A 57,671-nucleotide genomic window follows, 5' to 3' on the forward strand; every position below is an offset into this window, starting at 1 on the left:
TAATTGTTTTCTCAGCAAATAATTTATTTAATCGCGTTAGTGCTTTTGATGTTTTTGCAAACACAACAATACCTGTGGTTGGTCGATCTAAGCGATGTACAACACCTAAGTAAGCATTCCCTGATTTGTTATATTTGTTTTTGATGTAAGCTTTAACAACATCGCTTAAAGGAGTGTCTCCAGTTTTATCGCCTTGTACAATATCTCCAGCACGTTTATTAATTATGATAATATGATTATCCTCGAAAAGAATTTGAAGATTAGATGCATTAGAGAGTGTTTTACTCAAAACTGAAGGAGTTAGATAGCTTAATACTGTTCATCGTCACTAGGAAAACTACCATTTTTTACATCACTACCATATTGTGTAAATGCATTAGTCATTTCTTCATAAAGATTCATATAACGACGTAAAAATCGTGGATTAAATTCGTGAGTCATTCCTATCATATCATGAGTTACAAGTACTTGACCATCAACACCATTTCCTGCTCCAATTCCTATAATTGGAATACTTACACTTTTAGCTACTTGTTTAGCAAGTTTTGCAGGTATTTTTTCTAATACAATAGCAAAACAACCTGCTTTTTCAAGCATTTTAGCATCTTCTAATAAACGTTTAGCTTCCTCTTCTTCTTTAGCCCTAACAGTATAGGTTCCAAATTTATATATAGATTGTGGCGTTAAACCTAAATGCCCCATAACTGGAACACCAGCATTTAAAATACGCTTTATAGATTCTTTTACTTCTTTACCACCTTCTACTTTTACGGCATGTCCACCACTTTCTTTCATAATACGAATTGCAGAACGTAATGCTTCTTTAGGATCACTTTGGTAAGTACCAAATGGAAGATCTACAACAACCAATGCACGATCTATTGCACGGATTACAGAAGAGGCATGGTATATCATTTGATCTAAAGTAATTGGTAAGGTAGTTTCATGGCCAGCCATAACATTACTTGCAGAATCTCCAACTAAAATCACGTCAATACCAGCTCCGTCAACAATTTTTGCCATTGTATAATCATAAGCTGTAAGCATGGAAATTTTTTCGCCATTAGCTTTCATCTGCGTTAAAGAATTTGTAGTAACTCTTTTATATTCTTTTTTTGCTGTAGACATAATGTGTTTTAATTACGAAACAAAAGTAGTAAATAAACAGAGATAAAAATAGTGTTAAACTTTTCTATAAGATTTTAATTGAAATTGAATAATAACCTATATTTAATGAAAAATAACTGACGATGACACGATTATTATTAATTGTAACGTTTTGTTTTGTTACAACGCTCCAAGCACAAAATACAAAGGAAGAAAAAGAAGTTAAAGCTGCTATCGATACCTTTTTTGAGGGTTTTCATAAAGGAGACACACTTTTAATGAAATCTGTAATGAAAGGGGATTTTACTACACAAACGGCATTTAAAAACCAAAAAGGGGAGAATATATTACAAACAGGAGATTCTTCTCAGTTAGTAAATGCAATTGCAAACAGACCAGCAGATCAAAAATGGGACGAACGTTTGTTAAGTTACAGTATTCAAGTAGATGGGAATATGGCTAATGCATGGACACCCTATGAATTTTGGTTTAATGGAGAGTTTAGACATTGTGGCGTAAATTCGTTTCAGTTATTTAATGACAATGGACAGTGGAAAATTATTTACTTAATTGATACACGCCGAAGAGAAGGATGTAAATAATAGAAACTTTAACAATCCACCATATTTACTCGTACTGCAAGACCACCTTCTGAAGTTTCTTTGTATTTTAGATTCATATCTTTAGCGGTTTCCCACATGGTATCTACTACTTTATCTAATGGAACTTTTACATTTTCTGGATCAGTTTCTAAAGCGAGTTCTGCAGCATTAATTGCTTTTATAGCACCCATAGAATTACGCTCTATACATGGTATTTGAACCAAACCACCAATAGGATCACAAGTGAGCCCTAAATGATGTTCCATTGCTATTTCTGCAGCAATCATTACTTGTTCAGAAGTACCTCCTAATAACTCACATAATGCTCCAGCTGCCATTGCAGCAGAAACTCCTATTTCTGCCTGACATCCACCCATAGCAGCAGATATAGTTGCTCCTTTTTTAAATATACTTCCAATCTCTCCAGCTACTAATAAAAATTGTTTGATGTGTTTAAAATCTGCTTCGTGATTTTCGATCACCATATAATACATCAATACAGACGGGATTACTCCAGCACTCCCATTAGTAGGGGCAGTTACTACACGCCCTAGAGAAGCATTAACTTCGTTAACGCTTAATGCAAAACAGCTTACCCATTTTAATATTTGCCTGAATTTTACAGTTGTTTTCCTTATGGATTGTAACCACTCTTCAGGAGTTTCATAAGGGATTTCTCCAATTAAATTTTGATGCATATCGTAAGCACGCCTACGAACATTTAATCCTCCAGGGAGTTTACCTTCTGTATGGCATCCAATATACATACATTCAAGCATTGTTTTCCAAATACGATTAAGCTCAAAATCAATAGTTTCTGAAGACCTCAGTGATTTTTCATTTTCTAAAACAATTTCTGAAATCGATTTTTTTTCAACTTTACAATATTCTGATAGATCTGTAGCTTTTTCAATTGGAAATGGAAATTTATGAAGAAGCTCTTTGTTCTTCTTAGCGTTTTTACGCTCTTCTTTTACTACAAAACCTCCTCCAATAGAATAGAATGTAGATTCGTGTGTTTCATTTTTTGTATATGCAGTGAAAGTTATTCCATTAGAGTGAAACGGAAGAAAAGTTTTATTAAAAATAATATGTTCTGTTTTAATAAAAGGAACATTTATTTCACTGTTTAATTTTAAGATTTTAGTAGAATTTATTAAACTAATGATCTCATCTATAGTATTTACAGGGATAGTTTCAGGATCTGCACCTGTTAATCCCAGCATAACAGCCAAATCAGTTGCATGACCTTTTCCTGTTAATGACAGAGATCCATAAAGATCTACTTTAATAGAAGATATCGTATCAAATAGATTTTGTGTCTTTAACTCTGTAATCCATTGCTCTGCAGCACGCCAAGGTCCTAGTGTATGCGAGCTAGATGGCCCGATACCAATCTTTAACATATCAAAAACAGAAATACATTCCATAAAAAAACAATTCAATTTAATCGAGACAAATATATAAGTTTAGAGTATAACTTCAGACGCAATTAAAATTATCTATATATAAAATAATTTTCTGACATCCTGTCATAATTAAAACTAGATGACACCCTTATTTATGTCAAATATGATAATTTATATGCATGGCACAAAGATTGACTATATGTCTTTGTAAAAAATAAAATTCAATACAATAAACGTATAAATAAAAGTTATGAGTAAAATTATTGGAATCGATTTAGGAACAACAAACTCTTGCGTATCTGTAATGGAAGGTAATGAGCCAGTTGTAATCCCAAATGCAGAAGGTAAACGTACAACGCCATCTGTAATTGCTTTTGTAGAAGGAGGAGAGATTAAAGTAGGAGATCCTGCAAAACGTCAAGCAGTAACTAACCCTACAAAAACAGTTTATTCTATTAAACGTTTTATGGGGAATAAATATTCTGAATCTAAAAATGAAGCAGAACGAGTACCATATAAAGTAGTAAAAGGTGATAATGACACGCCTAGAGTAGATATTGATGGTCGTTTATATACACCTCAAGAATTATCAGCGATGATACTTCAAAAAATGAAAAAAACTGCTGAAGATTATTTAGGTCAAGATGTATCAGAAGCTGTAATTACAGTACCAGCATACTTTAATGATGCACAACGCCAAGCTACAAAAGAAGCAGGTGAGATTGCAGGTTTAAAAGTACGCCGTATTATTAATGAGCCTACAGCCGCAGCTTTAGCTTATGGAATGGACAAAAAAGGAACAGATCAAAAAATAGTAGTTTTTGACTTTGGTGGAGGAACACATGACGTATCTATTCTTGAATTAGGAGATGGTGTATTTGAAGTATTATCTACTGATGGAGATACACACTTAGGTGGAGATGATGTAGATGAAAAAATTATTAATTGGTTAGCAGACGAATTTAAAGCAGAAGAGTCAATGGATTTACGTGAAGATCCAATGTCTTTACAACGTTTAAAAGAAGCTGCAGAAAAAGCAAAAATAGAATTGTCATCATCTGCGCAAACAGAAATTAATTTACCATATATTACGGCAACAGCTAGTGGACCAAAACACTTAGTACGTACATTAACTAAAGCTAAATTTGAACAATTAATTGATGATTTAGTAAAACGCACAATAGAACCTTGTCAATCTGCTTTAAAAGCAGCTGGATTATCAAAAAGTGATATTGATGAAGTAATCTTAGTTGGTGGTTCAACACGTATACCTGCTGTACAAGAAGCAGTAGAGAAATTCTTTGGAAAAGCACCAAGTAAAGGTGTGAACCCTGATGAGGTGGTGTCTTTAGGAGCAGGTATTCAAGGTGGTGTTTTAACAGGTGATGTTAAAGATGTATTATTATTAGATGTTACACCATTATCTCTTGGTATTGAAACTATGGGTAATGTAATGACAAAATTAATTGAAGCTAATACTACGATTCCTACTAAAAAATCTCAAGTGTTTTCAACAGCAGCAGATAATCAACCATCTGTAGAGATTCACGTATTACAAGGTGAACGTCCAATGGCACCAGATAATAAAACGATTGGTCGCTTCCATTTAGATGGTATTCCACCAGCACAAAGAGGAACACCACAAATTGAAGTAACATTTGATATTGATGCTAACGGAATTATTAAAGTATCTGCTACAGATAAAGCAACAAATAAAACACAAGATATTCGTATTGAAGCATCTTCAGGATTAACCGATGAGGAAATTCAAAAAATGAAACAAGAAGCTGAAGCTAATGCTGAAGCTGATGCTAAAGCAAAAGAAGTTGCTGAAAAATTAAACGCAGCTGATGCAATGATTTTTCAAACAGAAAGTCAACTTAAAGAATTTGGTGATAAATTATCTGATGATAAGAAACAACCAATTGAAGCTGCTTTAGAAGAATTGAAAAAAGCATACGAAACGAAAGATGTTGCAATTATAGATCCAGCTTTAGAAAAGATTAATGAAGCTTGGAAAGTGGCTAGTGAAGAAATGTATAAAGCACAAGCTGAAGCGCAACAAGGTGGAGCAGCTGGGCCTGATGCAAGTCAAGGACAGCAATCTGCTGATGAGAGTAGTGATGTAGAAGATGTTGATTTTGAAGAAGTAAAATAATTATTATTCTGAATTTTTTCAGAACCTTAATAAATTTAAAAACGCAATCATTAATTTGGTTGCGTTTTTTTATTGTCATTACGAGCGTAGTGAGGCAATATAAAACAAGCAACATTGTAAATCTTCTATTGATTAAAACTAATCTAATATATAAATAGTATTGTAACCTTTTTTGTAATTCATGTATCTTACTAGAAACAAATTATAAAATATGGAATCATTTATCGGTTTTGGGGAGATATTAGCCCTTTTGATTATTGCCTCAGCATTTACAGTTTACTTTTTCCACAGAGCCAATCATTTAGAACGCATGGCTCAAATTGAACGAAATCAACTGAGTGAGAATCAGAATAAAAATAAAAAGAGTTCTTATTTAGAAATAAAGTTCGGAATGCTTATGATAGGTTTAGGATTGGGTATGTTTGCGGCTTGGATTTGGGAACGAGGAAATCAAGATATAAATACTGAATATGCTACGTACCCAGCATTTATGTTATTCTTTGGAGGCATTAGTTTATTACTATCCTATTTAGTTACAAAAAGATTAGATAGACGCTCTAAAAATTAAACAATAGTTTAATGGATAATAAATACTTACAAAAAGTATTAAGTGGAGATGTGCAATCTTTTTCCTATTTCATTAAAGCATATCAGAATGGAGCTTATGCAGTAGCAATATCTATTGTGAAATCTGAAGATAAGGCTAAAGATGTAACTCAAGAAAGTTTTATCCAAGCCTATAATTCATTATCATCGTTTAAGAAGGAATCTAAATTTTCAACTTGGTTGTATCGTATTGTAGTAAATAAGAGTTTGAGGCATTTAGAAAGAGAAAAAAGATATATTAAAGAAAACAGCCAATCAACTATAACGATTGATGACAATTCAAATTACAATGATGCTTTAATGCGTTTACATCATGATGAATTAAAACAATTAATAAAACGTGTTTTAAACAAAATGAAGCCTAAAGAAGCATTAATGTTACAATTGTTTTATTTAGATGAATTAAAAATGGATGAGATTGTAAATATTACAGAATTTTCTAAAGCAAATGTAAAAGTCTTATTATACAGAGCTAGAACACATTTTTATGATGTCATAAAGAACGAACATCATATCGCAAATTTAAACGAACTATTATAAGAACCCTATGGAAGAAGACAATATAAAAACTATTTTTAAAAGTATAGATTCAATTCATAATGAGGTAGACTTTGAAGATGTTATTTTACATAAAATAGAGTCACAGATACAAGTAAAAAAACAAATAGTCAGAAATAGAAAATATGGTCTACTGGGAATTTTAATTACTCTAATATTGGTAATTCTATTTGTTTGGTTTTACTACAAAGACCTTACTCTTAGTATCGACTTTAGAAACCCTTTAATGCAAGTTGGATTGTGTGCTTTTGTACTCATACTTTTATTCCTGCAACTAGAAACTGCTTCAAGTTACTCGAGATCACTTAAAATGGACGATTCTTAAATCTATCTTGATATATAAACCCTAACATTAAATAACAAATTTTAATTGTAACCACCAGTTACTTAACTCTGATTTGCAAGTATAAAATCTTCGCGAACAGATAATATATTCTCTAAAAACAAAAACAATGAAAACAATTATTATTATTATAAAATATTTATTATTTATCATATTATTTCTACTTTTTAACGCCTGTATGAATGGTCAAAACACTATAGATCATATTATGGAAGATTATGCAGAAAATGGGAGGAAAGAACTTGGAAGCCCGTTTACAGGAACCGTATTAGTAGCCAAAAATGGCGAAATTCTATTTACAGGAGCATATGGATTAAGAGATAGAGCTAAAAATATTCCTAATAAAATAGATACTAAATTTTCGATAGGGTCTTTAACAAAACAATTCACAGCAATGTTAGTAATGCAAATGGTTGAAGAGGGGATTTTAAAATTAGATGATTCTGTGTCTACACACCTAGATTATCTACCTAAAACATTTGCTGAGAACATAACAATTCATCAATTGTTATCACATACGTCAGGATTACCGCATTATGGAGGTTTAGCTGCTATTGGTGTAAACTCAAGAACGTTTACCTCTACATTTTATACTCCAAAGGAGTTAGCGATATTTATTAGTAAGATAAAATTAATTGATGCACCAGGAAAATCAGCACATTACAGTAGTTTCGGTTATATGTTATTAGGTACTATTTTAGAAGAAGTATCTGGAAAATCTTTTTCAGAATTATTAGAAGAAAAAATAACAAAACCACTTGGGCTTATAAATACAGGGTTTGCATCTAATGAATTTATAAAAAACGAAACAGCAAAAGGTTATATTTTTAATGAAGATAAAACCTATAAGATGCCATTCATTAAATATGGAGGTCATTTTGAAGAAGCACCAGATAGAGATCAATCCAATATTTATGCAGCAGGAGGAATGCATTCAACCGTAAATGATTTATTTATTTGGAGTAAAGCCATTAAAAACAATACATTACTATCAGAGAATGCTACGAAAATAATGTTGCACCCAATTCAACAAGGCTTTGCTTATGGTTGGGTTAGGAATTGGGAAGATATTATTGAAAGAAATACACGTGCGAGGTTATATTCACATACAGGATCAACTTTTGGGCATGCTTCTGTGGTTAGCTTGTTTGATGATGGTACAACTATAATATTTACAAGTAATGTGAATAGAATAAAAGCTCAAAAAATAATCCATAAATTATACCTAACAGCAAATCAACTTGAGGATAAATACCGCCTAGAGGGGTATCCTGATAGAGGGTCTTTATTAGAATTCGAAAGAGAAGGAGGTATTAAAGCCTTAAATGCATATTTTAATAAATTATCTGATTTATGTGGTTATGAGATTAAACCTTCAGATGGATCATTACAGCAAATTATGACGTTGTATTATAAAAATGGAAATAATATAAAAGGTGATAGCATCCGAAAAATTTATATGGAATCATATAACCCATCAAGAAACGATATGAATCAATTAGGATATAGAGTATTAAAATTTAATTGTCAAAAAGCCGCAGAAATTTTTAAAGAAGCAACAGGGAAGTTTCCTAATTCACCGAATTTATGGGATAGCTTAGGAGAAAGTTATTTAGAATGCAAAGCATATAAAAAAGCTATAGAAAGTTTTATTAAGGCTGTTAAATTGGCGAAAAGTACTAAAAACTCTAGGTTAAAATCTTTTGAAGAACACCTTGAAAAGGCACAACTTTTAACAAATTAAATTCTAATTAGAAATCATCTCAATATTTAAAATATAACTATCATCGTTTTAAAGATTAATCTTTTGCTATGCATGCATAATAGTTTTTCTGTTATATTTGTATCAGATTTCATTCTATGCAAACACAACTCACAAAACTCCTTAAGGTTAAACACCCTATTATTCAAGCACCAATGTTTTTAGTATCTAATACTATAATGGTTATTGAAGCTATGAAATGTGGTATTGCTGGATGCATCCCAGCTTTAAATTATAGAACTTTAGATGAATTACGAGAAGCCATTCGAGAATTAAAAAATGCAAAAATAGAAGAAGGAGCATTTGGGTTTAACTTAATAGTGAACAAATCAAACTTAAAGTATAAAGGGCAATTAAAAGTTCTTTGTGATGAAGGAGTGGATTTTATCATCACCTCTTTAGGGAGTCCTGAAGAAACTATTAATCAAGCGCATAAAACAGGTATAAAAGTATTTTGTGACGTTGTAGATTTACGATTTGCTAAAAAGGTAGAAGAGTTAGGAGCTGATGCTGTTATTGCTGTGAATAACGAAGCAGGAGGGCATCGAGGCGATTTAACTCCAGAGGTGTTAATAAAAGAACTTGTTGCTAATTGTAATATTCCTGTAATTTCTGCTGGCGGTGTAGGTTGTAAAACAGATATTGATAATATGCTTAGTTATGGGGCAGCAGGAGTATCTGTAGGAAGTCCGTTTATTGCTTCGATTGAGGCAACTGTAACACAAGAATATAAGCAAGCTTGTGTAGATTATGGCGCTAAAGATATTGTAATGACAGAACGTATCTCAGGAACCCCTTGCACTGTGATTAATACGCCTTATGTACAGAAAATTGGCACTAAACAAACATGGCTCGAATCTATTTTAAATAAAAATAGGAAACTCAAAAAATGGGTGAAAATGATTCGATTCTCTATAGGAATGAAGGCTACAGAAAAAGCTGCAAAAAAAGCAACTTATAAAACAGTATGGGTAGCTGGGCCAAGTATAGAACATACCAAAGCCATTTTACCTGTAAAGCATATAATTGCTAAATTAATATCTTAAAATTATAAAATAGTAAATTAAATAATTGGTATATAAATTTCAGTTTTTAGTTTGCTTTCTTCAGTTTTGTTTGGGTTGTTCAAGTATTTCTCTCTTACAGGTTCATCTCTAAGTTGATAATTATTTTCCATTAACCAGGTATTAAAAATAAAATTATAGACCTGAGGAAAATTAGCATATGATCCCTGATAGTGAAACACAGCGAAAGCTCCTCCTGTAAGTGTTTTTACTCCAGTTTCTCCAGATGGTTTTGCAGTTTTATGTATAATTAAACAAGCTTCGTAGCGTATTTTTTCATCATCTGTAACATTTGGGTCGTCAAAAGGTAATCCGATATGCTCTATTCCAGCAGTAAATAATTTTTGTGTTTTAACTTCATTCCAAAGTTTAGCCCATGCATTTGCATAATCTAAAGTTTGATATGCTCCTTGCATACTATAAAATAAACAATACTTATTATCTATAGTTAAGATTTTTGGTTTTTTGATATTTAATGAAACTTCCATAATGTTTGTTGTTTTGATTGTATGATGTCTATGTTTTCTATAATATATTGGTGGTATATTAAAATGATTTTTAAATGCTTTAGATAAAGAAGAAGGAGCATCATAACCTACACTATATGCAATATCCTCAATAGGTAATTTTGAATACCTAATCATTTTGGCAGCTGTTTCTATTCGTATTCTTGAAATATATACTCCAATTGGTTCTCCTAGAAGGGCTCTGCTAATTCTATGAAAATGATAAGGCGAAAAATGAGAGATCTCGGCTAAAGTTGAAATACTAATTTTTTTATCCAGATTATTGTGAATATATTCTGTAATGCGATTTAATTTTTGCTTATAAAATACTTTATTATTTTCTCTTTGTAACATGCTTTTAGCTTGATAAATACAAATATAAAATGAAATAAAAAGATTAACTTTTCCAATCTTGCGAAATGAAATGATATTATTTTATAATTAATAAGCAATTTCTAAAAATTAAAATCTAATTTCGTAAATCAATGCTAGTATTTATATAAAACTCCTTAGTTCTTATTAAAATGATAATAAAGCATATTTCACAATTAGACTCTTTATACGATTCTCCTAGTTTTAGAGCAAAAAACAAGCTTCAATCTAAATTAGATAAACATAGTATTCATTTTATAAAATCATCTCCTTTTATAATAATATCTACTGCAAGTAAAGATTATAAAATGGATGCATCTCCAAGAGGAGGAAAATCTGGTTTTGTAAAAATCATCGATTCTGAAACACTTGTTATTCCTGATGCAAAAGGAAATAACAGAATAGATAGTTTAAAGAACATTCTTGAAACAAATGTCATTGGAACTATATTTTTGATTCCAGGAGTTGATGAAACTTTAAGAATTAACGGAGAAGCACAAATTACTACAAATTCAGAATATCTGAACTTATTTAAAGAAGAACAGCATATTCCTAAAATATGTATCGTAATAAAAGTTAAAGAAGTGTTTTTACATTGTGCAAAAGCATTGATGCGATCGAAGTTATGGGATGAAGACTCTAAAATTGAAAGGACAAAGTTTCCAACAATGGGAGAAATGTTAAAAGATCAATTAGGGATTTCTGAACCAGCAGAAACTCATGATGCTATGGTAAAGCGATACGAGAAAGATTTATAGTTTTTTAAGATAATGAAATATATTAAAAGTTACTTTTTGCTTTTTTTGCTTGTATTATTTTCTGTTGCGTGTAATGATCAAAATAATCAGAAAATTACAATTGCTACATCTGCAAATATGCAGTTTGCAATGAAAGCATTAACAACTGATTTTACTACTAAAAGCGGAATAGAATGCGAATTAGTAATTAGCTCTTCGGGAAAGTTGACAGCTCAAATAAAAGAAGGAGCTCCTTATGATATTTTTGTAGCAGCAGATATGAAATATCCTAATGAAATTTTTAATAGCGGATTATCAACATTTCCACCAAAAATATACGCTCACGGAAAGTTAGTGTTATGGTCTGTAGTTGAAAACATAACTCCATCATTAAAAGCATTACAAGAAACATCTATTAAGCATATTGCTTTAGCAAACCCTAAAACTGCACCTTACGGAATAGCTGCAGTTGAGGTTCTGGAAAAATATCACCTGTTAGATTCTTTAAAAGAGAAATTAGTTTATGGAGAAAGTATTTCACAAACTAATCAATTTATTATTTCTAAATCAGCTGAAGCTGGTTTTACCGCTATGTCGGTAGTATTATCAGATGGATTAAAAAATAAAGGAAATTGGGTAGCTTTAGATGGAGATTTATATACGCCATTATCCCAAGGTGTTGTATTAATTAAGAATAAGATTGAGAATAATGTATATGCACAGCAGTTTTATGATTTTTTATTTTCTGATGAAGCAAAAGAAATCCTAAAAAAATTCGGATATTCGGTAGATAAATAATTTAGTTAATATAATGGATTGGGGGCCACTCATACTTACTTTTAAATTGGCAGCAGTTACAACAGTAATTTTACTGTTAATATCTATTCCGTTAGCGTATTGGCTGTCTAATTCAAAATCAAAGTTTAAACCTGTTATTGAAACTTTGGTAAGTATGCCTTTGGTACTACCACCAACAGTATTAGGCTTTTATTTTTTAATTGCATTTAGCCCTAGAAATGCTTTTGGTAGCTGGTTAAACGATTGGTTAGGAATTAAATTAGTCTTCTCATTTGGAGGGCTAGTTATTGCATCAATACTTTATAGTTTACCTTTTATGGTTCATCCTATACAATCTGGGTTTTCCAGCTTACCAAAATCTTTAAAAGAGGCAGCTTATGTATTAGGGAAATCAAAGTTAGCAACTTTAAAAAAAATACTGTTACCAAATATAAAACCATCAATTCTCACAGGGATTGTATTAGCATTTGCACATACGGTTGGAGAGTTTGGTGTGGTATTAATGATTGGAGGAAACATTCCGGGGAAAACAAAAGTAGCTTCTATAGCAATTTATGACGAGGTTGAAGCTCTAAATTATACAGCAGCTAATAATTACTCATTAATATTATTTAGTATTACGTTTATAATTTTATTACTCGTGTATTTAATAAACGGAGGATATTTAAAACGTTTTTGGAAATGATTTGCTTTAATCTACACAAAACACTTAAAGGAATTTCTGGAGATATGAATCTTGAGTTAGAACTGGACATTCCTAAAGGTGATTTAGTTACTCTATACGGAGACTCTGGAGCAGGAAAGACATCAACATTGCGAATGCTTTCAGGACTATTAAGGCCAGATTTTGGAAAGATATCTGTGAATGATGATGTATGGTTTGATATTAATCAGAACATTAATTTGAGTCCTCAACAACGAAATATAGGATATGTATTTCAAGATTATGCATTATTCCCTAATATGACCATCCGTGAAAACTTAGAATTTGCTCTAACAAAAAATCAAAATAATGGTATCGTTTCAGGCTTAATAGATATTGTAGAGCTTGGAGAGTTACAACATCGAAAACCAAATACGTTGTCAGGAGGTCAACAACAACGTGTTGCATTAGCAAGAGCTTTAGTGCAACAACCTCAATTATTATTACTGGACGAACCGTTGGCAGCTCTAGATAATACGATTCGATTAAAACTTCAAGATTATATTTTAAAGGTACATCGAGAATATAAATTAACTACAATCTTAATTAGCCATGATATAGGGGAGATTATAAAACTATCTGATAAAGTATATGTTTTAAAAGAAGGGCAGATTATTAAGCAAGGTACACCTACTGAGGTTTTTATTAATAAAAAAATCAATGATGATTTAAAAGTTACAGGAATTGTACTTGCAATAGAGAAGCAAAATGAGAATTACGAAATTACCCTATCTGTACATTCGCAAATAATAAAAATAAAAACTACGACTTCAGAAATAAAAGATATTAAAATAGGTGATTTTATGGTTATGACTTCTGAAATATTAAACCCTAAATTGTATAAAATAAATTCATGAAAAAAACAATTTTATTATTTTTAATGAATAGCTGTTTTTTGTTTTTGACAAGTCAAAATAGGAATGAATCAAGGTTAGAAAACCCACCAGGAACAATATATTTGAATGATAGTTTATATATTGATAATACTCCTGTTACTAACTTAATGTATTTAGAATTTTTAAATAATATAAAATCATTTTGGTTACCTGAAAAAAGTGACTCAATAAGAAGATCTAAACATAGAGATATAGATAAGAAACCAATATTGAGATTGACCAATTCTATAGGTTCTTCACGAAGAGAAAACTTAACTGATATGAATTTTAATGAACTATTTTTAGGAGTAAGAAATAGTCATGTAGATTTTTTCTTGAAAATGCTTATTAACTCTAACTCTATTATAGAAAAAAATGTTACTAGTAAAGATTATTTAGTACACCCTAAGTATCGTAAATTTCCAGTTTTAAGATTAAATAAACTTCAAGCTGAAATGTATTGTAAATGGCGAACAGATTTAGTTATGCTGCTTTACTCAACTAAACATAAAACAAAAGAGGAAAGAAATAAGTATTATAGTAAAGTAAACTATAGATTAGCAAGTTATGCTGAGTTTAAATATGCTGAGTCTATTTTTAACGGCAAAAAAGCATCAATAAAAACAAAAGAAAAATCACCTTTAAAATTAACTCCTAGAAACAGTTCTAAAAAACTCATTTTTAATCACATATCAGAAATGACATTAGATGATCAGTTATATGGCAATAATTGGAGTGGAATTTATGATCATACGCCCCCAAATAATTATACTGGTTTTAGATGTATATGTGAAGTTGAAAAATAAATGATGAATCCTCAAAAGAAGTCACACTCAAAAGAAAAAACAGAATTACATCAGCGTAATAAACATCGTAAACGCTATAATTTTAAAAAATTAATTGAGAGTTGCTCAGAACTAAAATCGTTTGTGAAGATTAATAATTATGGAGATGAATCAATAGATTTTTTCAATCCTGAAGCTGTAAAAATGTTAAATGAAGCTTTATTAAAACATTATTACAATATTCGCTATTGGGATATCCCTAAAAACTACTTATGCCCACCGATTCCTAGTAGAGCAGATTATATACATTATATAGCAGACGTATTTCAGCAAAAAAATAATGTAAGAGTTTTAGATATAGGAGTTGGGGCAAATTGTATTTACCCAATTATTGGAGTAAATGAATACGGATGGAGTTTTATAGGTTCAGATATAGATGTAATGGCTATTTCATCTGCACAAGATATTATTGATAAAAACGAATCTTTAAAGCATAAAGTTGAATTACGAGTGCAGAAAAACCCACAAGATATTTTTAAAGGGATTATAAAAGAGAATGAAATATTTGATATAACAATTTGCAACCCTCCCTTTCATTCGTCTTTACAAGAAGCACAATCAGGTACACTACGAAAACTTAAGAATCTTAAAAATAAAAGTAAAGTAAAACCTATTTTAAATTTTGGAGGACAAAGTAATGAGCTTTGGTGTGATGGAGGGGAAGCAAAGTTTGTGAAAAATATGATATATGATAGTCGACGTTTTTCTAGATCGAGTAAATGGTTTTCGACTTTAATATCTAAAGAATCAAATTTAAAACTCATACATAAGCTATTAAAAAAAGTTGAGGTTAAAGAGATGAAAACTATCCCAATGTGTCAAGGAAATAAAACAAGCCGTATTGTTATTTGGACATTTATGAGTTTATAACCAAGCTATAATCTATATAAAATCATATATTAGCAAGGCTAGCTTTAATAGTTGCAATAACCAGCAAAATCATTATAAGATGAAAAAAACACTATTAAGCCCCTTAACATTAAAATCCGGATTAACCTTATTAGTATTAGCATTTATTTTCATGTTTTCATTAACCTATATTATTGAAGATTTACGATTTTATACTTTAAAGGAAAATGTTTTAGGACGTTTTTTTGCCATTAAATGGTGGCTTATAGGCCATCTTTCAGGAGGAATACTAGCTTTACTTATTGGTCCATTTCAATTCTGGGCGAACTTTAGAAATAAATATTTAAAACTCCATCGAAACCTAGGTAAAGTATATTTAATTTCAATTTTAATTGCTTCATTATGCTCTACCTATATGGCTTGGAATACAGCTATAATGGTACATTGGACATGGGCATTTAGCTTACAAGGCTTAGCTTTTGTTTGGTTAATAAGCTCATTTATGGCATATAGGTCTATACGCCGTAAACAAATTGAAAACCATAAAGAATGGATGATTAGAAGCTATGTTGTTACTACAGGATTTGTATCTTTTAGATGGATTATGGCACTTCCGTTTATACAAAATTTAGGAAGTTTTCCTGAAGTAGCACCAACAGTTGTTTGGTCAATTTTAGCATTATCATTATTCATTACTGAGGTTATTTTAAGATGGAATAAATAATAATCTTATGTTATTCTTTTAAAAGTTTAAATATTAACGATAAACTTTAAGGAGATTACTTCCATTTAATCCCGCAACCCATACTAGGTTTTTGAACTGATAAAGGAAGCTCATTGTTAAGTAAATTATTTAATGCTTGACGAATATCTGTTCCTGTAACTGGAACTCCATTATTTGGCCGAGAATCATCTAATTGCCCATGATAAACTGTTTTTAGGTTATTGTCAAAAACATAAAAATCTGGAGTGCATGCAGCATCATATGCTTTAGCAATAGTTTGATCTTTATCATACAAATACGGAAAAGGGTATTGTAGTTTTATAGCCATTTCTTTCATTAGCTTAGGTCTATCTTGTGGGTAATTTTCAATATCATTACTACTAATAGCGATAAAAGCAATACCTTTATTAATATAATCGTTTGCAAGTTTTACTAACTCGTCATTAACATGTAAGACAAAAGGGCAATGATTGCATATAAACATTACTACAGTACCATTTTTCCCTTTAATAGTATTTAATTCTACTTGTTTATCATTTACAGTGTTGGTTAAACTAAAATTTGGAGCTTTAGTCCCAATTTCAAACGGATTTGATGCTGTTAATGCCATGATTTGATTTTATATAATTATAAAAACAAATATAGTTGATAGATAATATTTTTAATCTAATGATCTTCAATTTTTTTGAGAAGCATATTTTTAATCTCTGCCCACTCTTCTTTTAAAATACCATAACAACAAGTGCTACGTTTAAACCCGTCTGGCATTAATGTATCTTTTCGTAAAATACCTTCAAGTGTAGCTCCAATTTTCTCAGCTGCTTTACGTGACTTCATATTACGTTCATCTATCCTAAATTCTACTTTATCAAATTCTAAACCCTCGAAAGCATATTGTAACATTAAAAATTTCATATTGATATTTAAACCAGAGCCTTGAAAATTATGTCCAATCCAAGTCCAGCCAATATGTAAAACTTTATTTTTCCAGTTTATGAGCCCAAATCGTGTTGAGCCTGCATAAGCTTTCTGTTGTTTATCATAAATAATAAAGGGTAATGTAGTTTTATGATAATAACCATCTACAGCAACTCTTACATAATCCTTTAAATCTTCTGGAGTTGTTATTGTAGAAGGAGAATAATAAATAAGGTTCTTTTCTTGAGAAACGCCTAATAAGTATTCATAATTACTTAAATCTAAAAGAGATAATTTAACACGGTTATTTTCTAAGATTGGAGCTTTCATAAATTTATACCAAACTGTTAATAATCTCTGTTTTTACTTCATGAACACCTTCAAAAGGTATAATATTTAGATTATCTCCAAATAATTCTTTTGCACGAGCAGTTTCATCGATAATACGATCTTTGGTTAAATACTCATCTTTATCGCCATATACTAAAGATATTTTGGTATTAGTGGTATTTAAAAATTTAAAATCTGAAGCATTTAATTCTTTAGGGATACCACCTGAGCACATTACTAATTGTGAGCATTGTAATTTTCGTTTTGCTACATAACGCATTGAAACCGAAACACCTTGAGAATATCCCAGAACAATAATATTTTTGGTGTCAGTATTTAATTCTTCAGATTCAAAAATTGCATCATAATATTGCATTATATTTTCAGTTTCAACAAGTGTATTTTCTTTAGTTAACCAGCTTGCTCCTATATGTTTAAATTTAGAAGTTATATAATATTTACTTGCAGCTTGCGGTGCTACGATATAGTTCTCTTCAGGATTTAATTCTTTAAAATACTTTAAAAAATAACGACTTAAATACCCCATTCCGTGGCAAACAAACCAAATATTTTTTGTCTCATTAGTAAGCGTATTTAATGTAGAATATGTATTTGTAGTTTGATATGAGATTTCTTTTTCTATAGAATTCATTTTAACTCTTGTTTTGTACTTTTACGGTTCTAAAAAACACAAAAATACGTATCGTAATTGGTAAGTATTAAATATAAAATAAGTTATTTTAATGAAATTATCTAAAGAGCAAACACTTATCCAAGCAAACGCAGTTTGTGAAAACACATTAATGGAAACTCTAAATATTGAATTTGTTGACTTTGGAGACGATTTTGTTGTAGCAAGAATGCCAGTAAATTCTAGAGTACATCAACCAGATGGTGTTTTACATGGCGGGGCTACTGTTGCATTGGCAGAAACTACAGGGAGTTTTGCAGCGCATATGTTTTTGAATCAAGAAAAAACATTTGTTCGAGGTATAGAAATTTCTGCAAACCATATTAAGAGCGTAAAAAGTGGTTTTGTATATGCTAAAGCTACCTTTATACATAAAGGACGAACTACACAATTGTTTGACATTAGAATTACGGATGATAACAATCGCTTAGTATCACTGTGCAAATTAACAACAGTCTCGCTTCCTAATAAAAAATAAATGCATTTGAGTAACTTTTTTGAGGAAATATCTAATCAGCTTAATACTGGATTACCTTTTGTTGCTTATAGAAAACCTAAAACGTTATCTATAAAGGCAGTTCTTCAAGAAAATGATAATATATTTTATGTAGAAGATTATACAGAAAAAGGTTTTGTATTTGCTCCTTTTGATAATAAAGAAGATTCGATTTTAATTCCATTAAATCATTCAAAAATTATAAAAACAGAGCATATTTTTTCAAACGCAATTGAGAAGGTTCAAGATGAATATTTGGATGATGAGTTAGCAAAAAAACAGCATATCAATATTATTAAAAAAGCAATGTGTGAGATTGAAACAAATTTGCTTTTAAAAGTTGTTATTTCTAGAAAAGAAAAAATTGCAATAAAGAACTCTAATCCTATTGAGATATTTAAACGATTGCTTAATAAATATAAAGATGCTCTTGTTTATTGTTGGTATCATCCTAAAGTTGGATTATGGTTAGGAGCTACCCCTGAGACATTATTAAAATTAGAAGGAAATCGTTTTTCTACAATGGCATTAGCAGGCACTCAAATTTTTAAAGATGATTCTGAGGTGAAATGGGGTGATAAAGAAATTGAAGAACAACAATTTGTAACTGATTTTATTACAAGAAGGTTAAACTCTTTAACGAATACATTAACGATGTCCAGAGTCAAAACTGTAAAAGCAGGTAGTTTATTACATTTAAGAACTGATATATCTGGATTGTTCAAAAAAGAATCAGGGTTAGAACATTTGATATCTGTATTACATCCAACTCCAGCGGTATGTGGATTGCCAATGAAAATAGCAAAAAGCTTTGTGCTTCAAAATGAAAACTATAAACGCGAATTTTATACAGGATTTTTAGGAGAACTTAATTTAGAAACTGAATTAACTTCACGCTCAAGTAAGCGTAATATCGAAAATCGTGCTTATACTATTAAAAAAAATCAAACAGAACTATTTGTGAATTTACGCTGTATGCAACTTCAAGATAAAAATGCAATTCTTTATATCGGCGGAGGGATTACAAAAGCTTCAATTCCAGAAAAAGAGTGGGAAGAAACTGTTTCAAAATCTTTAATAATGAAAACTGTTTTATAATTCTATATATTATAGCGATTCCTTACTTTTACGCTTAGATTACAAATTAATGAAACTACCAAAAATCCCGCTTGCGCAGATGGTGATTCAACTTTGCGAAAGTAAAGATGTTCAACATATTGTAATATCTCCAGGGAGTCGAAATGCTCCTTTAACTATTGGATTTACAAACCACCCTTATTTTAAGAGCTATAGTATAGTAGATGAGCGTTGTGCAGCATTTTTTGCTTTAGGAATTGCACAGCAAACAAAAAAACCAGTAGCATTAGTATGTACATCTGGTAGTGCATTACTTAATTATTACCCGGCAATAACAGAAGCGTATTATAGTGATATCCCTTTAGTAGTGATTTCTGCAGATCGCCCACAACATTTAATTGGAATTGGAGATGGACAAACTATAAATCAAGAAAATGTTTTTAAAAATCATATTTTATATATGGCGAATTTAAAATACAATGAAGATGATTTTTTAGTTAAAAACAATAATGAAATTGAAATTAATTCAGCTTTAAACTTTGCAATTATAAATAATGGTCCAGTACATATTAATGTACCCCTTAACGAGCCTTTATATGATATGATTAATGAGTTTTCAACAGAAACAAAATCAATTCCCATTCCTGAAAAAATAAATGAAAAAGAAGACTTGTCCGAGTATCGTAATATTTGGAATTCTTCAGATCGAAAATTGATTTTAGTAGGTGTTAATACTCCAAATATATTAGCTCAAGAATATATAGAAAAACTTGCAAACGATGATAGTATTTTAGTATTTACAGAAACAACATCTAATCTACATCACAATTCGTTTTTCTCAAGTATAGATAAAATAATTGCACCGTTATCAGAAGAAGAATTTTTGAAACTTCAGCCAGATATTCTTCTAACTTTTGGAGGGTTAATAGTTTCTAAAAAAATCAAGGCATTTTTAAGAACGTATCAACCTAAACACCATTGGCATATAGATGAAAAAAGAGCAAACAATACGTTTTTTTGTTTAGAGAAACATTTTAAAATGACTGTAAACACTTTTTTTAAAGAGTTACAGATTAAAAATGAAATGATAAGTGATTACAAACCTTTTTGGAATAAAATAAAAACAATTAGAAACGAAAAACATAAAACTTACTTAAATGAAATCCCATTTTGTGACCTTAAAGCCTTTGACTTACTTTTAGATAGCTTACCAAGTTATAGTAATTTACAATTAAGTAACAGTTCCACAATTAGGTATATGCAATTATTTGACGTAAATAAAACGTTAAGTGTATATTGTAATAGAGGAACAAGTGGTATAGATGGTAGTACATCGACTGCAATTGGAGCAGCTATAATGTCTAAAAATCAAACAATATTAATAACAGGAGATTTGAGTTTTTTTTATGATAGTAATGCACTTTGGAATAATCATATTCCAAAAAATTTCAGAATCATTTTAATGAATAATAGTGGAGGAGGTATTTTTAGAATTTTACCTGGACATAAAAACACAGAAAATTTTGACACCTATTTTGAAACAACACATAAATTAACTGCAAAGCAGCTATGTGAAATGTATAATTTTGGATATAAAACAGCATTTAATGAAAAAGATTTAAAAAATGTATTAGTTGACTTTTATTCTGAGAGCGATCAGCCCAAGTTATTAGAGGTTTTCACGCCAAGAACTATAAACGATGATATATTATTAAAATATTTCTCAATTTTAAAATGATTAAATTTTTTAAAAAAGACAGGTCAGAAAAATGACTCAAAAAAAACGTATATTTAAGCATTAGAAATTCTTTAAAACATTAGTATTATGAGTAAACGTGACGACCTTATTGTTAAATACGCGTCAGATTTAAAAGATAAATTTGGTATAGATCCAGATATGGACTTATTAACTAAAGTAACTATTGGTTGTGGTCCATCTATTTATAATAGAGATTCGGCTTCTGTTTCAAGTTCTGATGAGAAAGAACTTGCTACAGTAAAAAACAATTTCTTAATTAAAAAATTAGGTTTAGAAGATAGTGCTGATTTAGATAAAGGAATTGACTCTATAATGAATACTTATGGACGCTCTAATCGTAATAAATATAGAGTAGTAGTATATTATTTATTAACAAAGCATTTTAAAAAAGAATCTGTTTATAAGTAACAGTTTTACATTAACAATTATATTTTAAAGCGTTATACAAATTGTGTAATGCTTTTTTGCTTTTATACGCTAATAATATAATTACATTTGCAGAATGATATATATAGGTGAATATAATACTCTAGAAATCTTAAGAGATACAGAACCAGGTTTATTTCTTGGAGATAATGATAATAATGAAGTACTTTTACCAAATAGATACGTGCCAAAAGAATTTGAAATTGGTGACTCCATTGAAGTCTTTGTATATTTAGATAATGAGGAGCGACTAGTAGCAGTTACAGATAAACCTTATATTAAAAATGGAGATTTTGCATTATTGCGCTGCAATCAAGTATCCAGTATTGGCGCTTTTTTAGATTGGGGCTTAGTAAAAGAATTGTTTTGCCCATTTAAAGAACAAGCTTTTAAAATGAAAGCTGGAGGTTGGTATTTAGTACATTGTTATTTAGATGAAGAGAGTAATAGACTAGTAGCGTCAAGTAAAACCAATCATTTTTTAAGCAATAAAGAATTAACTGTAAACCAATTTGATGAAGTTGATTTAATCGTTTCTCATCCTTCAGATATTGGTATGAATGTGATTGTTAATAAACAGCATTTAGGTCTTATTTTTAATGAAGATATATTTAAAGATATTAGTGTTGGAGATAAATTAAAAGGGATTATAAAAAAAATTAGACCAGACAATAAATTAGATATCTCTTTAGGGCAAATTGGTTATAGAAATATAGAACCTAATGCAGGATTTATTATGAATGAATTAGAGGATAATAGTGGGTTTTTAAAATTAACAGATAAATCATCACCCGAAGAGATAAAAGAAGTATTACAAATGAGTAAAAAGAGTTTTAAAAAAGCTCTAGGATCACTCTATAAGCAGAGACTTGTTGTTATTAAAGAGGACGGTATTTATCTCTCAACTAAAATGTAATGATGGAGAAACCCAACGTATAGCTTCAGATAAATCAGTAAAACAACTACTGTTTTTAGATCCCCATAAATAAGTTTCTAGAGTAGCATTAATATATGATCTATTATTATAAGTTACTATAGCGTATGCGTTCATATTCAGGTTAGACTTAAAAAATTTCAGCCAATCGGCCGGCTTTACTGCATAAGAATTTATTCTATTTGAAATATAGCTTATTGAAGATAAACTATCCTTACCATAAAATTCAATAGCAGATTTAATCATATTTTGTGCTGTTTCCCAATTATAAATAATATCTTGATTAATTTCACTCACTATAAAAGTGTCAAAAAAATAGTAAGTGCCTTCATCAAATATATATACATCTTTTATTAAATGATGTATATCACTATCTTCAATACGCATATGAGTTTTGGTCTTTAAGCAAAACTAATTTTTTAAAGGAAAAATCTAAATAATTAAACCTAAAAGTGCGAGACTTTTCGATTAGTAGTGAACTTTTAACGCTAAATTGTATGTGTTATTCATCTTGCTATAGCAAGATAAAAAGAAATTTAGCGTTCCATGTTTTCATTTAAATACCTATTTTTACCGATGTAAACAATGAGTTAAATGGAGAAAATTGATTGGATTAAAACCAAAGAATACGAAGACATTACTTATAAAAAATATAATGGTGTTGCTAGGATAGCATTTAATAGACCTGATGTACGTAACGCATTTCGCCCAAAAACAACAAGCGAATTATACGACGCATTTTATGACGCTAATGAAGATGTAAACATTGGTGTTGTATTGTTAAGCGCAGAAGGGCCATCGACTAAAGATGGTGTATACTCATTTTGTAGTGGAGGTGACCAAAAAGCTCGAGGCCATCAAGGTTATGTAGGAGAGGATGGTTATCATCGTTTAAATATTTTGGAAGTACAACGATTAATTCGTTTTATGCCTAAAGCAGTAATTGCTGTTGTACCAGGTTGGGCAGTAGGAGGTGGACATAGCTTGCATGTGGTTTGTGATTTAACTTTAGCAAGTAAAGAGCATGCTATCTTTAAACAGACAGACGCAGATGTAACCAGCTTTGATGGAGGGTATGGATCTGCTTATCTTGCAAAAATGGTTGGTCAAAAAAAGGCACGTGAAATATTCTTTTTAGGGAGAAACTATAATGCTCAAGAAGCCTATGAAATGGGAATGGTAAATGCAGTAATCCCTCATGACGAATTAGAAACTACTGCTTACGAATGGGCTCAAGAAATTTTAGAGAAATCTCCAACTTCAATTAAAATGCTAAAATTTGCAATGAATTTAACGGATGATGGAATGGTAGGGCAACAAGTGTTTGCTGGAGAAGCAACGCGTTTAGCTTACATGACAGATGAAGCTATAGAAGGTAGAAATGCATTTTTAGAAAAACGTAAGCCTAATTTTGATAAAAAATGGATTCCTTGATTCATAATATCATTTTGTTTTTAAAAATTAATTTAACTAACAACTACTAAATTTTAATTGATGGATAAAATAAAGTTATGGATCTCGGCATTTCGTTTAAGAACATTGCCACTATCGATATCAGGAATTATCGTTGGTGCATCTATGGCATATTATAATGGTTATTTTAAAATTTCAATTTTTATCCTTGCAATTTTAGTAACCTTGAGCTTGCAAATCCTATCAAATTTAGCAAATGATTATGGTGACGGTGTAAAAGGAACAGATAATAACAACAGGATAGGCCCAGAGCGAGCAATACAAAGTGGTAAAATTACACCAGACGAAATGTTTTCTGCAATTAGAGCTAATATATTAATTGTAATAATGCTTATATTTTTATTAATACTAGCCTCTTTCGGAACAAAGCATTTTTTATATGCTATTACCTTTTTTATATTAGGGATACTTTGCGTTTATGCAGCCATTAAATATACAATAGGAGCTTCTGCTTATGGTTATCGATCATTAGGAGATATTATGGTTTTTATTTTCTTTGGATTACTAAGTGTTATGGGAAGTTATTTTTTATTTGCTAGGCAATTAGATCATATATTAATTTTACCGGCGTGTGCTATAGGGTTGTTAAGTGCAGGAGTACTTAATCTCAATAATATGAGAGATATTAAATCTGATTTATCTTCTAATAAAATTACTGTAGCTGTAAAATTAGGCCTGAAAAAAGCTAAGCGATATCATTATACACTCATAATAAGTGCAATGATTTTATCTGCTATTTTTGGGTTATTATATTATACTGCTCCTCTAAACCTTATTTTTGTTCTTGCTTATATTCCTTTAGTAAAACATTTGCGATTTGTTCAAAAAACAGAAAATCCCAAACTGCTAGATTCCCAACTAAAAACTTTGGCGTTAACTACATTTATATTTTCAATTTTGTTAGGAGTAGGGTATTTGCAAAATGCATTTTAAATACATATTCTATATATAACTTATACTCTAAACTTTTCAATGAAAGCTTCTTATTATAAATACATACTTGATTTTAAGCAGGCTAGTGGTACTTCTAGAGGAGTAATGACGCATAAAGAAACTTGGTTTATTATCTTAAAGACAGATACAAAACAAGGTGTTGGAGAATGTAGCATTTTAAGAGGATTGAGTATAGATGATTGCCCAAGTTTTGAAACTAAATTAAAATGGACTTGCGATAATATTCATTTAGGTTTAGAAACCTTGCTACAAGAGTTAATTGAATTCCCTGCGATACAATTTGGTTTAGAAATGGCATTTTTGTCGCTTCAAAGTATAAATAAATTTGAGTTATTTCCTTCAAAATTTACTAAAGAGAAGGCATCTATCCCTATTAATGGATTAATTTGGATGGGGGGCAAACACTTTATGAAGCAACAAATTAAAGATAAATTAAATCAAGGATTTAGTTGTATTAAAATGAAAATTGGAGCTATAGATTTTAAAACAGAATTAGAATTATTAAAATCAATTAGAGACGAATTCTCTGTTAGTGATATTGAATTAAGAGTTGATGCTAATGGTGCTTTTTCTGCTGAAAATGCTTTAGAAAAATTAAAAATACTGTCTCAATTTGATTTACACTCAATTGAACAACCTATAAAGCCGAAGCAGTATGAAAGCATGGCTCAACTGTGTGAACAATCTCCGCTACCTATTGCTTTAGATGAAGAATTGATTGGTGTACTCTCTTTAAAAAATAAAGAAGAGTTATTGAAAACTATTAATCCGCAATATATTATTTTAAAACCAAGTTTAGTAGGTGGTTATAAAGGTAGTAATGAATGGATTAAGCTTTCGGAAAATCAAAATATTGGTTGGTGGGTTACTAGTGCTTTAGAAAGCAATATAGGTCTTAATGCTATTGCACAATGGACGTATACTCTAAATAGTAATTTGCCGCAGGGGTTAGGAACTGGGAGTTTGTTTATTAATAATTTTGAATCTCCATTAGAAGTAAGGAGAGGAAAATTATATTATAATAATATTATAAATTGGAATTTTAAATTAAAAGAATGAGTTACATACAACAAGCTTATAAAGGATTATATGATTATTGGAGATATTTAATAGGAATAGCTATTATTGTAGCTGGAATTACAATATTTTCGATACCTCATGCTATTGCTATTGCATTTAAAACATTTGAAGGAGAAATAGATCAATCTAGAATAGATGATATAAGCTATTTAATGAGCTTATTTGACTCAAACCTGAATTTAATTTTTGTGCTACTACCCTTTGCAGGAGGTCTACTAACATTAATTTTAGTGACAAGATATCTTCATAAACAATCGTTTGTCAAACTCACTACAACTCGTAAAAAAATAGATTGGAAACGTATTTTATTTGCATTTTTCTTTTGGGGTATTATATCATCAACTTTTGTGTTAATTGATTATTATTCTAATCCAGAATCGTATCAATTCAACTTTAAACTAATGCCATTTGTCATATTAGCTCTTATTTCTATTGCTTTGGTCCCGTTACAAACGAGCTGTGAAGAATATTTGTTTAGAGGTTATTTAATGCAAGGAATAGGAGTGATAGTGAAAAACAAATGGATTCCTTTAATCATCACTTCAGCTATTTTTGGATTATTACACATTTCTAACCCAGAAATTGATCAGTTAGGTCATATCCTTTTAGTGTATTACATTGGTACTGGTTTATTTTTAGGAATTACTGTTTTAATGGATGAAGGACTAGAACTCGCGTTAGGGTTCCATGCTGCAAACAATTTGTTTACAGCATTATTAGTAACAGCAGATTGGACAGCGTTTCAAACGCATTCTATATTAAAAGATGTTTCAGAACCGGAAGCAGCTGGAATAATGGATACCTTTTTTCCTGTGTTTGTTATATTCCCTATAGTACTATTTATTTTTGCTAAAAAATATAAATGGAATAATTGGAAAGGAAAATTATTTGGTAAAGTAAAGCAACCTTTAAAAGAAAACTATAAGATTATAGGAGAATCTTAAAATGATAACAAACTTCACTAAAATACACAATGCGTTTAAGTTAAATGGTAAACATTATACGTTAACTGCATTAAAAGAAGTTGCATTAGATTTTGCTAAACAAGAAAGTTATAAAGTTCACATTGGTAATTTTTTATTAGATTGGTTAAATAATGAAGACTATGTTGTAGTAAATACTTCAGGTTCTACAGGAATACCCAAAGCTATTAAACTTCAAAAGCAAGCAATGATTTATTCTGCTAAGGCTACAGGAGATTTTTTTAAGTTAGAACCAAACCACAAAATATTACATTGTTTACCTAGTAATTTTATTGCAGGTAAAATGATGTTAGTTAGAGCATTAGTTTTAGGCTTGGATGTACATATCGTAACTCCAGCGTCAAACCCTTTAGAAGGAATAAATAAAGAGTATGAGTTTTGTGCTATGGTACCATTACAACTAGAAAACTCTCTAAAAAAATTATATAAAATTAAAACCCTCATTGTTGGAGGAGCAGCTGTATCAAATACCCTTAAAAATGAATTAGAAAACCTTTCAACTCGTATATATGCTACTTACGGGATGACAGAAACCATTACTCATATTGCAGTAAAGGCATTAAATTATTCTAATAATAGTCTCTACTATAGTGTTCTTCCAAATATTATAGTTAAAACAGATGAAAGAGGATGTTTAGTTATAAATGCCCCTCAATTAAACCCAAAAGCAATTGTTACTAATGATCTTGTGACACTGAAATCAGAAACATCTTTTAAACTCTTAGGGCGCTATGATAATATAATTAATTCTGGAGGGATTAAATTTATTCCAGAACAAATTGAACAAAAGCTCCAACACTTAATTAATTCGCGATTTTTTATTGCTTCAGAAAATGATAAACAGTTGGGAGAGCGTTTAATTATTATTATTGAAGCTGAAGAAAATAGTATTGACTCTTCAGTTTTTAGTGTTTTAGAGAAATATGAAACACCTAAAAAGATTTATTATTTAAATCGATTTATAGAAACTGCTACTTCTAAAATAAATCGTATTGAAACCCTTAAATTAATTTAAGAGTAGTTCACTCACCCAAAAGAAGACTTTACTCATTACTGGTTTTATAAATTATGGTTTATATATAGTTTTATATCAAACTTTAAAACAGATCATAATGAGAAAACTAATTTTAATCGTATGCGCATTAACGATATCTTTACAGATACAAGCGCAGGAAAAAGTAATTAGAGGAACAGTAACGTTTTCTGAAGATGGTTTACCATTGCCAGGAACTAGTGTTCTTGTTAAAAAAACAAAGAGAGGAGTTCAAACTGATTTTGATGGGAACTACGAACTTAAAGCTAGTATTGGGGAAATATTGGTGTTTTCATTAATAGGTTATAAAAATGAAGAAGTAGTTGTCGGAAGTTCAAACCGTATTGATGTTTCATTAGATTTAGATATTAAAGCATTGGAAGAAGTTGTTGTTACTGGATATGCTACAACAAGTAAAATACAGCTCACTGGTGCTGTATCATCAATGAGTGGTAAAAAAAAAGTAAAACCATCATTAGGTCAAGTGCTTCAGGGGCAAACATCAGGAATACAAGTTACTTCTGCAAATGGAACTGCAGGTGCTTTAACCTCAATAACTATTAGAGGTGTTAACTCTATAAATTCAAACAAACCTTTATATATTGTAGATGGTATACCAGTTAATGAAACGGATTTTAATTCTCTAACTCCAAAAAAAATCAAAGACATTAAAGTATTTAAAAATGATAAAGCATCTGCTTTATATGGAAGTAAAGGTGCAAATGGAGTTATTGTAATTAGTACAAAAGGAAAAAAACAGCAAACGGATTTATCAATTATTGAAGATTTCTATAATGAATCTTACGCTCAAATCAACGAAAACAGTTTTGAAAGAACCAATTTATCTCCATTATCAACGTTTTCTATAGATGTTGATAAAGCGTCATATAGTAATATTAGACGAATGATTAATAAAGGGCAAAAAATCCCTTATGATGCAGTGAAAATTGAAGAAATGATTAATTATTTTGATTATAATTATCCACAACCATCAGATAACCACCCATTTTCAATTAATACAGAAGTTGCTCAAACCCCTTGGAATATAGATACCAAAATTGTCAAAATTGGACTCCAAGGAAAAACTTATGAAAACGACGCATTACCAGCATCTAATCTTACATTCTTAATTGATGTGTCTGGGTCTATGGGAGCACATAATAAATTACAATTATTAAAACCAGCGTTCAAATTGTTAGTTAATCAGCTGAGAAAAAAAGATAAAGTATCTATCGTTGTATATGCTGGTGCTGCAGGTGTTGTTTTAGAACCAACATCGGGTGATAAAAAAGAAAAAATAATGGAAGCTTTAGACAATTTACAATCAGGAGGGTCTACAGCTGGGGGAGCTGGCATTAAACTGGCTTATAAGTTAGCTCAAGAACACTTTATAAAAAATGGAAATAATCGAGTTATTTTAGCAACAGACGGAGATTTTAATGTAGGAGCTTCTAGCGACAAAGCTATGGAGAAATTAATTGAAGAAAAACGCAAATCGGGAGTGTTCTTATCAGTATTAGGTTTTGGATACGGAAATTATAAGGATTCAAAATTAGAAACCTTAGCAGATAAAGGAAATGGCAATCACGCATACATCGATAATCTTCAAGAAGCTCAAAAAGTATTCGGTAAAGAGTTTGGAGGAACATTATACACTATTGCTAAAGATGTGAAAATTCAAGTAGAATTTAACCCTAAAAAAGTGCAAGCATATCGATTAATAGGCTATGAAAATAGATTGTTAGCTGATGAAGATTTTATTGACGATACTAAAGATGCAGGAGAACTAGGAAGTGGTCATACCGTAACAGCTCTTTATGAAATAATTCCAGTAGGTATAAAAAGTGATTATTTAAAGGAAGTGGATGATTTAAAATACACAGAAACAACTCCAACTAATAAATACTCTGATGAATTATTAACAGTAAAGTTTCGTTATAAAAAACCTTCTGAAGATGAAAGTATAGAAATGATTCACACACTTAAAGACGAGCTAAAAGAAGCTTCTAGCGATTTAAAATTTGCTTCAGCTGTTGCTTTATTCGGAATGCAACTAAGACATTCAAAATATTATAATAATTCCAAAATTGAAGACATAATTACTTTAGCTAATGCAGCAAGAGACAATGATAAAGAAGGTTATAAAGCTGAATTTATAAGATTAGTATCTTTATACGAAAATTTATAAAAAAACAAATAAGAAAGAGCAATTTCAGTATTGTTCTTTCTTATCTTATTGTTGCATTTTTAAATAATAATCAGCAGAACGCTTTCCAGAACCATAAAACATAAAAAATACTGAAACCAAAAATGTAATACTGGCAAGCAATAAATTTAAAGTGTTCATCTCTCCAACAAAATTTATAAGTATGGCACCAATTAAAATTGGTAATTGAGCAATTATTGCCCAACGTGTTAACAAACCACACATTATTAAAATACCTCCAATAAAATGAGCGGGAACTACATAATGAACAGTAATCATTCCTCCAGCAAGATTCTGGATAGGTTTAAACAAATCCATTAAAAGTTGAGTGTTACCCATAAAATTAATGCCTTTAATAAGTAAAAATACACCTAAAGTAATTCGTAGTATATCTAATGGTAAATAGGTATGCTTGTTTGCCCATTTATTAAGTGTTTTAATTCTTCCCATAACTATACAATTTAGATTTTCAATCATAAGATACGGAAATTATCAGATTAATTAAAATCTGATTTTAATTAATAACTTAAATAAATACTTAATAAATAGATGCTTAATCTTATTTAATTGATTATTTTTCGAGTAATAAATTGAAAAATATAGGGTATGAAAAAGATTATTCTTTTATTATTAATATGTGGATTCCAAGCAAACAGTCAACAAATATTATCTGAAAAAGACCAAGCTAAAATTGTAGATGAATTATTGGCAGAACGGTTTAATAATTTGCTTCCACAATTAATGGATCGTACAGGGATAGATATGTGGGTATTAATTTCTCGAGAATATAATGAAGACCCAGTTTTACGAACAATGCTACCAGCAACTTGGTTAAACGCAAGACGAAGAACAATTATTCTCTTCTATAGAAATAAGGAGAAAAATACACTAGATAAGCTAGCAGTCGCACGATATAATTTTGGAGATAATATTATTTCTGCATGGGATAAAGAAAAGGAACCTAATCAATGGAAACGCCTTGTAGAATTAATAGAAGAACGAAACCCTAAATCTATTGGATTAAACTTTTCTAAGTATTTTAATATTGCTGATGGTTTAGATAAAACAGATTATGATGAGTTTATGGAGTTTCTTCCTAAAAAAAATCAAAATAAAATTGTTTCAGCTCAAAAACTAGCTACAGCTTGGATAGAAACCAGAACTCCTCGAGAAATGGTGATTTATAATCAATTGGTTGATATTACTCATGATATTATTGCTGAGGCATTCTCAGAAAAAGTTATCACACCTGGAATTACAACTACCACGGATATAGAATGGTGGTTTAGACAAAAAGTAACAGAGTTAGGCTTAAAAACATGGTTTCACCCTAGTGTAGATGTGCAACGCAGCGATGATGGATTAGGTAATCATTTGCGTTCGTTCTCTAACCGTCCAGATGAAATGATTATTCTTCCTGGAGATCTATTACATTGTGATTTCGGGATTACGTATTTACGTTTAAATACAGATTGTCAGGAACACGCTTATGTATTAAAGCCTAATGAAAAAAAACCTCCGCAATTTTTAGTGAATGCTTTAAAAAATGGAAATAGAGTACAGGATATTTTTACTTCAAATTTTGAAACTGGAAAAACGGGAAATCAAGTACTACTAAAATCATTAAGTGAAGCTAAAGCAGAAGGATTAAGACCTGCAATTTATACACATCCATTAGGAAGTTATGGACATTCATCTGGAACCACTTTAGGAATGTGGGATTCACAAAATGGAGTAGTGGGTACAGGCGATTATCCATTATTCCCAAATACTGTTTATGCTATTGAGTTAAATACAACAGTAAAAATCCCAGAATGGAAACGTGATATTCGTATAATGCTTGAAGAAGCAGGTTTTTATGGAGAAAGAGGGTTTAGATATGTTAATGGACGACAAACTAAACTGTTTACAATCCCAAGAGTTAAAAAACACCAAGGGAATTGAAATTACTTTTTAGTAAGCCTATAAAACAATATTGAAGCAATTAATCCAAAAAAGGCAAAGCCAGTTAATCCACTAAAAACATATTGATGCCCTAATTTTCCTGGATTATTATCTAATAATACTCCAATTAAAGGTCCTGAAAAAATATCAGGTGTAAATCCTATTACCGAAATTAAGCCTACAACAGTTCCCGTAAGTACTAACGGAATCTTACCTTCTTCTAATACTGCAAAATAGAGTACTCTTACTGTATAAACGCCTATGGCAGTTAGTCCAATAGATAATATAAAAAGAAATGTACTTTGTATATCAATAATTCCCAAAGCAATTATTGTACTTGCGATTATTGTAAATAAAAAACCGATGCTCAACCATAAAGAAGCTCGTGTTCTATCGGCTAGAACTCCAATCAAAACTCCAACGATAGGCCTTATATATAATAATGAAGCACCTATTTTGGCTGAAGTTATAGCATCATAATGCATTACATCATTCGCATATAAAGGAAATATATCAGTAACCTTATAACCTAAGTATGCACAAAGAACAATGATCATAAGTAACCATACCGATGGAATTCTTAAAACTTGTTTAATACTTTTTAAATGTAGTTTCTGACTATTTTCGAAACCATCAACTGTTTTTAATGATCTGAATAAATAAAAAATTAATAACCCTATGAGAGCAATAATAGCAGAAGAAATTAAAATAACATTTCGAAATGCGTGTTGACGTTCTTCAAAAGAAGCATTAACAATATCTGCATCGATAAAAAAAGAAAAAATAAACACTCCTAAAGAGCCTACTCCAGCAGCTACTAAACCTCTACCGCCATCTAAAAAGCCAAAGGCACGACCTTGTTGTTTTGTTCCTCCCCAAATACGTGTTGCTTTTATTAGAGACGACCAGAATAAGAAAATAGTCGTAAATCCCCAATACCCAAACAATAATTTTAATTGAGTGTAATCAGGGAAAGTGGATAGATATATTCCTCCAAGTGCTGTTAGTATTAATGCTGTAGACATTAAATAACGTGGATGAAACTTATCTGCTAATGGACCACCAAATAAATAAGAAAATAAAGCAACAATACCATAAATAGAAAAGCAGTAACCAATTTCAGTATTATTAATATTAAAAACTTCCAGAAATGTAGGCCGAAAAACACGTTGCAATACAAAAGGTAAAATAAAAACAGCCTCTCCAGATAAAATTAAAAGAATAAGAATATAGAAAGGCTGTTTTGTTTTAATTACTCTCATTATTAATTATTGAGAATTATGATAATTGTCATCATATCTTTTTAATTCATTCCTAAATGCGTTTGAAGCTTTAACACTAAAATGACTAGCTTTAAAAATATAATTACCATAATTATTTATAGTTACTGTAAAATCACAAGCTTGAATACCCCTAGAGAATAGTTTATAAATTAGCCCTTTATGATCTATCATACTATTAGGCGAAGTGTATTTAGATTCATAATGAGCTATTAAAAGATCAGAATTTAATTTCTTTTTGAGATTATCTAATATAGATGAAGTTTTTTCTCTTTTGATCCAAGAATAAGAATCATACCAACAATCACTTATAGGTTTGTAATATGAAATTGTTAGATATTTTATAGAATCTAAATCTTTCTCAAAATTTGATTTAAGATAATTTTTAAACTGTATTAGATCACTTTCTTTTAGTTTACCATGATCAATGTTAGTTTTTTCAAAAGTAAGATCTTTTAAAAAGAAGTTCTTAGAATCTATTTCAACTTCTTTAGTTGATTTACAAGAATAATAAATAGAAAAAAGAATTATAATGGTAATAATATTTTTTTTCATAAAGAAATATAAATTTTGTTATGATAAATTATACCTGCAACACACCCAAATTAAAAGGTTTTTCAATAGGAGCATGGTTTGCGGCTTCAATACCCATACTCACCCAAGTACGAGTATCTAAAGGATCAATAACAGCATCTGTCCAAATACGTGAAGCTGCATAATATGGAGAAACTTGATTGTCATAACGTGATTTAATACGATTAAACAATTCTTCTTCTTTTTCTTTAGTAAAAACTTCTCCCTGTTTTTCAAGAGATACTTTCTCTATTTGCAATAGTACTTTAGCAGCGGAGTTTCCACTCATTACTGCTAATTCAGCGCTAGGCCAAGCAGCAATTAATCTTGGATCATAGGCTTTACCGCACATAGCATAATTCCCAGCCCCATAGCTATTTCCTATTACAATCGTAAACTTTGGCACCACAGAGTTACTTACAGCATTTACCATTTTAGCGCCATCTTTTATAATGCCACCATGTTCACTTTTACTACCTACCATAAACCCAGTGACATCTTGTAAAAAAACCAACGGAATTTTCTTTTGATTACAGTTGGCTATAAACCGTGTAGCTTTATCGGCAGAGTCGTTATAAATAACACCACCAAACTGCATTTCGCCTTTTTTTGTTTTTACTAGTTTTCGCTGATTAGCGACAATACCAACTGCCCAGCCATCTATACGAGCATAAGCTGTAATAATGGTTTGCCCGTAACCCTCTTTATACTCATCAAACTCAGAATTATCTACTAATCGTTTAATGATTTCTTTCATATCATATTGGTCTGCTCGCGATTTAGGTAAAAGACCATAAATATCTTGTGGATTTTCTTTTGGTTTTTCAGCTTTCACTTTATTAAAACCAGCTTTATCATAATCTCCAATTTTATCTATAAGTCGTTTTATAGTGTCTAATGCATCTTTATCATCTTTTGCTTTATAATCGGTAACACCACTAATTTCACAATGTGTCGTTGCTCCACCTAAAGTTTCGTTATCAATACTTTCGCCAATAGCAGCTTTTACTAAATAACTTCCCGCTAAAAAAATACTTCCTGTTTTATCAACAATTAAAGCTTCATCACTCATAATTGGTAAATAAGCACCACCAGCAACACAGCTACCCATAACGGCAGCAATTTGAGTAATTCCCACACTACTCATTACTGCATTATTTCTAAAAATTCGCCCAAAATGTTCTTTATCTGGAAATATTTCATCTTGCATAGGTAAATACACACCAGCACTATCTACCAAATATATAATAGGCAATTTATTTTCTATGGCTATTTCCTGAGCACGTAAATTCTTTTTTCCGGTAATAGGAAACCAAGCGCCAGCTTTTACAGTAGCATCATTGGCGACAACAATACACTGTTTGCCCTTTATATAACCAATTTTAATAACAACTCCACCTGAAGGACAACCTCCATGCTCTTCGTACATCCCTTCACCTGCAAAAGCGGCAATTTCAATAGATTTAGATTTAGGATCTAATAAATAATCTATACGCTCTCTAGCAGTTAGTTTTCCTTTAGCATGGTGTTTTTCTATACGTTTTTTTCCTCCACCCAGTTTAACTTGAGCAAAGCGTGATTTTAATTCTGAAAGTAAAAGTTTATTGTAATCTTCGTTTTTATTGAAGTCGATATCCATTAATAAAAAATTTTGAGGTAAAAATACAAAAGTTTTAGTCCCTTAAAAAAGTGCTTCCTTAATAAAATTAACATTCAATTCACAATCTAAAATATAACCTCCTAAGCAAATTGATTAATTTTACATCTCTAAAAAATTTCTCAAATAAAAAACGAATGAAACATATTATAGCTTTTGCTGGTAGCAATAGTAAAGCTTCAATAAATAGACAATTAGCACTTTATACTGCAAGTCAATTACATAATACAAATGTTATTGCTTTAGATCTTAATGATTTTGAATTACCAATGTATGGAATGGATTATGAATTAGCTCATGGTGTTCCTAAAAATGCACAAATTTTTTTAGACCATATTAAAGCATCTGATGGAATTGTATTATCACTTGCAGAACATAACGGATCGTATGCTACTGTTTTTAAAAATCTCTTTGATTGGATGTCTAGAATTGACAAAAAACTATGGAGTAATAAACCAATGTTACTGATGGCCACTTCTCCTGGCGGTAGAGGAGGCACTACAGTATTAGAAGTAGCTAAAAGTAGTTTCTCTCATATGGGTGGAAATATAGTTTCAGAGTTTTCACTACCATCATTTGGAGAAAATTTTTCTGAAGAAGGAATTGTAGATTCAGATTTAAATGCGACTTTTATACGTGCAGTTTCTAATTTTGAAAATGCCCTATAAACAAGAAAATTAAAATATATGAAATTAAGTAGTATAAAAACAATAGGTAGAAGTGATTTTGTAAATATGGGGCCTATCGAGTTACGTCAACCCATACCAACTCGAGAAATTCAAATGATTGATCCGTTTATACTACTACACCATTACGGACCTTATAAAATAGATTTTGAAAATAATCCTTTTGATTTAGGGCCACATCCTCATAGAGGTTTTGAACCTATTACGTTTTTAATTCAAGGGGAGCAATTGCATCGAGATTCTTTAGGAAATGAAAGCGTTGTAAAAGCTGGAGATGTACAATGGACTACGGCAGGTAGAGGAATCATTCATGCAGAAGGACCAACAAAAGAATTTGTTGAAAAAGGAGGCGTACTTGAAGGAATTCAATTATGGTTGAATTTACCTTCTGAAAAGAAAATGATGCAACCTAATTATCAGCATATCAAAGAAGAAGAGTTTCCTGTAATCACTTCTGAAGATGGGAAGATAAAGCTTCAAATTATAGCGGGTCAGTTTGAGGGTAAAAATGGTAAAATACTAACTCAAACACCCGTCAATGCATTTATGATAGATGTTGAAGAAGAAGGGAAACATTTTATAGAATTAAATAATACACATCATAATATGCTTTACCTTTTAAATGGTAGCGTAATAATAAATGACAGTGTGATTTTAGAAAAAGATTCAAAACAACTTATAGAGTTTAGTCAGGATGGTGAAGGATTTTCTATAAAAGGGAATTCAAAAAGTAAATTACTTTTTTTATCAGGAATACCTTTAAATGAGAAAGTTACTAGTTATGGTCCTTATGTTATGAATACACAAACAGAGATCATGGAGGCGCTGCGTGATTTTCAACAAGGTAAAATGGGTTTTCTTCCTAGATGATAATTAACGATTCAAAAAGATGATTATTTGCTTAAAAATACGATATTTGCTTTCTAACTTTTGTAATAGAGAATTATGGCGATGAATAAAAATACAGTATTAGCTTGGGCTACTACAATTATGATAATTGTAGGATTGAGTTTAATAGCGTTAGGAGCATTCAGATATGATGAAATTGCTGGATGGGGTTTTGCTGCTGTTGGATTTGGTTTTTTTGCTATAGCTTGGGTATTTAATGCTTTAAAAGGCCGTGTTTAATTAATATTGCCTTTTATTTTTCTTCAAAAATATAATCTCTTAAATGAGTTTAATTTTAATCTTTTCAATTTTTAATAATAAATTATGAGCGATGATAAGAAAGTAATCTTTTCAATGTCTGGACTTACAAAGACATTTCAAGGTGCTAATACTCCTGTTTTAAAAAATATATATTTAAGTTTTTTTTATGGTGCCAAAATTGGAATTTTAGGACTTAATGGTTCTGGTAAATCTACCTTATTAAAAATCATTGCTGGAGTTGATAAAAACTATCAAGGAGACATCACTTTTTTACAAGATTACTCCGTAGGGTTTTTAGAACAAGAGCCTCAGTTAGATAATGATAAAACTGTTATGGAAGTTGTTCGAGAAGGTGCTGCAGAGACTGTAGCTATACTTGACGAATACAACAAGATTAATGATATGTTTGGCTTAGAAGAAGTTTATTCAGATGCAGATAAAATGCAAAAATTAATGGATAGACAAGCTGTACTTCAAGATGAAATTGATGCTGCTAATGCTTGGGAATTAGATACCAAATTAGAGATTGCTATGGATGCTTTACGTACTCCTGACAGTGATAAAAAAATAGGTGTTTTATCAGGAGGAGAACGTCGTCGTGTAGCTTTATGTAGATTATTATTACAAGAACCAGATGTATTACTATTGGATGAGCCTACCAATCATTTAGATGCTGAATCTGTACATTGGTTAGAACACCATTTAGCACAATATAAAGGTACTGTAATTGCTGTTACACACGATAGATACTTTTTAGACAATGTTGCAGGTTGGATTCTTGAACTTGATAGAGGAGAAGGTATTCCTTGGAAAGGGAATTATTCTTCTTGGTTAGATCAAAAATCTAAACGACTTGCACAAGAAAGTAAAACGGCATCAAAACGCCAAAAAACTTTAGAAAGAGAATTAGAGTGGGTACGTCAGGGTACAAAAGGACGTCAAACGAAACAGAAAGCTCGTTTAAAAAATTATGATAAACTGATGAGTCAAGATCAAAAACAACTTGACGAAAAATTAGAAATATATATTCCTAATGGACCTCGTTTAGGTGTTAATGTAATTGAAGCCATTGATGTAAGTAAAGGTTATGACGATAAATTATTATATGAATCCCTTAACTTTAACCTTCCTCAAGCAGGAATAGTAGGTGTTATTGGCCCTAATGGAGCTGGTAAAACAACTATTTTTAGAATGATAATGGGAGAAGAAATTGCTGATAAGGGTGAATTTAAAGTTGGAGAAACTGCACAAATTGCATATGTAGATCAATCTCATTCTAATATTGATCCTGAAAAATCAATTTGGCAAAATTTTAGCGATGAGCAAGAATTGATTATGATGGGTGGTAAACAAGTAAACTCTAGAGCATACTTAAGTCGATTTAACTTCAGTGGCAGTGAACAAAATAAGAAAGTAAAATTACTTTCGGGAGGAGAACGAAATCGATTACACCTTGCAATGACGCTTAAAGAAGAAGGTAATGTATTACTTTTAGATGAACCTACTAACGATCTTGATGTTAATACGTTAAGAGCTTTGGAAGAAGGTTTGGAAAACTTTGCTGGTTGTGCAGTAGTGATAAGCCATGATAGATGGTTTTTAGATCGTATATGTACACATATTTTAGCCTTTGAAGGTGATTCTCAAGTTTATTTCTTTGAAGGTAGTTTTAGTGATTATGAGGAAAATAAAAAGAAACGTCTTGGTGGTGATTTAACACCTAAACGTATTAAATATAAAAAACTTGTAAGATAATTATTAGTTTTAATGAGTAACTAAAAAAACCAGCTAAATTTAGCTGGTTTTTTAATTTAATTTTGAAATAATATTTTTTTTAAACTCTATTTATTATCATATAGATGACCTTCAGTAAAGTCCTTATAAATTTTATTATCTTCTTCAGAATTTAATGTAGTCTTACGGCTTAAACGTTCATTTTCAGATTTTAACTTGTAAGATTTTCTTATACCAGCAATTAAAAGAATTAAAAAAAAAGAGACAGTTATAATCAATACTGTAACTATATTACTTTGCGCAGTTAAGGATAAGTAGGGATACCCTGTTAGTAAATTATTTAATAACATTGGGGGTGGTGATTTGGGTTAATAATAAGCCAAATATATAACTTAATTTTATAATAATCAGTTGTTTATATGTTTTTTTAATTTAATACCAATTTGCTAATACTACTTTTATGTCAGAATTACCTTTATTTACAAGGGTTTTAAACATTTCAACATCACTTAAACCATTAGTGCCACGATAATGATAAGGATATACTTTTTTAGGTTTGAATTCTAAAACTGCATTAGCAGCACTTTTTTCAGTCATGGTATAAGGTAAATTCATACAAATAAAAGCTATATCTATGTTTTTAAGAGTTCTCATTTCAGGAATATCTTCAGTGTCCCCAGAAATGTAAATACGATCGCTTCCCAAAGTTATCACATAGCCATTACCACGCCCTTTAGTATGAAATTTTAAAGCTTCTTCACGTAAATTATACATTGGTATGGCTTCTACAGACAATTCTTTTGGGTTATAAGTATTACCATTATTAATTGTAACAATTGTTTTAGCTATAGATTTTGGAAGCCTTTCTGTGACTGCTTTAGGTGCAATTAATGTGGTATTATTTAAATTTAAATCCTCAAGAGTTTTTATATTTAAATGATCACCATGTATATCTGTAATCAATACAAAATCAGCAGCTTTATATTTGCTAAAGACATCTTTCCCACCAACAGGATCTATATAAATAACAGTATTATCATATTCTAAAACTAAAGTTCCGTGAGATATAGGATTAATAATAACTTCCTGAGCACTTAATTGGAAGTTATACACAGAAAGTGCTATAATTATTAAGATTATGGTAAGTTTTGTTGCTTTCATAGTAATTTTTGAGTTTAGTTTTTTTATGAATCAAAATCGTGTAACAAAATTAAGTAATTTGATACAGATAATTTAAAGCAATATAAATTTTAAAAACCATATTTTTTAACGAAATTGCTTAACTAAAAACTATTCTTTAACATAAAAATATAACATACCTATGTCTGACGATTTCGATTTATTAGAAACCAATTCCAATGAGAAGCAAGAAAAAGTAGATGTTAACTGGGGAAAAGCTATTGACCAGATGAAATCTAAATTATCTCAAGAAGATGACCCACAAGTGCGTCAAAAGATTTTGAATGCTACGTTAGATGATGTGGTGCATATGGCAGAGAAAGATCGAACAACTCTTTTAGATGCTATTAAGGATTTGACAGACTATCAAGACGAGGTAGGAATTATTTTTGAACGTTTTTCTGCACTTAATGCAAATGAACAAAAAGTTATAGATGATGCCCAAAAAGCTTTAGAACGAGCGAGAATAGAATTAGAAGATGCAGAAAGTAAAGCTGATAATTGGTGGAATAATTTATGGGGTAGGAAAAGTAAAATTAAAAGAGAACAAGCTGAATTAAAAGAAGCTGAAAAAGTTCGTGCAGCTGCTGATAATAAAGCAAAAGCTTTATTTCAACAACGTATTGAAAGTGCTGATGTTGAAACATTATTAAGCGAGTTATCTTATAAAAGTCAAGCAGCGGTAAAACGTTTGAGAGACCGCGAGATCGAAATAAAAGAAGTAGAAGATAAATTACAAGTTGCTATTGTTGAAGCTACCAAAAATCATACTAAAGCTTTAGAAAAGAAAAAAGAAGTAGAAGATAAATTGGAAGAGCGTTATGCACTTTTAAAACAAGCGAGACAAGAATTGGAAGATATCGCAGATAAACAATCAACAGAATATGCAGAAGCTGTTGGTAAAGTAACAACATTAGAGCAAAAAGTTGAAGAATTAGAAGGCCTCAAAAACGCTTATACTACATTAGCTGCAAGTAAGGATAGTTTTGTACATAAGCACAATTTAACTATTAAAGTATTAACATCTTTACGTAGTAATTTGCAAACACATCGTGCAAAATTAAAATCAGATACAGAAGAGCGTCTTAAATATTACGATGGATATATCGTAGCTTTAAAAGCACGTACAGATCAGGAGTTTGCAGCTATTTTAGAACATTTAGGAGTAAAAACCGATGAACACATCGGGGAAACTTTAGCAGCGATGCATACTGCTAGTGCTAAAGCTCGCCAAGATATGATGGATAATATTCCTGTTCACGAAAAGGTAATGCAAGGTGTCTATAGCAGTTATGCTGAAGCTTTACAAGAAATTAGAGCTAAAGATGTAGACATTCAAAAGAATTTTGCTGAGCGTTATGGTATAGATATGAAAGAGATTTTTGAAGATTATTATGCTGTAGATGCAAACCAACCTTCTAGAGATGATGATTCTGCAAATGAAAGTAACGGAGATAACAGTCCAGAACCAGATGGAGATGATTTATTAGGTTAGAGAAAATATTAAGTTATCTAACTGAATAGTATAATCAAACTTTTTGACGACTTCTTTCTTTGCTACATTTCGCAATTAAAACAGAATGATAAAAAAAGAGTTTTAAGTAAACCTCAATGTTTAATAAAAAATATACTTTAAGTTTAAGTATTTACTTTTTAATTAATTCAATAGAATGTCCATAAACCATATTGTAACACCATTAGATTCGGCGGTTCTAGACTCCAAAGAACAGTATGTGTTTTATCACAAAATGGTAGATTTTGCACTAAAAGAACTCATTGTTAGTGTACAACAAAATGCGCTTTGTAATTCTAAAGAAATAGTACTATTCAAACAGTATTGTGACTTATTATTATATTCTGTAGAAGCAATGCGTATTAAGTATATGTACGATGAAGAAGATAATATGAAAGTTGATTTAACAGATTCTGGATTCCCTAATTATTTAGAATTTCGTTATTTGTTTAATGATTTATCTCTTCGAGATAATTATCTAAAAAAACTCACAGATGTCTCTGTATTAAAAGAAGAATTTTTAGATCAATTAATGCGTAAAAAAAAACCAATTACACAGCATAAATTATTTCAAGCTGCATCTATCGTTTATTATACATCAGTAGAGCAGAAATATATTTTTAACAGGTTTGTACAAGGCAAAATTATCGAAGCTCCAGAAACAATTAAAGCAGAATATATGACGAGTTGGAGTTTTTATGATGTGTCTTATAATCGACCTTTTATTTGTTTTATGTATTTTGATTATGATGGTAGAAATATTGAAAAGTATAAAAATGAAATTTATGAGATTTTAAAGAATTCTGCTGATCGTAAAATGACATTGGATACAATGGCTTATGGTATTGATCGAAAACTGAAGGATGTTTTTCCTAAACATATTAAGCGTATTGATTTGGGGCCATTACACAATGTATTTGCTAAAGATGAAAACGAGATTACTCATGCGGTTTTAGAAAGTATTGCAAAAAAAGAAGTAAAACTAGAATCATATGCTTTATCACTTAAAATAGATGAAGTAAAATCAAATAATACATTTAAAGAAGGAGGTTTTTTCTCTGGACAAATATTACAAAAATGGAGTGATGTTGAGCATCAAGAATATGTGTTTGCACCACATCGTATTATACAAATGCTTTATAATAAAGTACCAGATATAATGAATCAATTAGCGAAACCTCCAATTGAGATCGCAGAATTAAAAATAGATAAAGTTTAAAATCAAAGTAAATTAAAGGAATAAACTAATTCATTTTACTTATAACGATGAAATAATAAAACATGGAACACAACTCAACTTTTCCCATAAAGCAAACAGAATTAGATACACTTAGAGATGAAGCTTCATCATATTTAAAAAGTGTACAATGGGAACAAGGACAGCGTGCTAAAAATAAAGAAAAAGATAACAAAGATGAATCAATACTTTTATATTTATCAAGAGCTAATAATGGTAGTAATGTAGAAATTACATCTGTTTCAAAAACTATTTTAGCTTTAAAAAAACGATTATTACCCGACTCGATAGCAATTCCTATTTATTTAAATCAAACACTTTATGCTGTACAAGAAGGTTTAACTTTGGGTGTTTGGATTAAAGATAGTTATTACGATGCATCTGGATTGTCGAGTTTAAACGAACGAAAATCAACTTTAGATAACGCTGGAAAGAGAGAATTTGAAAGTAAAATGCATACGGCTACGGCGTTTATGCTATTCTCATCTGCATATTTCATTCTTAATTATTTAAAACCATATGCTTCGGATGACTTAAGTGTTATGAAAAACAAGTTTGCTGGAATCCCTGAAATATCTTTAATGTCGCCATTAAAAGGAATTTCTTGCAACCTATTTTATTATGATAAATACTTAGATCATCCAGAAATTATTAAAACAGATAAAGATGTTATAGATTTTACAGTTGTTTATTTTGAAGGATTAATAGATGAAATTCAACTTCGTAAAAGTAGCTTAGAGTATACAGAAACAATTACAGATAGAACTTATAAATTAGAAAATTCAGAATTTGCTATCTCTGGATGGGAAAATGTTTTTGCTGGAACTGCAAAAAGTGTTGAATTTAATAAAATTCAATTTGAACAAATCGTTGGTAATAAAGATGCGAAACACTTTGCTCGTCGATTAACAGAACGTTTATTGAGCTATGATTTTGAAACGAAGCAGAATCCATTTCAAGAATTAGGAGGTTTTATGCCTGTATTTATGGGGTACGGAATTCCTGGTACAGGAAAGAGTATGTTAATTGCTGCGATTGCAACACGATTAAAAGAACATTGCGATAACTTGAATATTCCATTCTTATTCCACCCAATGCCAGATACTTTAATTAGTACATTTCAAGGAGGTTCAGCCGAAAAAATGGTAGAATGGATGAAACCAATGCAAGATCCTTCAAAATTAATTTTCGCTCCTATTGATGATGCAGAAAATAATTTACAAGAACGAACAACTCAAGGTGTATCGGCAGGAGTTAAAGAAGTTATAGGTGTGTTTTTAAGATATACAGAAGGCGCTTATGCTGTAAATTATGGAAATAGTTCTATAGGTTTATTTACTAATTTACCAGAGATGCTAGATAAAGCAGTAATTTCTCGTGTACAAGGGCGATTTAAAATTGATGGTGCACGAAGCGAACACGATTTTTTAGATCAAGATTATTTATGGTGGAATAAACTAAAAGAAACGATGCCAGATTTTATCAATATGAAAGATCCAGAAAAATATAATTATTTAGACGATCAAGGGTTGGCAAAGAATATGGGAGAAATTCTAAACATTGTAGAAAAACCTACCGAAGAACGTGTTTTGGAAGTATATGATAAAATAGTTGCTAAACATGGTGCTGATCATCATCTGTTTTATGCAAACTTATATAAAGACATGCAAAAAGCATTTCCGTTTTTCTCATCTAGAGATGTACGTAATATACAATCAGCTATTTCATTACGATTAACAGATTTTGATTTGGAAGATGACTGGTTTGATAATCCAGAAGTGTATTTTAAACAAGATTATAAGACTAAATTTAATATGCTTCAAGAGTTAATGAAATCTAATATGAAAGGTCTTGATTTTTCTGAAATAAGACGTCAAGAAGTGGTTCGATATCTAGATAATGTAGCAACAATTGCTGATACAGATTTTAAACGTAAAGTAGATGCGCGTGTCAATCAATTAAATATTGATATGGAAGCGAGAGAGCAATTTGAGAAACTTTAATAAAAATATAAACCATTCCTAAATGAGAAAATACGCCTTATTAATTTTATTCATTGTTTGTATATATAACAGTTTTGGACAAGAAGAAATAGATACAAATAACACATCAATCAAACAAACAATTGAGATTTTAAATAAAAATTATAAAAAAGTAAAAATTTCAAGCTTTATTAAGGTAAAAAGTCAAAACACTCAATCTTTCGCATTGCTGTGGATTAATGAATTAAATGCTAATAATGAATCACTACAATTTATTACTACCCCCAGTGATGATTATATAAAAAAAGATTTTTGGGATGAACATACACTGGAAATTGATATTAAAGAAGGTTCAAGTAATTTAGCTTTTGGAGTTTTAGTATATGGTTCTGGTGAATTTTATATTGATAATTTTACAATAAAAGCACAAACAACAGATGGAGAATGGGAAGAAATAAAAATTGAAAATGCGTATTTCGATAAAGAAATTAATGATAATAAAATCCCTTCTTGGGTAGAAGGAATTTCTAATAGAGGTTATAGATCTATCAATTATAATTTAAAATCAATAGACTCAGAATTAAGTAATACAGATAATAAAGCTTTATTAATTGAAAATATAGAGAAAGAAATTGATCTTTATCCTGATGTAGTAGTCAATAGTAAAAAAATAAATACCAATGGAGAATCTATTCTCATAGAAAATATAAATGTTATAGATGTTATAAATGGTAAAATTGAGATTAAAGATGTCCTGATTTCTAATGGTGAGTTTTTAGAAATTTCTAAAAACATAAAGCCGAAAACCGAATATAAAATAATAGACGGAAGTAATAAATGGTTGTCTCCAGGAATGGTAGATGGTCATATTCATTTATTTCAATCGGGAGGACTATATACCAGACCTGATGTTATTGATTTGACAAAATTTTATAGTTATAATAAAGAACGTAAATGGTTAAAACGCAATGCTGCAGATATATTAAAAAGATATTTAAGGTTGGGAATTACTACAGTTATAGATGTAGGTGGGCCTATGACAAATTTTGAAATAAGAAAAAAGTATTCTGATTCAACTTCTTACCCAAATTTATTCGTTACGGGTCCTTTAGTATCTACTTATCAACCTGAAGCGTTTAAAATTGATGATGCTCCAATAATAAAAGCGAATACACCAGAAGAAGCTATTAAGTTAGTAAAAAAACAATTGCCTTTTAAACCAGACTTTATTAAAATATGGTATATCAACACCTCGGAAGAAGATGCGGAGATGAATTATAAAATAGTTGAAGCTACGATTAATGAAGCACATAAAAATAAATTGAAAGTAGCTGTTCACGCTCAAGAATTAGAAACAGCGAAAAAAGCTTTAATTGCAGGGGCAGATATTTTAGTGCATAGTGTAGAAGATAAGACTTTGGATTCTGAATTTATAAAATTGGTAAGCTCTAGAAATGTAATTTATATGCCAACGCTTATTGTTAGTGGAAATTATATAAAATCTTATGGAGGTAATGTTAATCCAAGTAAAGAGGATTTTAATTTGTCAAATCCTATACCTTTAGGTTCTCTATACGATATTAAAAGAATAGAATTAAAATCAATATTTAAGAGTTATAAAAATTTAGCAGATGAGTCAAAAGAATCTAATGATGCTACAGAAGCTATTATGGATAAAAATTTAAGGATAGCTGTAGAAAATGGATTTACAATAACAACAAGTACTGATGCAGGTAATATGGGCACACTTCATGCAACTTCTTATTATGATGAAATTCAAGAGATGAAAGAAGCTGGTTTAAGTAATTTGCAAATTTTAAAAGCATCTACTATTAATGGAGCAAAAGTATTAGATAAAGAAGATATTTTAGGAAGCATAGAAGAAGGAAAAATGGCTGATGCTATTATTTTAAAATCTAACCCATTAGAGGATTTAAATGCATTAAAAGATATAGAATATGTTATAAAAGGTGGTAGTGTTTTTCCAAAAGATGATATTATAAAAGATACACCAGAAATATTAGTTCAGCGTCAAGTCAATGGATATAATGCAGGAGATATTGATGCTTTTTTAGAGCCTTATAGTGATGATTTTGAAATATATAATTATCCTAATGAATTATCAGGAAAAGGAAAAGAAGAATCAAAGCAGGGATATATAAACTTATTCAAAAACAACCCTAATCTACATTGTGAAATAGTGAGTAGAATGGTTTTAGGAAATAAAGTGATAGATCATGAACGTATTACTGGTGTTAGTCTAGAGCCATTTGAAACTATAGCTATTTATGAAATTGAGAAAAATAAAATTATTAAAGTAACTTTTGTTCGCAAATAAAAGTTTCAAATCAAAAGGTGTAGTTTATATAGAAGTGAGTTAAATAAAATAATACTTATACCTCTTAGTTTAAGAAAATGGAAAGAAGTATTGCCGAACATAGAGAAACATGATATGAATATAGATGTTTAATAGCTTAAAAAAAACGAGTTATTGCTTAAGAGAAAGCAAACCGTACACGTTAATCAATTAAATATTGATTTGAAAGCGAGAGAGCGATTTGAGAAATAGAAATTAATTGTATGGAAAATAATCAAGAGAAAGTTCAAAAAAGTAAGGTTAAATCTAATTTTGAGATTCAAGACTACTTGTCAATTGGTTATATATTTCTATTGATATTAGGAGTTTTTTACGAAACTATTTACTATAAATTTTTAGGAATAAATATTTTAGAATACTCCTCTGTATTAGATGTTTTAATTAGCCCAGTTTCAGTTATTGCTAAAACCCCTTTCTTATTAATTATTATCATAATTGCAATTGTTATAGGTTTAATATATGCTAAATTCTTACCTAAATATTATAAGCGACTAGCTAAAAAAGAAAAATATCAATCAGGGAAACATAAAGAAAAATTAGTTAAAGCAAGTGCTCAAGTCGAATCTAAGCAATTCTCTATTATAATGCCAGTTGTATTTGTGTTTTCAATGTTCTTAGGTTTAGGGATAGGAAAAGGAATAAAAGGAAAAGAAAAAATTAATTCGGAAGAAATAAAGTTTACTCACGAATTAGTTTTTGAAGATGGAGTACATCAAAATATAAGAATGTTAGGAAAGAATAGTTTATATATATTCTATATATCTAAAACTAAAGGAGAATTATCTATCTCACCCATTGATGGAAATATAAAAACGATTAAGAAATTAAAAAAAGAAGATTAGTTTTAAAGTATGCAAAAACTAAAGGATGCCAATTTATATAGAAGTGAATTAATACCAATTAGTGGTAAACTCGTTGAGCGTTATAACGAATGCCTAGAATCTTTAGGATTTAAACCTACAACACTCGAAACGTTTTCTATTGATGCAATAGGATGGAGTCCTGAAATAGCTGAAGAAAAAGGGGATAGGCAGTATCTTAATCATGGGGATGCAAATCCTCATGGAATAATTATTTCTCCACTTCAGAAAAACAAACCCGTTCATGAACCATATCATACTTTTGATAGGGAAATGATGCAACATGTTTTTAAAACATATGAAGCTAAGATTAAAGATATTACTCGTAATAGTGCTATTAGTATAGATTTTGACCAAGGAATAGATGCATTTTATGATCCATTAGATATTTTAAAATATGAGCGAATTGCAATAAGTTTTAGGTTAATTGGAGATTTAGATAAAATACAAAAAAAACAATTAGAACTTATAGAAACCTTTAATAAAGGTAATAATTTTATAGATGAAAATCTTCATGAGCAATTGCTTAAATCTGCTAAAAAATACGGAGATTTAAGGTATAGAACATTATCATTAGATACGATATATTACGAGACTGATTCTTTTTTTACGAAAGCATTTAATGGTGTTTATGTACTACGTGATTTTATCACTCCAATCTTAGTCTTTGAAGATGAACAATGGTATAAAGAAGCTATAAAAGACACAACTTATGATGTGCTTATGTATCATATTTCTCATCCAGAATTAATGACCAAGTTACGAGATCATATGATCGTTGAAGTTAATTTAGAAGCTGAAGTTAAAACAGATCGTTATGAACGTATTAAAATGTTTATGTTTCATGAATATATAAAAGAAAACGAACACCCTATACGTGATATATTAACAGATAATGTGCTTTTTAGACGTTATTTGAATAAAGTAGATGTGAAAACGCTTAAAAAAATAAATGGAGTAGAAATCTATTTAGAGCGATTAGAGCGTAGTAATGCATTTAAAATTCAAGATTTGGTAGAAGAATCTTTTTATTTTGCTTTACATCGCCCACACTCGTCATTAACAGTAAAACATCAAGACTTACTTTGGAGACTTTTAGTAAATGTATCGCCTAAAGATGTATTATTTCTATATTGGTATGATAAAGAAGAGTTTTATACACGTTATAATACTTGGGACGATTCTTTAAAAGAATGGGTTATTGAAATAATTCGTAACAATATTTAAGAATTATAGACATATATTATAGAAGTGTTTATCAATTAAACTTAATAAAATGGGACTAGAGTTAATTATATTTATTGCATCAATACTATTTGGAATATTATTATATTGGAGGGAATCTAATGGTAATAACCTGTATCGTTTTGTAAATAAAATCGTTAATTCTAAAGAATTACAAATGAAACCTGAAGATAAAACAGGATTTGTATTTCAGCAAAAATTTATATTAAGATTAGTATTTATTTCGTTTTTATTTTTAATGGTTATATTGATACTTCAATTTTTAATACCATTAGGGTTTGATTATAATACTGTCTCAATATTTGCATCTAGTATTTTTGGAACACTAGTGGGAACTTATGTTGCTAATTTTGTAATTAAGTCTGGAAAAGTAATTGAGAAAAAAGGAGATTCTTTATCTCATATTGTTGAAGATGTTGTTGAAAAGGGGAAAGGTTTTATTGAAGATTTAAAGTCAAATAATGAAGATGGTGTTGAAGATATAAAAGAAGAAGATACTCAAGAAACACCTAACCCAAATCAAAAAAGTGCTAGAGAACGTTTAAAAGATAAAGGGTTGATGTGATTTATAACTCCCGATTACAAAAAAACGCATACAATAACAAGTTTGCGTTTTTTTGTTTTTATGATTATAACCCTAACTAACGTGTAATAATAACTAAACCTTCTGTTCTGTCTGCTATAGCAATATGCGTTAAAGAAGCTGCTACTCCTGTTGGTTGAGTTAAAGTCGCTTGTAAAGATCCAGTAACAGTAGCGGTAGATGGATCAATAATATCTACATCATCATTCGTAAGTCCTATTACAAAAAGTGATGTACCATCTGTTCCTATATTTATAGGCTCATATGGGAGCGGAATTAATGATAAAGCGTTATTATTATCTAAATCAATTACTTCTACACCACGAGCTGCAAAACTTGCAACATATAGTTGATTATCTAAAAACTCACTTTCTATTGGGAAATTTGCAGGGCCTACAGGACTTTGAAATGTACCTGTATATTGCCTTGGAGTTAATACGACAGCTTGAGGAGTTGCTAATACTTGTCCGCTAACATCAAACTCTACTATTTGTATGGCCCAATTTGCAACTTGTCCTATATCTTGAGAATAAAATGCTTTAGCTCCATTAGCAGTAGCAGTAACATGTACGTCAGGATTACCAGTAATATTATCTACAACAGGTATTCCATCTGTTACCAAAGAAATAGAACTTGCTGTATAATTATATATTTGAGTATCTGAATTTGTTGAACCTCCAGAAACTACTAAAATTCCATTTGCAGCAGATAATCCAGAAAATATATTAAAATTTGTATTAGTTGTTGCAACTACATTAGGTTGCATTGGATTGTCGAGATTCAAAACTTGAAGTAAACTCCCTGTTTGTGTAAATAGTTGTTCAGTACTTGTATCAACAGTAATGTCATCGGCCGAAATATTTAATAAATTACGCTCCAATGTATTAAGATTAACAATTTCTATTTCTCCACCACATGCAGCATATGCAAAATCATTAAAGATAACAACATTAAGGCATCCGTTAGTTGCTAAACTAACATTGTTGTCAATAGGAGGATCATCATTCGTTACTTGATTATCACTGTCATCTGATGAGCAAGAAATAAAAACGGTTATCGATAGAAATAAAACAAGAAAAGAAGTAAATTGTTTAAACATAGCTTTTTACTGATAAGTCTGTTAATTCAGAGTTAACTAACACTTTAATTAAGAGAATTTTATAAATAACGCAAGTAGAATTATAAAATTGTAAAAACTTGTCTGTAGCGTTCATAAAAGTTTTGTTATTTTTATATGAAGTTAATTAGTAACAATATACTGAATATAGATACTAATTAAGTAGAATGAGTAGTGATAGGAAATTGTTAATAATCAAAAGATAAAATATGTTAAAGCGCTATTGGCAAAAGGGTAAGAAGCAAAAAAGAATTTTAGTTAGCCTAGGAATAGTAGCTGTATTGGCTTTATTCATTCTTAGAGACGATTATCAACCTGTATTATTATTTATTCGTAAATTTTTATTTATTATTCTTTTAAGTGGAGTTATTCTTTTTTTAGGACTTCGAAAATTCAGATCATCTGCAAGTACAGGTAAGCGCTTAGGTATTTTAGGGATATTACTTTTAATTTTTGGGATATTTTATATTGCTGGATGGCGTTATAAAATGTATGATTATATGAAAACGTATAATGTTTTTAACGATTTAAATAAAATAGAAATTAACGAGTTACCATTAACTCAAAATGAGAGAATCCAACCTTTACAAAACATATTTTCTATGGCTAATGAGAGTGTTGGAGAGACTAAAGATGTTTCTCTGCCACACCTAGTTAGAGTAGATAATGAGAATAAATGGACGATGGCTATTCAACCTTCAGAGAAGTATATATGGCAACGCATTAGTGATAATACTGAAGAAGTGTTTTCAGTATCTAGTACTTCTCCTTTCCCGAGATTTTCAAATGAAAATAGAATTCCAGTTACGTTTTCTATAGGAGAATCTTTAAAATTTAGTAGAAATACGTACAATGCAGTAGTACAACGCTTTGGATTATGGAAATTATTTAATTATGAGCCAGGCGATGTTTTCTATATGAAAAATGATAGTAATGAATGGGTAGAAGTAGTGAGTTTAACAAAATGGAAAGGTTTCTTCTTTCCATATCCAACTTTTGCCGGAGTGATGGTAATAGAAAAAGGGGATCATAATTTTAAAGATTATTTGGAACGTATTGCTATAGGAAAAGGAACATATATAAGCCCTGAGGATATGAAAAACTATCCATTTTTACAGCGTCAAAATACATTAAGTGAAAAAGTATCTCGTATCCAAGCAGAGTCATTAAAATTTTTAGCTGGATTTAGTGATCCATTACCTTGGAATATGAAAACAGCTGTAAAGATTCCTGATTTGCCAGAAGATCAAAACCCACAACCTTTTGTTACAGATTTTGATTTTTCTGATAGCTCTTCTAATGCTTATAGCGGATTATACCATTGGTTTGGATTGGAGCCAGTAGGAGAGGAGCGTACAAGTTTAACCTTTAGTGTGTTTATACCTGCAGACGGAACAAACAAATTATTCTATTATGACCATGCTACAAAAAAGCAAGGTTATGCAGGTGTATCTGCCATGCCATTAAAAGTTCAGGAATCAAGAAAAGAATATGATTGGAATGTAAATGCACCTGTAGAATTTAGACCTTATATTAAAGAAATTGCTGGCAGAAAACGATTATTCTTTTTAGGTACGGTATCTGCTAAAAACGAATCCGGCCAGTTTGATGGTGCTGCTACTCCAGATTTAGCACTAATAGATAGTGAATATCGTGATGTGGTATGGATTGATGTAAAACACCCGAGCAAATGGGATGAATCTCTTTATAATCAATTAAACGAAGCTTGGAGATCAAGCGAAGGTATTGGGTATTATTATGCATCTGATACAATACCAAAAATTGATGTAAATAAAATAGCTGTCGATTCACTAAAAATCCTCCCTAAAACTGAAGAAAATAAACTTCAAATTCAAGCTTATCAACGTAAGATAGATTCTTTAAAAGCTCTAGAATCAAATTAATGTTATTTTAAGGTGATGTAAATTTATAGGTTATTCTCGACTAAATTTTAGTAACTTATAAATTATACAATCATGAATAAAATTTTTGTAATTATTATTAGTTTACTTTTTACGGTAAACTTTATGTTTGCCCAAGAAATCAAACATGCAACACCCAAAGTAAGGGTTACACCAAGTAATATATCTGCCAAAGAGAAACAAAATATTGGGTTATATAAGAAAGTAGTTCAATCTGTTGTAACTATTCAAACGGTATCTGATAAATATACAGAGAGAGGTACAAATAAAAGCCAAGGTTTAGGTTCTGGAGTTATTATCTCTGGAGAATGCCATATACTTACTGCTGCTCATGTTGTAGATGGAGCCAAAGAAATATATGTGAAAACCAATGATGGAAAACTACGAGAAGCTTCTATACTTTTTAGTGAGAAAACAGCAGATATTGCTCTACTAAAACTTAAAGTTCATGATGCTAATTTAGCACATGCAAAATTTGGAAATTCAGATGCTTTAGCAATCGGTCAACAAGTATATGCTATAGGTAGTCCATATGGCTTAGAGAACTCGTTTTCTACGGGAATCATTTCGGCATTTAGAAATTTTAATACATTATATGATGGTACAGTAGGAGTAGAGTTTATACAAACTGATGCTGCAATTAATTCTGGAAATAGCGGCGGCCCAATTTTTAATTCATCAGGTGAAGTTATAGGTATTGCTTCAAGCATATTAACTGTTTCTGGTGGATTTCAGGGAATAGGTATGGTCGTTGCAATTAATACAGCTAAAGATCTACTATCTTTTGAAGGTAGACCTTGGATTGGTATTGAAGGAAATTTATTGACAAGTGAGAATTTTAAAGAAATTTTTAATTTAGACATCCCTGGAGGTATTTTAGTTCAAAAAGTTGCAAAATCTAGCCCAGCTGAAAAAGCAGGTATTAGGGGTGGTAATATTTATGCAAAAATTAATAACAGAGAAGTTTTACTTGGAGGAGATATTATTTTACAAATAGGGAGCCAAGTAACTTGCCACACAGATTGTTTGATTCATTCAAAAAATGAATTAAACACAAAAGATAAATTAGAAATTAGATATTTAAGAAATGGTAAAGAATATCTGACAACAGTTGATATATCTGAAGTTAGAAAAAACTTTTTAGCATTAGATTAATAATTTCGCTTACTCAATTTTGATGATATAGGAGCTCCATTTTTTTATTTGAACTGAAATATGATTTAATATAATTGTCATCATTAGATTTAAATAAAATACTTTATGATAAACATTAATTAATCAATCCAAAAATCAGGCTCTATATTACTCCCTAATATTGTACAATCTCCGCATGCTGCCGTAACCATAATAAATGGACCTCCAGGCTCAATAAGCGGTTCCTCTTCATTAATATCTGCAAATGTTAATCTTCGAGTTCTGATTGTATTAATTAACCCTGATTCTAATAAAGGAGCTTCTACTTCACAATTTGTAATGTAATCTGGTAATGGTTGAAATGGATCTGGAAATATATCTCTATAGTTAAAAAAGATTCGCTCCTCTGAAACTGAGGACACATCAAAAAAGCCTACTACATTTTCGTTAGGATCAGTTACCGAAATCATATTTCCAGCTAAGAAACCTGGCTGAATTTGAGAAAATAAACTTTCTGAACTAGAGAGCTCATTAAGAACTCTATAAAATGTAAATGATTCTAAAGATTGCACAAATTGTTTAACGAGTATACTGTAACGACTTCGTATAATAAAATCATCTGAAGGTATAAACCTGACAAACTTATTTAATACACGGTCTTCAGAAAGATCAGTAGTTTCTGTTTGGATAATGGTATTGGATTTTATGGTGTTATAGCAAACCCTTTCTTCTCGGGTTCTAAAAATCAAATCAACATCAGGAGGGTTTTCAGAAACAATTATTAAATCTCTAGAAACCCAATTAGGGGCAATAATTTGATAAGTCTCTTCATATTCATAACGGTATAACCTAGAGTTTCCTGTAGGATCAAAACTAGAAACCTGTATGGATAATCCATCTACTCCTTCGTTCTCATTTGAATCTTGAATGGCTATAACTTCTTCTATTTCGGAAGTGTTAGCAGTAAGTGTAACTGTTTGAGACTGGTATTCTCTTCCATTACTAGTTACGATCATCAGTTGGTACTCGTTATTTGGTACAGCGTTAAATTGTGTGGTAGAAACATATTTTCCAGGTTCAGTTTCTTGAAAAAGAAATATATTTTGTAACCCATCAATAACATGAACATCTGCATTTGATTCGGGTAAAGGCCCATCTTCTTCAAGCATAAACGTTCTTGTTAAGCTTATTTCTTGATGCTTAAATTCATTGGTAATGGTAGCTTCTACAACTAACGCATCTTCAAAAGTAACACTTTCAATTTCAATTGGTTCAACACAACTATTTATTATAAGAGCTATAAAGATTATAAAAAGAGAAAACGTTTTTATTTTTTTCATAAATTAATGCTTACTCAACTGTAATAATATCTCTTATTGTTATAGGAACTCCATTTTTAGTAAAACCTTCTATACAAATTTCGTAATGACCTGTATTATCTGAAGTAAAAAAAGTCAATTGAGTATCTTCTTTATTTAAGTTTAAATTTGGCTCCCAAAATAATTGACTTCTGTAATCAGGAATACGATTTTGAGCATCATTATCAGCATAAACTTGATTAAAATATTTTTTGTAAGCTACAGGTTTTAATAACTTGATATTTTTTATGTAATCTTCAGAAGAGCGATTTTTATTTTTGTAATAATCATTATTGATAGTTTCCATTGAAATTACTCCTTGAAATAATTTTGAACTATAAATATATTTGTCTCTAACAACACTTATTTTTTTTATGGTACGTGCATCAAAATCTATTAAACTACCATGGTCTTCAACCAATAAGCCATCTACAAGTATTAAAGTTGGTAAATTAGATCTATTATAATTATAACCCTTAAGATTAAAATCGTAAGTATCACCATTCTTGTTAATGGATACATCTTTAATAATTTCAACTACAGTTTCTCTGATAGTTGGAAACCTAGTGTAATCATCTAAAAGATATTCTTCTGCTAGTTCACTATAAAAAGGAATCTTTAATGATGTCTCTATGATACTATCTTGTTTATAGGTAGCATATGCATTTTCTATTTGATTATAAATACTACGTTGTAGAATAATATCTTTTAAGTCAAAATTAATTTTGAAACTATTAAATGTCAAATGATTATAATCGATAGGTTTTTGTTCGTTTATAATAATTTGGAATTTTTCTTTTTCATCACCAATAATTTGAAAATTTGCATAGGTGTTATTATTATAATTTTCATCTATGTTAAAATAAAAAACACCTTTATCATTAGTATTAGCGACCTTAAATAAATATTGTTCTCCAGGAATGGATAATCCAATTTTAATATTATGAGCTCTAGTTTGGGTAGCTTTATATATAACATTACCTGAAATTAGATTTCCTCTAAGTTCGGGTAAAAACGAAGGTGTGTTTTTTGTTGAGATTTGATCAATATTGCTATTTCTATTTAAATCCGTATAAGATTCGCTTGTTATTTTCTCTACAGTTTTTAAAGGATATATTTTTTTTACAGATATAGAATAATTTCCAAAAAGCGTACTATTGTCAAAATTGATTAGAGTTAAGGAAACCTTTTCTCTTTGTTTAAATGATTTCTTATTAAGCCTTAATGATAAATGTTGATTAGCGGTTTTTATACGATCTTTAGAGTTATTATTTGTAATGCTTGCAGAAAATGAAGGTATAAGGGTGTCATTGCTATTAAGAATAATGTCTTGATTGCTTTGAAAAGTATTTATAATACTAATATCTGCTTGAAATAAATTATTTTCGCCTGCATTTCTCATCCATTGTGTATATGCAATGAGTTTATAATTTCCAGAAAGAACAGAAACAGGAATAAAAAAATCCCCTTGCCCAACTCCAGATTTTAAATTAACCTTATGTTTAAAAACAGACTTTTTATCAGAGGATATTAATTCGATATAAGCAATTTTACTAATGTTACTAGTTTTATTTGTATCTGCGTTTAAACAATAAACTTTGTAATAAATATTTTCTCCATTAAATAAAAGAGATGTATTGTAATGAACATATATTTTTTCCTGAGGAATTCTATTAGCTTCATAACTATCTTGCTGCCCATGGCTAAAAAGGAAGTTATTAAAAATAACGATTGTTAAAATCAATATATATTTTTTCATCATT

The 57,671-nt window shown here is 30.1% G+C and carries 56 protein-coding genes (2 of these 56 cut by a window edge); 39 read left to right on the forward strand and 17 right to left on the reverse strand.

Going from position 1 to position 57,671, the window contains the following annotated elements:
- Both D1817_08145 and panB read right to left on the reverse strand, forming a co-directional pair.
- Positions 1–289, reverse strand: partial view of an RluA family pseudouridine synthase gene (locus tag D1817_08145; GenBank protein AXT19852.1) — the 5' end (the start) only. It extends 410 nt beyond the left edge of the window; only the first 289 of its 699 coding nucleotides appear in the window; its start codon is at positions 287–289; its stop codon lies beyond the left edge, outside the window.
- Between the two features lie 20 nt (positions 290–309).
- Positions 310–1,128 carry a 3-methyl-2-oxobutanoate hydroxymethyltransferase gene (gene panB / locus D1817_08150; GenBank protein AXT19853.1) on the reverse strand — a complete coding sequence of 273 codons (819 nt, stop codon included), beginning with the start codon at positions 1,126–1,128 and terminating at the stop codon, positions 310–312.
- 122 nt (positions 1,129–1,250) lie between these two features.
- Between panB and D1817_08155 the strand changes: the two genes are divergently transcribed.
- Positions 1,251–1,709, forward strand: a complete 459-nt coding sequence (locus D1817_08155; protein ID AXT19854.1) for a nuclear transport factor 2 family protein — start codon at positions 1,251–1,253, stop codon at positions 1,707–1,709.
- 8 nt (positions 1,710–1,717) lie between these two features.
- Here D1817_08155 and D1817_08160 read toward each other — a convergent pair whose 3' ends face one another.
- Positions 1,718–3,139: an L-serine ammonia-lyase gene (locus D1817_08160; protein AXT19855.1), complete on the reverse strand. Its 1,422-nt coding sequence runs from the start codon at positions 3,137–3,139 to the stop codon at positions 1,718–1,720.
- 229 nt (positions 3,140–3,368) lie between these two features.
- Between D1817_08160 and dnaK the strand changes: the two genes are divergently transcribed.
- The 6 genes from dnaK to D1817_08190 all read left to right on the forward strand — a co-directional run bounded on the left by dnaK (position 3,369) and on the right by D1817_08190 (position 9,591).
- Positions 3,369–5,276: a molecular chaperone DnaK gene (gene dnaK, locus D1817_08165; protein ID AXT19856.1), complete on the forward strand. Its 1,908-nt coding sequence runs from the start codon at positions 3,369–3,371 to the stop codon at positions 5,274–5,276.
- A gap of 211 nt (positions 5,277–5,487) precedes the next feature.
- Entirely contained in the window at positions 5,488–5,844 is a 357-nt protein-coding gene (locus tag D1817_08170; GenBank protein ID AXT19857.1) for a hypothetical protein, read from the forward strand.
- Positions 5,845–5,855: 11 nt separating this feature from the next.
- The gene (locus tag D1817_08175) at positions 5,856–6,422 is read left to right on the forward strand and encodes a sigma-70 family RNA polymerase sigma factor (GenBank protein ID AXT19858.1); all 567 of its coding nucleotides are present in this window, start codon (positions 5,856–5,858) and stop codon (positions 6,420–6,422) included.
- A 7-nt stretch (positions 6,423–6,429) separates the two neighbouring features.
- A complete protein-coding gene (locus D1817_08180; protein AXT19859.1) occupies positions 6,430–6,765 on the forward strand; it encodes a hypothetical protein in 336 nt (111 codons plus the stop codon).
- Positions 6,766–6,892: 127 nt separating this feature from the next.
- Positions 6,893–8,527, forward strand: coding sequence for a hypothetical protein (locus D1817_08185; GenBank protein ID AXT19860.1), 1,635 nt, complete (start codon positions 6,893–6,895; stop codon positions 8,525–8,527).
- Positions 8,528–8,643: 116 nt separating this feature from the next.
- Positions 8,644–9,591: a nitronate monooxygenase gene (locus tag D1817_08190; protein ID AXT19861.1), complete on the forward strand. Its 948-nt coding sequence runs from the start codon at positions 8,644–8,646 to the stop codon at positions 9,589–9,591.
- A gap of 17 nt (positions 9,592–9,608) precedes the next feature.
- Here D1817_08190 and D1817_08195 read toward each other — a convergent pair whose 3' ends face one another.
- Entirely contained in the window at positions 9,609–10,469 is an 861-nt protein-coding gene (locus tag D1817_08195) for an AraC family transcriptional regulator (GenBank protein AXT19862.1), read from the reverse strand.
- Between the two features lie 170 nt (positions 10,470–10,639).
- Between D1817_08195 and D1817_08200 the strand changes: the two genes are divergently transcribed.
- The 7 genes from D1817_08200 to D1817_08230 all read left to right on the forward strand — a co-directional run bounded on the left by D1817_08200 (position 10,640) and on the right by D1817_08230 (position 16,018).
- A complete protein-coding gene (locus D1817_08200; protein ID AXT19863.1) occupies positions 10,640–11,245 on the forward strand; it encodes a pyridoxamine 5'-phosphate oxidase family protein in 606 nt (201 codons plus the stop codon).
- A 12-nt stretch (positions 11,246–11,257) separates the two neighbouring features.
- Complete coding sequence (modA, locus tag D1817_08205) at positions 11,258–12,022, forward strand: molybdate ABC transporter substrate-binding protein (protein AXT19864.1); 765 nt, start codon at positions 11,258–11,260, stop codon at positions 12,020–12,022.
- A gap of 13 nt (positions 12,023–12,035) precedes the next feature.
- The gene (modB, locus tag D1817_08210; protein ID AXT19865.1) at positions 12,036–12,707 is read left to right on the forward strand and encodes a molybdate ABC transporter permease subunit; all 672 of its coding nucleotides are present in this window, start codon (positions 12,036–12,038) and stop codon (positions 12,705–12,707) included.
- Positions 12,704–13,582: an ATP-binding cassette domain-containing protein gene (locus D1817_08215; GenBank protein AXT19866.1), complete on the forward strand. Its 879-nt coding sequence runs from the start codon at positions 12,704–12,706 to the stop codon at positions 13,580–13,582. The genes modB and D1817_08215 overlap by 4 nt, the downstream gene beginning before the upstream one ends.
- The gene (locus D1817_08220; GenBank protein ID AXT19867.1) at positions 13,579–14,406 is read left to right on the forward strand and encodes a hypothetical protein; all 828 of its coding nucleotides are present in this window, start codon (positions 13,579–13,581) and stop codon (positions 14,404–14,406) included. The genes D1817_08215 and D1817_08220 overlap by 4 nt, the downstream gene beginning before the upstream one ends.
- Positions 14,407–14,409: 3 nt before the next feature.
- Positions 14,410–15,315: a 23S rRNA (adenine(1618)-N(6))-methyltransferase RlmF gene (rlmF, locus tag D1817_08225; protein ID AXT21247.1), complete on the forward strand. Its 906-nt coding sequence runs from the start codon at positions 14,410–14,412 to the stop codon at positions 15,313–15,315.
- Positions 15,316–15,394: 79 nt separating this feature from the next.
- Positions 15,395–16,018 carry a DUF2306 domain-containing protein gene (locus D1817_08230; GenBank protein ID AXT19868.1) on the forward strand — a complete coding sequence of 208 codons (624 nt, stop codon included), beginning with the start codon at positions 15,395–15,397 and terminating at the stop codon, positions 16,016–16,018.
- Between the two features lie 55 nt (positions 16,019–16,073).
- Here D1817_08230 and D1817_08235 read toward each other — a convergent pair whose 3' ends face one another.
- From D1817_08235 to D1817_08245, 3 genes are read right to left on the reverse strand one after another with little or no spacing between them, the layout of a single operon-like run.
- On the reverse strand, positions 16,074–16,628 hold the full coding sequence (locus tag D1817_08235; GenBank protein ID AXT19869.1) for a thioredoxin family protein: 555 nt from the start codon (positions 16,626–16,628) through the stop codon (positions 16,074–16,076).
- Between the two features lie 56 nt (positions 16,629–16,684).
- Positions 16,685–17,266, reverse strand: coding sequence for an N-acetyltransferase (locus D1817_08240; GenBank protein ID AXT19870.1), 582 nt, complete (start codon positions 17,264–17,266; stop codon positions 16,685–16,687).
- Between the two features lie 4 nt (positions 17,267–17,270).
- Positions 17,271–17,918 carry an esterase gene (locus tag D1817_08245; protein AXT19871.1) on the reverse strand — a complete coding sequence of 216 codons (648 nt, stop codon included), beginning with the start codon at positions 17,916–17,918 and terminating at the stop codon, positions 17,271–17,273.
- A gap of 91 nt (positions 17,919–18,009) precedes the next feature.
- On the opposite strand from D1817_08245, the gene D1817_08250 reads away from it, so the two are divergent.
- The 5 genes from D1817_08250 (at position 18,010) to D1817_08270 (ending at position 22,631) form a co-directional block, all read left to right on the forward strand.
- The gene (locus tag D1817_08250; protein ID AXT19872.1) at positions 18,010–18,435 is read left to right on the forward strand and encodes a hotdog fold thioesterase; all 426 of its coding nucleotides are present in this window, start codon (positions 18,010–18,012) and stop codon (positions 18,433–18,435) included.
- On the forward strand, positions 18,436–19,551 hold the full coding sequence (locus D1817_08255; protein ID AXT19873.1) for an isochorismate synthase: 1,116 nt from the start codon (positions 18,436–18,438) through the stop codon (positions 19,549–19,551).
- A 49-nt stretch (positions 19,552–19,600) separates the two neighbouring features.
- On the forward strand, positions 19,601–21,268 hold the full coding sequence (locus D1817_08260) for a 2-succinyl-5-enolpyruvyl-6-hydroxy-3-cyclohexene-1-carboxylic-acid synthase (protein AXT19874.1): 1,668 nt from the start codon (positions 19,601–19,603) through the stop codon (positions 21,266–21,268).
- A gap of 87 nt (positions 21,269–21,355) precedes the next feature.
- Positions 21,356–21,697, forward strand: a complete 342-nt coding sequence (locus D1817_08265) for a DUF2853 family protein (GenBank protein AXT19875.1) — start codon at positions 21,356–21,358, stop codon at positions 21,695–21,697.
- Between the two features lie 94 nt (positions 21,698–21,791).
- On the forward strand, positions 21,792–22,631 hold the full coding sequence (locus D1817_08270; protein ID AXT19876.1) for a GntR family transcriptional regulator: 840 nt from the start codon (positions 21,792–21,794) through the stop codon (positions 22,629–22,631).
- Here D1817_08270 and D1817_08275 read toward each other — a convergent pair.
- The gene (locus D1817_08275) at positions 22,617–23,036 is read right to left on the reverse strand and encodes a hypothetical protein (protein AXT19877.1); all 420 of its coding nucleotides are present in this window, start codon (positions 23,034–23,036) and stop codon (positions 22,617–22,619) included. The two genes, D1817_08270 and D1817_08275, sit on opposite strands and share 15 nt — an antisense overlap.
- A 207-nt stretch (positions 23,037–23,243) precedes the next feature.
- Between D1817_08275 and D1817_08280 the strand changes: the two genes are divergently transcribed.
- From D1817_08280 to D1817_08305, 6 genes are all read left to right on the forward strand, one after another.
- Positions 23,244–24,083, forward strand: a complete 840-nt coding sequence (locus D1817_08280) for a naphthoate synthase (protein AXT19878.1) — start codon at positions 23,244–23,246, stop codon at positions 24,081–24,083.
- 60 nt (positions 24,084–24,143) lie between these two features.
- Positions 24,144–25,055 carry a 1,4-dihydroxy-2-naphthoate octaprenyltransferase gene (gene menA / locus D1817_08285; GenBank protein ID AXT19879.1) on the forward strand — a complete coding sequence of 304 codons (912 nt, stop codon included), beginning with the start codon at positions 24,144–24,146 and terminating at the stop codon, positions 25,053–25,055.
- Positions 25,056–25,094: 39 nt separating this feature from the next.
- Positions 25,095–26,135 (forward strand): o-succinylbenzoate synthase, encoded by a 1,041-nt coding sequence (locus D1817_08290; protein ID AXT19880.1) that lies wholly within the window; start codon positions 25,095–25,097, stop codon positions 26,133–26,135.
- Complete coding sequence (locus D1817_08295; protein AXT19881.1) at positions 26,132–27,100, forward strand: CPBP family intramembrane metalloprotease; 969 nt, start codon at positions 26,132–26,134, stop codon at positions 27,098–27,100. The genes D1817_08290 and D1817_08295 overlap by 4 nt, the downstream gene beginning before the upstream one ends.
- 1 nt (position 27,101) lies before the next feature.
- Entirely contained in the window at positions 27,102–28,154 is a 1,053-nt protein-coding gene (locus D1817_08300) for an O-succinylbenzoic acid--CoA ligase (protein ID AXT19882.1), read from the forward strand.
- 97 nt (positions 28,155–28,251) lie between these two features.
- Entirely contained in the window at positions 28,252–30,360 is a 2,109-nt protein-coding gene (locus tag D1817_08305; protein AXT19883.1) for a DUF3520 domain-containing protein, read from the forward strand.
- Positions 30,361–30,405: 45 nt separating this feature from the next.
- On the opposite strand, the gene D1817_08310 is transcribed toward D1817_08305, so the two are convergent.
- Positions 30,406–30,828 carry a DoxX family protein gene (locus D1817_08310; GenBank protein ID AXT19884.1) on the reverse strand — a complete coding sequence of 141 codons (423 nt, stop codon included), beginning with the start codon at positions 30,826–30,828 and terminating at the stop codon, positions 30,406–30,408.
- 156 nt (positions 30,829–30,984) lie between these two features.
- Here D1817_08310 and D1817_08315 point away from each other — a divergent pair, with 156 nt between their 5' ends.
- The gene (locus tag D1817_08315) at positions 30,985–32,322 is read left to right on the forward strand and encodes a M24 family metallopeptidase (GenBank protein ID AXT19885.1); all 1,338 of its coding nucleotides are present in this window, start codon (positions 30,985–30,987) and stop codon (positions 32,320–32,322) included.
- Between the two features lie 2 nt (positions 32,323–32,324).
- Here the strand turns inward: D1817_08315 and D1817_08320 are convergent, their stop codons facing one another.
- From D1817_08320 to D1817_08330, 3 genes are read right to left on the reverse strand one after another with little or no spacing between them, the layout of a single operon-like run.
- Positions 32,325–33,584: an MFS transporter gene (locus tag D1817_08320; GenBank protein AXT19886.1), complete on the reverse strand. Its 1,260-nt coding sequence runs from the start codon at positions 33,582–33,584 to the stop codon at positions 32,325–32,327.
- 6 nt (positions 33,585–33,590) lie between these two features.
- Positions 33,591–34,157 carry a hypothetical protein gene (locus D1817_08325; protein ID AXT19887.1) on the reverse strand — a complete coding sequence of 189 codons (567 nt, stop codon included), beginning with the start codon at positions 34,155–34,157 and terminating at the stop codon, positions 33,591–33,593.
- Between the two features lie 28 nt (positions 34,158–34,185).
- The gene (locus tag D1817_08330; GenBank protein AXT19888.1) at positions 34,186–35,814 is read right to left on the reverse strand and encodes an acyl-CoA carboxylase subunit beta; all 1,629 of its coding nucleotides are present in this window, start codon (positions 35,812–35,814) and stop codon (positions 34,186–34,188) included.
- 155 nt (positions 35,815–35,969) lie between these two features.
- Here D1817_08330 and D1817_08335 point away from each other — a divergent pair, with 155 nt between their 5' ends.
- From D1817_08335 to ettA, 4 genes are all read left to right on the forward strand, one after another.
- Positions 35,970–36,500 (forward strand): NAD(P)H-dependent oxidoreductase, encoded by a 531-nt coding sequence (locus D1817_08335; protein AXT19889.1) that lies wholly within the window; start codon positions 35,970–35,972, stop codon positions 36,498–36,500.
- An 18-nt stretch (positions 36,501–36,518) separates the two neighbouring features.
- Positions 36,519–37,388, forward strand: coding sequence for a pirin family protein (locus D1817_08340; GenBank protein AXT19890.1), 870 nt, complete (start codon positions 36,519–36,521; stop codon positions 37,386–37,388).
- Positions 37,389–37,463: 75 nt separating this feature from the next.
- Positions 37,464–37,646: a hypothetical protein gene (locus tag D1817_08345; GenBank protein ID AXT19891.1), complete on the forward strand. Its 183-nt coding sequence runs from the start codon at positions 37,464–37,466 to the stop codon at positions 37,644–37,646.
- 84 nt (positions 37,647–37,730) lie between these two features.
- Complete coding sequence (gene ettA, locus D1817_08350; protein ID AXT19892.1) at positions 37,731–39,422, forward strand: energy-dependent translational throttle protein EttA; 1,692 nt, start codon at positions 37,731–37,733, stop codon at positions 39,420–39,422.
- Positions 39,423–39,508: 86 nt separating this feature from the next.
- Here the strand turns inward: ettA and D1817_08355 are convergent, their stop codons facing one another.
- Together D1817_08355 and D1817_08360 are read right to left on the reverse strand one after the other, a co-directional pair.
- A complete protein-coding gene (locus tag D1817_08355; GenBank protein AXT19893.1) occupies positions 39,509–39,751 on the reverse strand; it encodes a hypothetical protein in 243 nt (80 codons plus the stop codon).
- A gap of 82 nt (positions 39,752–39,833) precedes the next feature.
- On the reverse strand, positions 39,834–40,562 hold the full coding sequence (locus D1817_08360; GenBank protein ID AXT19894.1) for an MBL fold metallo-hydrolase: 729 nt from the start codon (positions 40,560–40,562) through the stop codon (positions 39,834–39,836).
- Positions 40,563–40,722: 160 nt separating this feature from the next.
- Here D1817_08360 and D1817_08365 point away from each other — a divergent pair, with 160 nt between their 5' ends.
- The 7 genes from D1817_08365 to D1817_08395 all read left to right on the forward strand — a co-directional run bounded on the left by D1817_08365 (position 40,723) and on the right by D1817_08395 (position 50,359).
- Positions 40,723–42,075: a microtubule-binding protein gene (locus tag D1817_08365; protein AXT19895.1), complete on the forward strand. Its 1,353-nt coding sequence runs from the start codon at positions 40,723–40,725 to the stop codon at positions 42,073–42,075.
- Between the two features lie 175 nt (positions 42,076–42,250).
- Positions 42,251–43,312: a hypothetical protein gene (locus D1817_08370; GenBank protein AXT19896.1), complete on the forward strand. Its 1,062-nt coding sequence runs from the start codon at positions 42,251–42,253 to the stop codon at positions 43,310–43,312.
- A gap of 62 nt (positions 43,313–43,374) precedes the next feature.
- Positions 43,375–45,333 carry an AAA family ATPase gene (locus D1817_08375; GenBank protein ID AXT19897.1) on the forward strand — a complete coding sequence of 653 codons (1,959 nt, stop codon included), beginning with the start codon at positions 43,375–43,377 and terminating at the stop codon, positions 45,331–45,333.
- Positions 45,334–45,355: 22 nt separating this feature from the next.
- Positions 45,356–47,650 (forward strand): amidohydrolase, encoded by a 2,295-nt coding sequence (locus D1817_08380; protein ID AXT19898.1) that lies wholly within the window; start codon positions 45,356–45,358, stop codon positions 47,648–47,650.
- Between the two features lie 242 nt (positions 47,651–47,892).
- The gene (locus D1817_08385; protein AXT19899.1) at positions 47,893–48,531 is read left to right on the forward strand and encodes a hypothetical protein; all 639 of its coding nucleotides are present in this window, start codon (positions 47,893–47,895) and stop codon (positions 48,529–48,531) included.
- A gap of 9 nt (positions 48,532–48,540) precedes the next feature.
- Positions 48,541–49,776, forward strand: a complete 1,236-nt coding sequence (locus D1817_08390) for a hypothetical protein (GenBank protein ID AXT19900.1) — start codon at positions 48,541–48,543, stop codon at positions 49,774–49,776.
- Between the two features lie 49 nt (positions 49,777–49,825).
- Positions 49,826–50,359, forward strand: a complete 534-nt coding sequence (locus tag D1817_08395) for a hypothetical protein (protein AXT19901.1) — start codon at positions 49,826–49,828, stop codon at positions 50,357–50,359.
- A 76-nt stretch (positions 50,360–50,435) separates the two neighbouring features.
- Here D1817_08395 and D1817_08400 read toward each other — a convergent pair whose 3' ends face one another.
- On the reverse strand, positions 50,436–51,476 hold the full coding sequence (locus tag D1817_08400; protein ID AXT19902.1) for a hypothetical protein: 1,041 nt from the start codon (positions 51,474–51,476) through the stop codon (positions 50,436–50,438).
- A 227-nt stretch (positions 51,477–51,703) separates the two neighbouring features.
- On the opposite strand from D1817_08400, the gene D1817_08405 reads away from it, so the two are divergent.
- Positions 51,704–53,398, forward strand: coding sequence for a hypothetical protein (locus D1817_08405; protein AXT19903.1), 1,695 nt, complete (start codon positions 51,704–51,706; stop codon positions 53,396–53,398).
- A gap of 72 nt (positions 53,399–53,470) precedes the next feature.
- Positions 53,471–54,571 (forward strand): PDZ domain-containing protein, encoded by a 1,101-nt coding sequence (locus D1817_08410; protein ID AXT19904.1) that lies wholly within the window; start codon positions 53,471–53,473, stop codon positions 54,569–54,571.
- 119 nt (positions 54,572–54,690) lie between these two features.
- Here D1817_08410 and D1817_08415 read toward each other — a convergent pair whose 3' ends face one another.
- Positions 54,691–55,890: a DUF4249 domain-containing protein gene (locus D1817_08415; GenBank protein ID AXT19905.1), complete on the reverse strand. Its 1,200-nt coding sequence runs from the start codon at positions 55,888–55,890 to the stop codon at positions 54,691–54,693.
- A gap of 10 nt (positions 55,891–55,900) precedes the next feature.
- Positions 55,901–57,671 carry the 3' portion of a hypothetical protein gene (locus D1817_08420; protein AXT19906.1) on the reverse strand. Its footprint extends 23 nt past the window's final position, so 1,771 of the gene's 1,794 nt are visible here — the last part of the coding sequence; its start codon lies off the right edge, out of view; it ends in the stop codon at positions 55,901–55,903.

This window comes from Flavobacteriaceae bacterium, from assembly GCA_003443635.1.
Lineage (GTDB): Bacteria > Bacteroidota > Bacteroidia > Flavobacteriales > Flavobacteriaceae > AU392.

Bases quoted from the DNA above. Each gene is read 5' to 3' on its own strand.
- panB (AXT19853.1), bottom strand. From the start codon at position 1,128: ATGTCTACAGCAAAAAAAGAATATAAAAGAGTTACTACAAATTCTTTA.
- D1817_08155 (AXT19854.1), top strand. From the start codon at position 1,251: ATGACACGATTATTATTAATTGTAACGTTTTGTTTTGTTACAACGCTC.
- D1817_08160 (AXT19855.1), bottom strand. From the start codon at position 3,139: ATGGAATGTATTTCTGTTTTTGATATGTTAAAGATTGGTATCGGGCCA.
- dnaK (AXT19856.1), top strand. From the start codon at position 3,369: ATGAGTAAAATTATTGGAATCGATTTAGGAACAACAAACTCTTGCGTA.
- D1817_08170 (AXT19857.1), top strand. From the start codon at position 5,488: ATGGAATCATTTATCGGTTTTGGGGAGATATTAGCCCTTTTGATTATT.
- D1817_08175 (AXT19858.1), top strand. From the start codon at position 5,856: ATGGATAATAAATACTTACAAAAAGTATTAAGTGGAGATGTGCAATCT.
- D1817_08180 (AXT19859.1), top strand. From the start codon at position 6,430: ATGGAAGAAGACAATATAAAAACTATTTTTAAAAGTATAGATTCAATT.
- D1817_08185 (AXT19860.1), top strand. From the start codon at position 6,893: ATGAAAACAATTATTATTATTATAAAATATTTATTATTTATCATATTA.
- D1817_08190 (AXT19861.1), top strand. From the start codon at position 8,644: ATGCAAACACAACTCACAAAACTCCTTAAGGTTAAACACCCTATTATT.
- D1817_08195 (AXT19862.1), bottom strand. From the start codon at position 10,469: ATGTTACAAAGAGAAAATAATAAAGTATTTTATAAGCAAAAATTAAAT.
- D1817_08200 (AXT19863.1), top strand. From the start codon at position 10,640: ATGATAATAAAGCATATTTCACAATTAGACTCTTTATACGATTCTCCT.
- modA (AXT19864.1), top strand. From the start codon at position 11,258: ATGAAATATATTAAAAGTTACTTTTTGCTTTTTTTGCTTGTATTATTT.
- modB (AXT19865.1), top strand. From the start codon at position 12,036: ATGGATTGGGGGCCACTCATACTTACTTTTAAATTGGCAGCAGTTACA.
- D1817_08215 (AXT19866.1), top strand. From the start codon at position 12,704: ATGATTTGCTTTAATCTACACAAAACACTTAAAGGAATTTCTGGAGAT.
- D1817_08220 (AXT19867.1), top strand. From the start codon at position 13,579: ATGAAAAAAACAATTTTATTATTTTTAATGAATAGCTGTTTTTTGTTT.
- rlmF (AXT21247.1), top strand. From the start codon at position 14,410: ATGAATCCTCAAAAGAAGTCACACTCAAAAGAAAAAACAGAATTACAT.
- D1817_08230 (AXT19868.1), top strand. From the start codon at position 15,395: ATGAAAAAAACACTATTAAGCCCCTTAACATTAAAATCCGGATTAACC.
- D1817_08235 (AXT19869.1), bottom strand. From the start codon at position 16,628: ATGGCATTAACAGCATCAAATCCGTTTGAAATTGGGACTAAAGCTCCA.
- D1817_08240 (AXT19870.1), bottom strand. From the start codon at position 17,266: ATGAAAGCTCCAATCTTAGAAAATAACCGTGTTAAATTATCTCTTTTA.
- D1817_08245 (AXT19871.1), bottom strand. From the start codon at position 17,918: ATGAATTCTATAGAAAAAGAAATCTCATATCAAACTACAAATACATAT.
- D1817_08250 (AXT19872.1), top strand. From the start codon at position 18,010: ATGAAATTATCTAAAGAGCAAACACTTATCCAAGCAAACGCAGTTTGT.
- D1817_08255 (AXT19873.1), top strand. From the start codon at position 18,436: ATGCATTTGAGTAACTTTTTTGAGGAAATATCTAATCAGCTTAATACT.
- D1817_08260 (AXT19874.1), top strand. From the start codon at position 19,601: ATGAAACTACCAAAAATCCCGCTTGCGCAGATGGTGATTCAACTTTGC.
- D1817_08265 (AXT19875.1), top strand. From the start codon at position 21,356: ATGAGTAAACGTGACGACCTTATTGTTAAATACGCGTCAGATTTAAAA.
- D1817_08270 (AXT19876.1), top strand. From the start codon at position 21,792: ATGATATATATAGGTGAATATAATACTCTAGAAATCTTAAGAGATACA.
- D1817_08275 (AXT19877.1), bottom strand. From the start codon at position 23,036: ATGCGTATTGAAGATAGTGATATACATCATTTAATAAAAGATGTATAT.
- D1817_08280 (AXT19878.1), top strand. From the start codon at position 23,244: ATGGAGAAAATTGATTGGATTAAAACCAAAGAATACGAAGACATTACT.
- menA (AXT19879.1), top strand. From the start codon at position 24,144: ATGGATAAAATAAAGTTATGGATCTCGGCATTTCGTTTAAGAACATTG.
- D1817_08290 (AXT19880.1), top strand. From the start codon at position 25,095: ATGAAAGCTTCTTATTATAAATACATACTTGATTTTAAGCAGGCTAGT.
- D1817_08295 (AXT19881.1), top strand. From the start codon at position 26,132: ATGAGTTACATACAACAAGCTTATAAAGGATTATATGATTATTGGAGA.
- D1817_08300 (AXT19882.1), top strand. From the start codon at position 27,102: ATGATAACAAACTTCACTAAAATACACAATGCGTTTAAGTTAAATGGT.
- D1817_08305 (AXT19883.1), top strand. From the start codon at position 28,252: ATGAGAAAACTAATTTTAATCGTATGCGCATTAACGATATCTTTACAG.
- D1817_08310 (AXT19884.1), bottom strand. From the start codon at position 30,828: ATGGGAAGAATTAAAACACTTAATAAATGGGCAAACAAGCATACCTAT.
- D1817_08315 (AXT19885.1), top strand. From the start codon at position 30,985: ATGAAAAAGATTATTCTTTTATTATTAATATGTGGATTCCAAGCAAAC.
- D1817_08320 (AXT19886.1), bottom strand. From the start codon at position 33,584: ATGAGAGTAATTAAAACAAAACAGCCTTTCTATATTCTTATTCTTTTA.
- D1817_08325 (AXT19887.1), bottom strand. From the start codon at position 34,157: ATGAAAAAAAATATTATTACCATTATAATTCTTTTTTCTATTTATTAT.
- D1817_08330 (AXT19888.1), bottom strand. From the start codon at position 35,814: ATGGATATCGACTTCAATAAAAACGAAGATTACAATAAACTTTTACTT.
- D1817_08335 (AXT19889.1), top strand. From the start codon at position 35,970: ATGAAACATATTATAGCTTTTGCTGGTAGCAATAGTAAAGCTTCAATA.
- D1817_08340 (AXT19890.1), top strand. From the start codon at position 36,519: ATGAAATTAAGTAGTATAAAAACAATAGGTAGAAGTGATTTTGTAAAT.
- D1817_08345 (AXT19891.1), top strand. From the start codon at position 37,464: ATGGCGATGAATAAAAATACAGTATTAGCTTGGGCTACTACAATTATG.
- ettA (AXT19892.1), top strand. From the start codon at position 37,731: ATGAGCGATGATAAGAAAGTAATCTTTTCAATGTCTGGACTTACAAAG.
- D1817_08355 (AXT19893.1), bottom strand. From the start codon at position 39,751: ATGTTATTAAATAATTTACTAACAGGGTATCCCTACTTATCCTTAACT.
- D1817_08360 (AXT19894.1), bottom strand. From the start codon at position 40,562: ATGAAAGCAACAAAACTTACCATAATCTTAATAATTATAGCACTTTCT.
- D1817_08365 (AXT19895.1), top strand. From the start codon at position 40,723: ATGTCTGACGATTTCGATTTATTAGAAACCAATTCCAATGAGAAGCAA.
- D1817_08370 (AXT19896.1), top strand. From the start codon at position 42,251: ATGTCCATAAACCATATTGTAACACCATTAGATTCGGCGGTTCTAGAC.
- D1817_08375 (AXT19897.1), top strand. From the start codon at position 43,375: ATGGAACACAACTCAACTTTTCCCATAAAGCAAACAGAATTAGATACA.
- D1817_08380 (AXT19898.1), top strand. From the start codon at position 45,356: ATGAGAAAATACGCCTTATTAATTTTATTCATTGTTTGTATATATAAC.
- D1817_08385 (AXT19899.1), top strand. From the start codon at position 47,893: ATGGAAAATAATCAAGAGAAAGTTCAAAAAAGTAAGGTTAAATCTAAT.
- D1817_08390 (AXT19900.1), top strand. From the start codon at position 48,541: ATGCAAAAACTAAAGGATGCCAATTTATATAGAAGTGAATTAATACCA.
- D1817_08395 (AXT19901.1), top strand. From the start codon at position 49,826: ATGGGACTAGAGTTAATTATATTTATTGCATCAATACTATTTGGAATA.
- D1817_08400 (AXT19902.1), bottom strand. From the start codon at position 51,476: ATGTTTAAACAATTTACTTCTTTTCTTGTTTTATTTCTATCGATAACC.
- D1817_08405 (AXT19903.1), top strand. From the start codon at position 51,704: ATGTTAAAGCGCTATTGGCAAAAGGGTAAGAAGCAAAAAAGAATTTTA.
- D1817_08410 (AXT19904.1), top strand. From the start codon at position 53,471: ATGAATAAAATTTTTGTAATTATTATTAGTTTACTTTTTACGGTAAAC.
- D1817_08415 (AXT19905.1), bottom strand. From the start codon at position 55,890: ATGAAAAAAATAAAAACGTTTTCTCTTTTTATAATCTTTATAGCTCTT.